At 55.4% G+C, this 57352-nt stretch carries 55 protein-coding genes and 1 riboswitch (2 of these 56 cut by a window edge); of the genes, 23 read left to right on the top strand and 32 right to left on the bottom strand.

Going from position 1 to position 57352, the window contains the following annotated elements:
- Positions 1–282, bottom strand: the beginning of a protein-coding gene (locus tag OGY07_RS15620; protein ID WP_060570828.1) for a methyl-accepting chemotaxis protein. 1296 nt of this gene lie to the left of the window's left edge; 282 of the gene's 1578 nt are visible here — the first part of the coding sequence; its start codon is at positions 280–282; its stop codon lies off the left edge, out of view.
- A gap of 503 nt (positions 283–785) precedes the next feature.
- On the opposite strand from OGY07_RS15620, the gene OGY07_RS15615 reads away from it, so the two are divergent.
- Positions 786–3386 (top strand): autotransporter outer membrane beta-barrel domain-containing protein, encoded by a 2601-nt coding sequence (locus OGY07_RS15615; protein ID WP_286601575.1) that lies wholly within the window; start codon positions 786–788, stop codon positions 3384–3386.
- A gap of 79 nt (positions 3387–3465) precedes the next feature.
- Here the strand turns inward: OGY07_RS15615 and yghX are convergent, their stop codons facing one another.
- The gene (gene yghX, locus OGY07_RS15610) at positions 3466–4353 is read right to left on the bottom strand and encodes a YghX family hydrolase (RefSeq protein WP_042289192.1); all 888 of its coding nucleotides are present in this window, start codon (positions 4351–4353) and stop codon (positions 3466–3468) included.
- Between the two features lie 81 nt (positions 4354–4434).
- Between yghX and OGY07_RS15605 the strand changes: the two genes are divergently transcribed.
- Positions 4435–5475 carry an aldo/keto reductase gene (locus tag OGY07_RS15605; protein WP_286601573.1) on the top strand — a complete coding sequence of 347 codons (1041 nt, stop codon included), beginning with the start codon at positions 4435–4437 and terminating at the stop codon, positions 5473–5475.
- 73 nt (positions 5476–5548) lie between these two features.
- Here the strand turns inward: OGY07_RS15605 and OGY07_RS15600 are convergent, their stop codons facing one another.
- Together OGY07_RS15600 and OGY07_RS15595 are read right to left on the bottom strand one after the other, a co-directional pair.
- Positions 5549–6046 (bottom strand): TIGR00645 family protein, encoded by a 498-nt coding sequence (locus OGY07_RS15600; protein WP_042289198.1) that lies wholly within the window; start codon positions 6044–6046, stop codon positions 5549–5551.
- A 68-nt stretch (positions 6047–6114) separates the two neighbouring features.
- Positions 6115–6618: an ESA_00282 family adhesion-associated protein gene (locus OGY07_RS15595; RefSeq protein WP_286601570.1), complete on the bottom strand. Its 504-nt coding sequence runs from the start codon at positions 6616–6618 to the stop codon at positions 6115–6117.
- Positions 6619–6721: 103 nt separating this feature from the next.
- On the opposite strand from OGY07_RS15595, the gene OGY07_RS15590 reads away from it, so the two are divergent.
- From OGY07_RS15590 to OGY07_RS15580, 3 genes are all read left to right on the top strand, one after another.
- Entirely contained in the window at positions 6722–7129 is a 408-nt protein-coding gene (locus tag OGY07_RS15590) for a hypothetical protein (protein ID WP_042289205.1), read from the top strand.
- A complete protein-coding gene (locus OGY07_RS15585; RefSeq protein WP_042289740.1) occupies positions 7129–7551 on the top strand; it encodes a hypothetical protein in 423 nt (140 codons plus the stop codon). Before OGY07_RS15590 ends, OGY07_RS15585 begins: the two co-directional genes overlap by 1 nt.
- 92 nt (positions 7552–7643) lie before the next feature.
- On the top strand, positions 7644–8528 hold the full coding sequence (locus OGY07_RS15580; RefSeq protein WP_060570831.1) for an SDR family oxidoreductase: 885 nt from the start codon (positions 7644–7646) through the stop codon (positions 8526–8528).
- Positions 8529–8640: 112 nt separating this feature from the next.
- Here OGY07_RS15580 and exbD read toward each other — a convergent pair whose 3' ends face one another.
- Together exbD and exbB are read right to left on the bottom strand one after the other, a co-directional pair.
- Positions 8641–9066 carry a TonB system transport protein ExbD gene (exbD, locus tag OGY07_RS15575; protein WP_286601568.1) on the bottom strand — a complete coding sequence of 142 codons (426 nt, stop codon included), beginning with the start codon at positions 9064–9066 and terminating at the stop codon, positions 8641–8643.
- A gap of 6 nt (positions 9067–9072) precedes the next feature.
- Positions 9073–9807 (bottom strand): tol-pal system-associated acyl-CoA thioesterase, encoded by a 735-nt coding sequence (exbB, locus tag OGY07_RS15570; protein WP_042289210.1) that lies wholly within the window; start codon positions 9805–9807, stop codon positions 9073–9075.
- 250 nt (positions 9808–10057) lie between these two features.
- Between exbB and metC the strand changes: the two genes are divergently transcribed.
- Entirely contained in the window at positions 10058–11245 is a 1188-nt protein-coding gene (gene metC, locus OGY07_RS15565) for a cystathionine beta-lyase (protein WP_060570832.1), read from the top strand.
- Positions 11246–11407: 162 nt separating this feature from the next.
- On the top strand, positions 11408–12067 hold the full coding sequence (gene yghB / locus OGY07_RS15560) for a DedA family general envelope maintenance protein YghB (RefSeq protein WP_060570833.1): 660 nt from the start codon (positions 11408–11410) through the stop codon (positions 12065–12067).
- Between the two features lie 49 nt (positions 12068–12116).
- Here the strand turns inward: yghB and OGY07_RS15555 are convergent, their stop codons facing one another.
- Entirely contained in the window at positions 12117–13016 is a 900-nt protein-coding gene (locus OGY07_RS15555; RefSeq protein WP_181822072.1) for an AraC family transcriptional regulator, read from the bottom strand.
- A gap of 191 nt (positions 13017–13207) precedes the next feature.
- Here OGY07_RS15555 and yqhD point away from each other — a divergent pair, with 191 nt between their 5' ends.
- Together yqhD and dkgA are read left to right on the top strand one after the other, a co-directional pair.
- The gene (yqhD, locus tag OGY07_RS15550; RefSeq protein WP_200035205.1) at positions 13208–14371 is read left to right on the top strand and encodes an alcohol dehydrogenase; all 1164 of its coding nucleotides are present in this window, start codon (positions 13208–13210) and stop codon (positions 14369–14371) included.
- Positions 14372–14475: 104 nt separating this feature from the next.
- The gene (gene dkgA, locus OGY07_RS15545; protein ID WP_042289222.1) at positions 14476–15303 is read left to right on the top strand and encodes a 2,5-didehydrogluconate reductase DkgA; all 828 of its coding nucleotides are present in this window, start codon (positions 14476–14478) and stop codon (positions 15301–15303) included.
- 42 nt (positions 15304–15345) lie between these two features.
- Here the strand turns inward: dkgA and OGY07_RS15540 are convergent, their stop codons facing one another.
- The 6 genes from OGY07_RS15540 to OGY07_RS15515 all read right to left on the bottom strand — a co-directional run bounded on the left by OGY07_RS15540 (position 15346) and on the right by OGY07_RS15515 (position 23403).
- Complete coding sequence (locus OGY07_RS15540) at positions 15346–15705, bottom strand: carboxypeptidase-like regulatory domain-containing protein (protein WP_286601561.1); 360 nt, start codon at positions 15703–15705, stop codon at positions 15346–15348.
- A 125-nt stretch (positions 15706–15830) separates the two neighbouring features.
- Complete coding sequence (locus tag OGY07_RS15535; protein ID WP_286601559.1) at positions 15831–18002, bottom strand: YgiQ family radical SAM protein; 2172 nt, start codon at positions 18000–18002, stop codon at positions 15831–15833.
- A gap of 110 nt (positions 18003–18112) precedes the next feature.
- A complete protein-coding gene (gene ftsP, locus OGY07_RS15530) occupies positions 18113–19525 on the bottom strand; it encodes a cell division protein FtsP (protein WP_042289238.1) in 1413 nt (470 codons plus the stop codon).
- Between the two features lie 75 nt (positions 19526–19600).
- Positions 19601–20338, bottom strand: a complete 738-nt coding sequence (plsC, locus tag OGY07_RS15525) for a 1-acylglycerol-3-phosphate O-acyltransferase (protein ID WP_042289239.1) — start codon at positions 20336–20338, stop codon at positions 19601–19603.
- Positions 20339–20615: 277 nt separating this feature from the next.
- Positions 20616–22874 carry a DNA topoisomerase IV subunit A gene (parC, locus tag OGY07_RS15520; protein WP_042289242.1) on the bottom strand — a complete coding sequence of 753 codons (2259 nt, stop codon included), beginning with the start codon at positions 22872–22874 and terminating at the stop codon, positions 20616–20618.
- 130 nt (positions 22875–23004) lie between these two features.
- Positions 23005–23403: a YgiW/YdeI family stress tolerance OB fold protein gene (locus OGY07_RS15515; protein ID WP_042289243.1), complete on the bottom strand. Its 399-nt coding sequence runs from the start codon at positions 23401–23403 to the stop codon at positions 23005–23007.
- A 152-nt stretch (positions 23404–23555) separates the two neighbouring features.
- Between OGY07_RS15515 and qseB the strand changes: the two genes are divergently transcribed.
- The 4 genes from qseB to OGY07_RS15495 all read left to right on the top strand — a co-directional run bounded on the left by qseB (position 23556) and on the right by OGY07_RS15495 (position 26596).
- Complete coding sequence (qseB, locus tag OGY07_RS15510) at positions 23556–24215, top strand: quorum sensing response regulator transcription factor QseB (protein ID WP_042289246.1); 660 nt, start codon at positions 23556–23558, stop codon at positions 24213–24215.
- Complete coding sequence (gene qseC / locus OGY07_RS15505; protein ID WP_286601890.1) at positions 24212–25564, top strand: quorum sensing histidine kinase QseC; 1353 nt, start codon at positions 24212–24214, stop codon at positions 25562–25564. The genes qseB and qseC overlap by 4 nt, the downstream gene beginning before the upstream one ends.
- A 105-nt stretch (positions 25565–25669) precedes the next feature.
- Positions 25670–26251, top strand: coding sequence for an NAD(P)H-dependent oxidoreductase (locus OGY07_RS15500; protein ID WP_042289251.1), 582 nt, complete (start codon positions 25670–25672; stop codon positions 26249–26251).
- Positions 26252–26281: 30 nt separating this feature from the next.
- The gene (locus OGY07_RS15495; protein ID WP_042289259.1) at positions 26282–26596 is read left to right on the top strand and encodes a putative quinol monooxygenase; all 315 of its coding nucleotides are present in this window, start codon (positions 26282–26284) and stop codon (positions 26594–26596) included.
- 52 nt (positions 26597–26648) lie between these two features.
- Here the strand turns inward: OGY07_RS15495 and OGY07_RS15490 are convergent, their stop codons facing one another.
- The 4 genes from OGY07_RS15490 to OGY07_RS15475 all read right to left on the bottom strand — a co-directional run bounded on the left by OGY07_RS15490 (position 26649) and on the right by OGY07_RS15475 (position 32342).
- A complete protein-coding gene (locus OGY07_RS15490) occupies positions 26649–27833 on the bottom strand; it encodes an aminotransferase-like domain-containing protein (protein ID WP_060570841.1) in 1185 nt (394 codons plus the stop codon).
- 179 nt (positions 27834–28012) lie between these two features.
- Positions 28013–29203 carry a glycoside hydrolase family 88 protein gene (locus OGY07_RS15485; RefSeq protein ID WP_205612680.1) on the bottom strand — a complete coding sequence of 397 codons (1191 nt, stop codon included), beginning with the start codon at positions 29201–29203 and terminating at the stop codon, positions 28013–28015.
- A gap of 23 nt (positions 29204–29226) precedes the next feature.
- On the bottom strand, positions 29227–30495 hold the full coding sequence (locus tag OGY07_RS15480; RefSeq protein WP_060570843.1) for an oligosaccharide MFS transporter: 1269 nt from the start codon (positions 30493–30495) through the stop codon (positions 29227–29229).
- Positions 30496–30527: 32 nt separating this feature from the next.
- On the bottom strand, positions 30528–32342 hold the full coding sequence (locus OGY07_RS15475; RefSeq protein WP_286601551.1) for a DUF2264 domain-containing protein: 1815 nt from the start codon (positions 32340–32342) through the stop codon (positions 30528–30530).
- A gap of 164 nt (positions 32343–32506) precedes the next feature.
- Here OGY07_RS15475 and OGY07_RS15470 point away from each other — a divergent pair, with 164 nt between their 5' ends.
- A complete protein-coding gene (locus OGY07_RS15470; RefSeq protein ID WP_286601549.1) occupies positions 32507–33358 on the top strand; it encodes a helix-turn-helix transcriptional regulator in 852 nt (283 codons plus the stop codon).
- A 76-nt stretch (positions 33359–33434) separates the two neighbouring features.
- Here the strand turns inward: OGY07_RS15470 and parE are convergent, their stop codons facing one another.
- From parE to nudF, 5 genes are read right to left on the bottom strand one after another with little or no spacing between them, the layout of a single operon-like run.
- Complete coding sequence (gene parE, locus OGY07_RS15465; protein ID WP_181822077.1) at positions 33435–35327, bottom strand: DNA topoisomerase IV subunit B; 1893 nt, start codon at positions 35325–35327, stop codon at positions 33435–33437.
- A 27-nt stretch (positions 35328–35354) separates the two neighbouring features.
- Positions 35355–35936: an esterase YqiA gene (gene yqiA, locus OGY07_RS15460; protein WP_042289277.1), complete on the bottom strand. Its 582-nt coding sequence runs from the start codon at positions 35934–35936 to the stop codon at positions 35355–35357.
- Positions 35936–36763 (bottom strand): 3',5'-cyclic-AMP phosphodiesterase, encoded by an 828-nt coding sequence (gene cpdA / locus OGY07_RS15455; RefSeq protein WP_042289280.1) that lies wholly within the window; start codon positions 36761–36763, stop codon positions 35936–35938. Before cpdA ends, yqiA begins: the two co-directional genes overlap by 1 nt.
- Positions 36764–36787: 24 nt before the next feature.
- Positions 36788–37210, bottom strand: coding sequence for a DUF1249 family protein (locus tag OGY07_RS15450; protein WP_012907621.1), 423 nt, complete (start codon positions 37208–37210; stop codon positions 36788–36790).
- Positions 37207–37839: an ADP-ribose diphosphatase gene (nudF, locus tag OGY07_RS15445; protein ID WP_042289285.1), complete on the bottom strand. Its 633-nt coding sequence runs from the start codon at positions 37837–37839 to the stop codon at positions 37207–37209. Before nudF ends, OGY07_RS15450 begins: the two co-directional genes overlap by 4 nt.
- A 200-nt stretch (positions 37840–38039) precedes the next feature.
- On the opposite strand from nudF, the gene tolC reads away from it, so the two are divergent.
- The 3 genes from tolC (at position 38040) to OGY07_RS15430 (ending at position 41551) form a co-directional block, all read left to right on the top strand.
- The gene (gene tolC, locus OGY07_RS15440) at positions 38040–39515 is read left to right on the top strand and encodes an outer membrane channel protein TolC (RefSeq protein ID WP_082636857.1); all 1476 of its coding nucleotides are present in this window, start codon (positions 38040–38042) and stop codon (positions 39513–39515) included.
- A 198-nt stretch (positions 39516–39713) separates the two neighbouring features.
- Positions 39714–40385: a DUF1190 family protein gene (locus OGY07_RS15435; protein WP_042289288.1), complete on the top strand. Its 672-nt coding sequence runs from the start codon at positions 39714–39716 to the stop codon at positions 40383–40385.
- Between the two features lie 5 nt (positions 40386–40390).
- Positions 40391–41551 carry a glutathionylspermidine synthase family protein gene (locus OGY07_RS15430; RefSeq protein ID WP_286601533.1) on the top strand — a complete coding sequence of 387 codons (1161 nt, stop codon included), beginning with the start codon at positions 40391–40393 and terminating at the stop codon, positions 41549–41551.
- A 31-nt stretch (positions 41552–41582) separates the two neighbouring features.
- On the opposite strand, the gene ygiD is transcribed toward OGY07_RS15430, so the two are convergent.
- Positions 41583–42380, bottom strand: a complete 798-nt coding sequence (gene ygiD / locus OGY07_RS15425) for a 4,5-DOPA-extradiol-dioxygenase (RefSeq protein ID WP_060570847.1) — start codon at positions 42378–42380, stop codon at positions 41583–41585.
- Positions 42381–42512: 132 nt separating this feature from the next.
- On the opposite strand from ygiD, the gene zupT reads away from it, so the two are divergent.
- Positions 42513–43286 (top strand): zinc transporter ZupT, encoded by a 774-nt coding sequence (gene zupT, locus OGY07_RS15420; RefSeq protein ID WP_199957051.1) that lies wholly within the window; start codon positions 42513–42515, stop codon positions 43284–43286.
- A 21-nt stretch (positions 43287–43307) separates the two neighbouring features.
- On the opposite strand, the gene OGY07_RS15415 is transcribed toward zupT, so the two are convergent.
- The gene (locus OGY07_RS15415) at positions 43308–43484 is read right to left on the bottom strand and encodes a hypothetical protein (RefSeq protein ID WP_042289298.1); all 177 of its coding nucleotides are present in this window, start codon (positions 43482–43484) and stop codon (positions 43308–43310) included.
- A gap of 210 nt (positions 43485–43694) precedes the next feature.
- Positions 43695–44348, bottom strand: a complete 654-nt coding sequence (gene ribB / locus OGY07_RS15410) for a 3,4-dihydroxy-2-butanone-4-phosphate synthase (protein WP_042289301.1) — start codon at positions 44346–44348, stop codon at positions 43695–43697.
- Between the two features lie 105 nt (positions 44349–44453).
- Positions 44454–44659: riboswitch (FMN riboswitch) on the bottom strand.
- Positions 44660–44791: 132 nt separating this feature from the next.
- Between ribB and ubiK the strand changes: the two genes are divergently transcribed.
- Complete coding sequence (gene ubiK / locus OGY07_RS15405) at positions 44792–45094, top strand: ubiquinone biosynthesis accessory factor UbiK (RefSeq protein WP_042289303.1); 303 nt, start codon at positions 44792–44794, stop codon at positions 45092–45094.
- A gap of 34 nt (positions 45095–45128) precedes the next feature.
- Here the strand turns inward: ubiK and glgS are convergent, their stop codons facing one another.
- The 4 genes from glgS to OGY07_RS15385 form a co-directional block, all read right to left on the bottom strand.
- The gene (glgS, locus tag OGY07_RS15400) at positions 45129–45335 is read right to left on the bottom strand and encodes a cell surface composition regulator GlgS (protein ID WP_082636864.1); all 207 of its coding nucleotides are present in this window, start codon (positions 45333–45335) and stop codon (positions 45129–45131) included.
- Between the two features lie 167 nt (positions 45336–45502).
- Positions 45503–46936 carry a bifunctional D-glycero-beta-D-manno-heptose-7-phosphate kinase/D-glycero-beta-D-manno-heptose 1-phosphate adenylyltransferase HldE gene (gene hldE, locus OGY07_RS15395; protein WP_042289305.1) on the bottom strand — a complete coding sequence of 478 codons (1434 nt, stop codon included), beginning with the start codon at positions 46934–46936 and terminating at the stop codon, positions 45503–45505.
- A 47-nt stretch (positions 46937–46983) separates the two neighbouring features.
- Positions 46984–49812 carry a bifunctional [glutamate--ammonia ligase]-adenylyl-L-tyrosine phosphorylase/[glutamate--ammonia-ligase] adenylyltransferase gene (glnE, locus tag OGY07_RS15390; protein WP_286601526.1) on the bottom strand — a complete coding sequence of 943 codons (2829 nt, stop codon included), beginning with the start codon at positions 49810–49812 and terminating at the stop codon, positions 46984–46986.
- Between the two features lie 105 nt (positions 49813–49917).
- Positions 49918–51219, bottom strand: coding sequence for a CYTH domain-containing protein (locus OGY07_RS15385; RefSeq protein ID WP_286601525.1), 1302 nt, complete (start codon positions 51217–51219; stop codon positions 49918–49920).
- A gap of 240 nt (positions 51220–51459) precedes the next feature.
- On the opposite strand from OGY07_RS15385, the gene OGY07_RS15380 reads away from it, so the two are divergent.
- Positions 51460–52074, top strand: coding sequence for a TIGR04211 family SH3 domain-containing protein (locus OGY07_RS15380; protein ID WP_042289312.1), 615 nt, complete (start codon positions 51460–51462; stop codon positions 52072–52074).
- Positions 52075–52139: 65 nt separating this feature from the next.
- On the top strand, positions 52140–53381 hold the full coding sequence (locus tag OGY07_RS15375; RefSeq protein ID WP_286601521.1) for a multifunctional CCA addition/repair protein: 1242 nt from the start codon (positions 52140–52142) through the stop codon (positions 53379–53381).
- A gap of 96 nt (positions 53382–53477) precedes the next feature.
- Here the strand turns inward: OGY07_RS15375 and bacA are convergent, their stop codons facing one another.
- Together bacA and folB are read right to left on the bottom strand one after the other, a co-directional pair.
- Positions 53478–54299 (bottom strand): undecaprenyl-diphosphate phosphatase, encoded by an 822-nt coding sequence (gene bacA, locus OGY07_RS15370; RefSeq protein ID WP_042289318.1) that lies wholly within the window; start codon positions 54297–54299, stop codon positions 53478–53480.
- A gap of 93 nt (positions 54300–54392) precedes the next feature.
- Positions 54393–54758 (bottom strand): bifunctional dihydroneopterin aldolase/7,8-dihydroneopterin epimerase, encoded by a 366-nt coding sequence (gene folB / locus OGY07_RS15365; protein ID WP_042289321.1) that lies wholly within the window; start codon positions 54756–54758, stop codon positions 54393–54395.
- 106 nt (positions 54759–54864) lie between these two features.
- Between folB and plsY the strand changes: the two genes are divergently transcribed.
- Entirely contained in the window at positions 54865–55482 is a 618-nt protein-coding gene (plsY, locus tag OGY07_RS15360; protein WP_042289743.1) for a glycerol-3-phosphate 1-O-acyltransferase PlsY, read from the top strand.
- 30 nt (positions 55483–55512) lie between these two features.
- Here the strand turns inward: plsY and ttdR are convergent, their stop codons facing one another.
- On the bottom strand, positions 55513–56448 hold the full coding sequence (ttdR, locus tag OGY07_RS15355) for an L-tartrate utilization transcriptional activator TtdR (protein WP_181822082.1): 936 nt from the start codon (positions 56446–56448) through the stop codon (positions 55513–55515).
- A gap of 209 nt (positions 56449–56657) precedes the next feature.
- On the opposite strand from ttdR, the gene ttdA reads away from it, so the two are divergent.
- Positions 56658–57352: the 5' portion of a L(+)-tartrate dehydratase subunit alpha gene (gene ttdA, locus OGY07_RS15350; RefSeq protein ID WP_120714909.1), read on the top strand. The gene runs 217 nt beyond the window's last position; 695 of the gene's 912 nt are visible here — the first part of the coding sequence; it begins with the start codon at positions 56658–56660; its stop codon lies off the right edge, out of view.

The following is a 57352-nucleotide window of genomic DNA, read 5'->3' as shown; positions in this document are numbered from 1 at the left end:
CATGTTATCCAGCGCCTGTTGTACGGGCGCAAAATCGGGCGTCCCTCCGCCGATTTTAACGTCCATGGCGCGGCTGAGACGGGTCACGAAGCGAAAATACTGATCGTTGCCCTGGCTGAGCACCGTCATCTGGCGAACAAGATGGCGATCCACCTCGTTGCCCTCCGCGACGCGAGAAAGAGACCAGGTGCTGTAAAGCCCCACACCGACCCACATTAAACAGAAAATGCCGAGGATCGTCAGCATGACAACCCGGATAGTGAAATTACGAAGCATGTACATATGTTTTCCTTGCCGTGAGGGAGAAGTCGCCCAGAGGCGCGTCTAACCTCGTTATCGGCAGGAAGCGGCGAAGGTATAATTTTTCGCGCGTAATTTTATAAAAATTTTTACTCCACAAGAAAGTTAATGAAAACGATAATCGCCGGGCGAGAAATCCACATTGCGTTAACGTGTTTTTATCTTTCAATAGTTGTAAAAATGTAAAACAGCCGCGCAGTAAATTACCGAAATACCCCTAAAGAATTATTGGGTTTGAGGCGTTCTTTTGAACTATATCGATGCCGCTGGATAAAATTGGCATAAACAGCTTATTATTTAAGCTTAAACATTCACGAGAAAAATGTATTCATAATAATTAATTTATCAGGCCGTGATTAAAACATTATTTTTTCTTAAGACCATTTTAAGATTTTATTACATCACTCTCCTTTCAGAAGATTCTTAATCCAACGTATTTCCATTAAAAAGAAAGCGGATTCATCTTGATATTAATGGAATAAAAAATGCGCAAATTAATGAACCGCACGTTGCTCTCGCAATGTGTATTAGTGGCTTTAGCTTCCTTCAGTTCCTGTGTTTCTGCTGCCTCCAGCACGCCGTGCGTTGGTGACGATACGTCGCACACCTGCGGTCTACGGGCTGCGGAGTCCGTGGGCGATATTAGCGTTTACCAACAAGATAACGGTGTCGCTAACGCCGTAATGGCGGACCCAACCTCCGGGTCGATCTTCATGAACGGGCATTTCAACACCGGAGAAACCCAATCATTAACTGTCAACGGCACCGATATGACCGGCAGCTATATTCAGGGAAGCAATGGCGGGACGGCAAATATCACCGTCACCAACGGCGCGAAAGTGGATATGATTGAAGTCGGCAATATTAAAGAGACCACGAACACTACCGTCACCGTTGATCATTCAACCCTGAATGGCGAAAACGACGATGTGCTTTATCCGAATAAAAAAGACTACATGATGGGTGCGTCTATCTATCTCGATCCGCAGGATAATGGCTATCATACCGCCAATATTATTAACGGCAGCGATCTGCACGGCAGTATTATCAGCGGCGGTAATGGGGTTCAGACAATATCCATGAGCGACAGTTCATTGGATAAAGGCGGTATTTATGCCGGTAGCGAAAAATCGGATACGACACTCTCGCTCACCAATGCCTCCGTCGACGGTACCGACAGTGAAGTGGCGCAGAATATTGAAAAAGCGTCACAATTTTTGAGTCAGACAATCTTTAAAGATATCAACCTTGACGCGTTTGGCGACGTTACCATCGCCATGCTGGGCACTACCCACACCAGCCTGACGATGAATAACAGCACCGTGACCGGCGATATTGGCGTCGTGAATGAAAAAGGGTACGCCAGCCTTTCACTCACCAATCAAAGCGTGATTAACGGGAACGTCACTCTGGCCGGTGATTCCACCAATTCCCTTCTGCTGGACAACAGCACCATCAACGGTGACGTCAACACCAGCGCCAATAAAGGCAATACCACCATCACGCTGCAAAACAACGCCAACGTCAACGGCGATGTTACCACCGGTAAAGGCGACGACACGCTGGTGCTGACCAATCAGTCTCACGTTAACGGCAACGTGGACGGCGGCGACGGCAGCGATACGCTGTCCATGGACGCGGGCAGTTCGATCACCGGTCAGATAAGCCAGTTCGAAACGGTAAACACCACCAGCGATAACAGCATCAGCATCGACAAAATCAACGACGCGACCACCTGGGATCTGCAAAACGGATCAAGCCTGATCGCCAGCACCACCGGGAGCAATGCCTCGGTCAGCATGAGCACCGACAGTTTCGTTAACTTCGGCACGATCACCGGCAGTAATAACGCCGTGGTGGTCAACAGCATCACGCCGTCTGCGATCAATCGTTCCGGCGTTCTTCTTGGGACTTTTACGACCACCGGCACTGCTGCGCCGCAGGACTATGCGGGTGCCACGTTCACTAACGGCCAGCAGACAGTGGAAAATCGCAGCGGCGCGTACAACTACGACAACAGTCTGGACATTGTCGCCGCCGACAGCGCGCCACAGGCCATGCTGAAAGCCAGTGACAGCCAGAGCTGGAATATTCTGTTTAACAGCGCGCAAGGTTCGCTGGCCAGCGACGTGCAGGGGTTAATTGCCGGTCTGGATGCGGCTGAACAGGCGGGTCATCAGGTCGCTGACGACATCAGCAATCACATGAACCAGGTACATCTGGCCAGCCTGTTGGGCGAACAACAGGAGGGAGCGCAGGTATGGGGCGATTTCCTGTACCAGAACGGTAATTTCAGCAACGATGTCGACTACAAGAGCGTTACCCAGGGCGCGCAGGGTGGTGTGGACTGGACGGCGCATTTAACTAACGGCGACAGCGTCACTGGCGGTATCGCCCTGGCCTGGACCCGCAGCCGCGTGCAGGACACCAGCGACAGCGCCGACAGCTTCAAGGACAGCGTGTACGGGAATTACTACAGCCTGTACGGCGGATGGCAGCAGGCGCTGAATGGCGATACCTGGGGACTGTTCGCGGACGGTAGCTTCAGCTATGGCGATATGCGTTATTCGCTGTCTGCCAACAACGTCACCGGCAATACCAGCGGGATGACAGAAGCGCTGAACGGCTCGACCGACGGAAGCCTGTATATGGCGCAAGCGCGTACCGGCGTAAACGTCCTGCTGCCGGGCGAAACCCTGCTGCAGCCGTATGCCACTCTGGGCTGGGATCAGACCAAAGCCGACGGCTTCTCCGATCAGGAGATCACCTTCTCTGACAGTCAGGTATCTTCCTGGAACGGCGGCGCTGGCGTCCGTCTGACCACCACGCTTCGCGATCTGAACAAAGGCGTGCAGCTGATGCCGTGGATTGACGCGCGCTTCCAGAAAGAGTTCAGCGACGATACCGACATCAAGGCGGCGGACTATCACAACACCACAGGCCACAACAACACGATGGGCATTTTTGGCGCAGGCATCAACGCCACCATCGCCCACAACTTCACGTTAAATACCGGCGTGTATGTGGGAACCGGCGATGTGGATAACGACGCCAGCGTCCAGGCAGGGATGAGCTATAGCTTCTGATGCCTGAATTGCCGGGTGGCGGCTTCGCCTTACCCGGCTAACCCTACCAAAAGCCCGGCAGGCGTCGCGTCGCCGGGCTTTAGCGCAAATACGTTTCAAACCACGCCAGCGTGCGCTTCCAGGCCAGTTCGGCCGCGGGTTCATCATAGCGTGGGGTTGAGTCGTTATGAAATCCGTGATTTACGCCGGGATAAATCCAGGCTTGATAAACCTTATTATTCGCTTTCAGTGCGGCCTCATAGGCGGGCCAGCCTTCATTAATATTTTTATCCCGCTCGGCATAATGTAGCAAAATCGGCGCGTTGATCTTCGGCACGTCCGCCGCTGCGACCTGGCGACCATAAAACGGCACCGCGCACGCCAGCTCCGGATACGCCACAGCGGCGGCATTTGATACCCCGCCGCCATAGCAAAAACCGGTGATCCCGACCTTGCCCGTAGCGTCTGGGTGTTTCTGCATAAACTCAATGGCGGCAAAAAAGTCGTTCATCAGCTTTGTCGGATCGACCTTTTGCTGTAAGGCTTTTCCTTCTTCATCGTTTCCGGGATACCCCCCAACCGAGCTTAAACCATCCGGCGCCAGCGCTATATAGCCCGCTTTCGCCACCCGCCGCGCTACATCTTCAATATAAGGATTCAGCCCGCGGTTTTCATGTACGACCACCACAGCCGGAACCTTACCCGTCGTTTTTGCCGGTTTTACCAGATAGCCGCGCACATCGCCGTGCCCGTTTGGCGACGGGTAGTGGATGTACTCCGGCAGGATAGCGGGATCGGTGAATTTCACCTGCTCAGCCAGCGCGTAATTGGGCCTGAGCATGTTGAACAGCGCCAGCGCCGTCACCCCGCCGGCGGCATATTTTGCCGCGAGGTTGAGAAACTCTCGTTTTGAGATTTTCCCGTGCGCGTAATAGTCGTAGTAGTCGAGCAGTTCTTGCGGAAAATCTTTCGCGGTCAGACGGGCCATCGCATATCTCCAGGATTTGTGATTTGATAAGCATAGAATGAAAACGCTGTTTCGAAAATTCATCACAAGAAAGGAGACATCATGTCCTGGAACGCCTCCCCTGACCGCTACGACACTATGCTTTACCGCTACTGTGGTAAAAGCGGACTCCGGCTGCCCGCCCTGTCGCTCGGCCTGTGGCACAGTTTCGGCCACGCGCAGGCGCTGGATTCTCAGCGCGCACTGCTGCGTAAAGCTTTCGATCTGGGTATTACCCACTTCGACTTAGCCAATAACTATGGTCCGCCGCCGGGCAGTGCGGAAGAAAATTTCGGTCGCCTGCTGCGCACCGATTTCGCCCCTTTTCGCGACGAACTGATCATTTCCACCAAAGCCGGTTACGACATGTGGCCTGGTCCCTATGGCTCCGGCGGCTCACGTAAGTACCTGCTCGCCAGCCTCGATCAAAGCCTGAAGCGCATGGGGCTGGATTACGTTGATATCTTTTACTCGCATCGCGTGGATGAAAACACGCCCATGGAAGAAACCGCCTCAGCGCTCGCCCACGCCGTACAAAGCGGTAAAGCGCTGTATGTGGGTATCTCTTCTTACTCACCGGAACGCACGCAGAAAATGGCGGCGCTGCTTCGCGAGTGGAAGATCCCGCTGTTGATTCATCAGCCTTCCTATAACCTGCTGAATCGCTGGGTGGATAAAAGCGGTCTGCTGGATACGCTGGCGGAAAATGGCGTTGGCTGTATCGCGTTTACCCCGCTGGCGCAGGGACTGTTAACCGGTAAATATTTAAACGGTATCCCGGAAGGCTCACGGATGCAGCGCGAAGGGAAAAAAGTGCGCGGCCTGACGGAAAACATGCTGACGGAAGCGAATCTCAGCAGCCTGCGCCTGCTCAACGCCATGGCGCAACAGCGCGGTCAGTCGATGGCGCAAATGGCGTTAAGCTGGCTGCTGAAAGATGAGCGCGTCACTTCGGTACTCATTGGCGCGAGCCGCCCTGAACAGCTGGAAGAAAACGTACAGGCGCTGAAGAATCTGGCGTTTACCGCCGGGGAACTGGCGCAGATTGATAAGCATGTCGCGGACGGCCAACTGAACCTGTGGCAGGCGTCCTCCGACAAATAAACCGTCATCGCCGTCGGGCGAGACACCCTGCCGGATGGCGCTACCGCCATCCGGCGCGAGGAGTGAAGATCGCTTACTCGTGTTTATGCCGGGTGAGTCTGTCGAGATAACCCATTACAAACGCCGACAGCACAAAGGTGAGGTGGATAATCACATACCACATCAGCTTATTGTCCGGCACGTTTTTCGCGTCCATAAACACGCGCAGAAGATGGATAGAAGAGATCGCCACAATCGACGCGGCCACTTTGTTTTTCAGCGAGGTCGCATCCATTTTCCCCAGCCAGTTGAGCTTTTCCCGACCTTCTGAGATATCCAGCTGTGAGACGAAATTTTCATAACCGGAAAACATCACCATCACCAGCAACCCGCCGACGAGGGTCATATCCACCAGCGACAGCAGCACCAGAATCAGGTCCGCTTCCGCCATCGAAAAGACGTTAGGCAGGACGTGAAAGATCTCCTGAAAGAACTTCAGCGCCAGCGCCACCAGCGCAAGCGACAGACCAAAGTAGACGGGGGCGAGCAACCAGCGAGACGCGTACATTACGTTTTCGAGAAAGCGTTCCATATATTCCTGTCATGTAGCAAAACCGGGGAACAGTATATCTCAACAGGGCAACATCAGATCAACATCCCTTAAACTTCCCCGGGGGTGATCCACGGGCGCTGATACTCGGGCCACACCAGCGCCACCAGCGACGGATAGGCTTCAAGGCTAAATTCCCGGAAGCACTGTCGCAGATTGAGGACATCCAGATCGGAATGCGGCACTTTTTCACCATTCAGGCAGCGTTTTTTTATCGTGTCGTAGTATTTATACACGGCGGAATTGAGATCGCTACAGCGACGCTGGGCATCAAATAGCCCGGGGGTTTCATTCAATTGCGCCATTGTCATTCGCTTTACCGTGGCGTGCAGGAAATCAATATATTCATGATTAACTCGCCAGTACCATACCGGCGTAATGGCATTCATCAGCGTGGAAAAATGATCTTCCCCCTCGTCTTTGGTTAACGGCGGGAGTGGAACGTCGGGAGAATGTTCTTCGGCACCGCGCGGCTTATTAAACTCGCGTATTAAAAAAAGTATGGCTCCGATGAGCAATAGCAGAGTAATAACAGAATAAAAAATACTGTTCATAAAATGGCTCCATTTTTTTTGATTTTAAAATTACCCCATGTTATTGTCAACGCGACCTGTCAATAAGAATAATTATACACCTGATAATAAAGGATAATGTGACATGCTTCCCGAGCATCTTGTCCCGCCGCGTTTTCATCTGTCTGCGTCAGGCCAGACGGAAGGATCCGCAGAAAACGCTAATAATTTCACTCAGGGAAAGAAAAACCTTCGCGATTACGAAGCCGATATTTTAATTAGCGCGGCATCTACCGGGCAATCTAAAAATATGCTGCTCGAAGAACACGATCGCCATTTTAAAGAGCGCCTGTGTCGGGTGGCGAAAATTGAAACCTTTGCCCGTGTGATTAATACCTTACAGGCGGAAGGTGACATTGATGCCCAGACCTTAAGTAAAATATTGGCTGACACCACCAACCATATTAATGAAAATGGCAACGAAATTTGGCTTAATTTAATTACGCGAGAAAAATCTTCCCCGATTTTTTATTCTCTGGATGATGAACAATGATCAAAGATGTTGAAGATAACAATGTCTATCTGGCTTTGGACGATAATAAAAGCGATCAATTTGCCTTAAAGCAGAATCTTGCGGCGCTGGTCGCGCATAAGAATGCGCTGCTGGAAAACGTGGCGCAGGAAGCGACGTCCATTCCTGCGGCGCTGGTTCGGTTGAAGTGGCAGAACCGTCGGGAAATGTACGCGCTGCAAATTAAGGAAGAAATTTACGGCGCGGTGATAAATGCCCTTATTCGGCAACGCCCTGAATTACATGACAAAATCATGAGGCGTCTGGAAAGCCACTGGCAACAATTGCTGGATCGCGAAACGGCGACGCTGCGCCTGACGCGTAAGCTTGCCGAAGGTCGCTACCGCACGCTGAACATCACCAGCGTCGCGCTGGATGAACAACTCGTCGTAAAGAAAACGTAGCCTGTCCGGGCGATCAGGATCGTCCTGGTTCCCCCCGCTTTCCCGCACAGCGTCTACCCTTAAGGTATGTTTAACCTGAAGGGAGAAATGGCATGTCGACTCTACAAGACCCCACCACACAGTACTACACCGGTGAATATCCCCAACAGAAACAGCCCGCGCCAGGCGTACAGGCGAAAATGACCCCAGTGCCTGACTGTGGCGAAAAAAGCTACGTGGGCAGCGGTCGCCTTAAAGATCGTAAGGCACTGGTGACAGGGGGCGACTCCGGCATAGGACGGGCTGCCGCCATTGCTTACGCGCGTGAAGGCGCAGACGTGGCGATAAACTATCTGCCAGCGGAAGAAGAAGACGCGCAACAGGTTAAAGCCCTTATTGAAGAGAGCGGGCGCAAAGCGGTGCTTATTCCCGGCGATCTGAGCGATGAATCCTTTGCCCGCTCGCTGGTACATAAGGCGCGCGAGGCGCTGGGGGGTCTGGATACGCTGGCGCTGGTCGCCGGTAAACAGGTGGCGATTCCTGAAATTAAGGACCTGACAAGTGAACAGTTCCAGAAAACCTTTGCGGTGAACGTGTTTGCGCTGTTCTGGATCACGCAAGAGGCCATCCCGTTGCTGCCGAAAGGCGCCAGCATTATCACCACCTCGTCAATTCAGGCGTATCAGCCAAGTCCGCATCTGCTGGATTATGCGTCGACTAAGGCGGCGATCCTTAACTACAGCCGGGGTCTGGCGAAACAGGTCGCCGGGAAAGGGATCCGGGTAAACGTTGTCGCGCCCGGCCCTATCTGGACCGCACTGCAAATTTCGGGCGGTCAGACGCAGGATAAAATTCCGCAGTTTGGTCAGCAGACGCCCATGAAGCGCGCTGGTCAGCCCGCGGAACTGGCGCCGGTCTATGTCTATCTGGCGAGTCAGGAATCAAGCTATGTGACCGCAGAAGTACACGGCGTGTGCGGCGGTGAGCATTTAGGCTAGTTGAGTACGGTAAACCATTGGCCTGATACGCGACGCGCCATCAGGCCATAAAAAAGCCGGGTAGCGGCTTTGCCTTACCCGGCCTACTTCTTCCGTCAGCGAAAAGCGCCGGTTATTTCGCCTTCGCGACCTCTTCCCCGACCAGGCCAATCTTCAGATACCCCGCCTGATGCAGCGTATCCATGACCTTCATCATGGTTTCGTAGTTCACGGTTTTGTCCGCGCGGAAGAAAATCGTGGTGTCCTTCTTCCCTTCCGTCAGGGCGTTAAGCTCCGCAATCATGCTTTCTTCGGTCACCTGATCGTTACCGATAAACATGCTGTTGTCGGCTTTCACTGACAGATACACCGGTTTTTCCGGACGCGGCTGCGGCGTGCTGGAAGATGCGGGCAGATTCACCTTCACATCCACCGTCGCCAGCGGGGCCGCCACCATAAAGATGATCAGCAGCACCAGCATGACGTCGATAAACGGCGTCACGTTGATTTCATGCATTTCACCGTTATCGTCCAGGTTTTCGTTAAGACGCATTGCCATGAAACGTTATCCTACACGTAATTTCTGCGCGGTACGTACCGGATGCGCGGAGGCGCTTGCATCCAGGTCCAGGTCGCGGCTTTGCAGCAGCAACACCTGCGCGGCGATATCGCCGAGCGTTGCTTTCAGACCGCCAATCTGACGGGCGAAAATGTTATAGATGACGACGGCTGGAATCGCAGCAACCAGACCAATCGCGGTCGCCAGCAGCGCTTCAGCGATACCCGGCGCGACCACAGCAAGGTTAGTGGTTTGCGTTTGGGCGATACCGATGAAGCTGTTCATGATACCCCATACGGTACCGAACAAACCGACAAACGGGGAGATCGCCCCGATGGTCGCCAGGTAACCATTTCCGCGTCCCATCTGACGTCCTGCCGCCGCAACGCGACGCTCAAGGCGAAAACCGGTACGCTCTTTGATCCCTTCGTTGTCTTCGCTGCCTTCAGACAGCTCCAGCTCGTTCTGCGCTTCGTTGAGCAACTGGGTACTCAGGCTTTTCGCGCCGAACTTAGCGGCAATATCGCTTGCCTGATCCAGAGAGCGGGCTTCCGCCAGCAGTTGCTGTTCGCGCTTCAGGCGACGCTTCTGGGAGAAGAAATCCACGCTTTTACTGAAGAAGATAGCCCAGGTGACCACTGACGCCAGAATCAGACCAATCATCACGCACTTCACTACGATATCGGCGTGCTGATACATACCCCAGACGGAGAGATCCGTCTGCATCAAATTATTACCCACTCTGTATCTCCAGGACGCAAATCACAAAATCTGAGCATAATAATATCAAAACGACGTCGAATTGATAGTCGTTCTCATTACTATTTACATAGTGCCGCACCTTTGGTTTCTTTTCCTTGCGCTTACGCAGTAAAACATCACGAGCGGAGAATTTGGGAAAATATTGTGCTTTATATAAGAGGACGGGATGCGCATTTTGACATTCGTGGTAGTTTAGACATCCAGACGTATAAAAACAGGAAAAACTGACATGGCAGATAAGCAACTGGAGACCCGACTGGTCAGCGCGGGACGCCGTAAGAAGTACACGCTCGGCTCCGTCAACAGCGTGATTCAGCGCGCCTCATCGCTGGTCTTCGACACCGTCGAAGCCAAAAAACACGCCACCCGTAACCGCGCAAACGGCGAACTGTTTTATGGACGTCGCGGCACGCTCACGCATTTCTCACTCCAGGAAGCGATGTGTGAACTGGAAGGCGGCGCCGGATGCGCGCTGTTTCCCTGCGGCGCTGCGGCGGTCGCCAATACCATTCTGGCGTTTGTGGAACAAGGCGATCATGTGCTAATGACCAACACCGCCTATGAACCGAGTCAGGATTTCTGCCGCAAAATCCTCGGCAAACTTGGCGTGACCACCAGTTGGTTCGATCCTCTCGTCGGCGCGGATATCGCAAAGCATATTCAGCCCAACACCAAAGTGGTGTTTCTGGAGTCGCCCGGCTCCATTACGATGGAAGTGCATGATGTTCCGGCGATCGTCAGCGCGGTAAGAAGCGTCGCGCCGGAGGCCATCATTATGATCGATAATACCTGGGCGGCGGGGATCCTGTTCAACGCGCTCGACTTCGGTATCGACATCTCTATACAGGCCGCGACAAAGTATCTGGTTGGTCATTCAGACGCGATGATCGGCACGGCGGTCGCTAATGCCCGCTGCTGGGATCAACTGCGTGAAAACGCCTATCTGATGGGACAAATGGTCGACGCCGACACCGCTTATATCACCAGTCGCGGACTGCGCACGCTCGGCGTGCGTCTGCGTCAGCACCATGAAAGTAGCCTCAGGGTTGCCGAGTGGCTGGCCGCGCATCCCCAGGTGGCGCGAGTGAATCACCCGGCCCTGCCCGGTAGCAAAGGTCATGAATACTGGAAACGAGACTTTACGGGCAGCAGCGGGCTGTTCTCGTTTGTACTGAACAAAAAGCTGACCAACGAAGAACTCTCCGCCTATCTGGATCACTTTAGTCTGTTCAGCATGGCCTACTCGTGGGGCGGCTTTGAGTCGTTGATTCTGGCGAACCAGCCGGAACAGATTGCGGAGATCCGCCCGCAAGGCAACGTCGATTTCGACGGCACGCTCATCCGTTTGCATATTGGTTTAGAGAATGTTGACGATCTGATTGCAGATTTAGCCGCCGGTTTCTCCCGCATCGTATAATATTGACGCCAATGGACATGAATGCAGACACATCGACCGAAATTGTCTGCATTTGTTGCGCCTCGGATCAAGGCATCCGGGCCTGTAAGGGAGTATAATGGGTAAATTAAGCGCCCATTCCGTTCGGCTCAGGGGCGTAAACGCTGTTCCACAGGAAAGTCCATGTCTGTCATTCAAGATATTATCGCTGCGCTCTGGCAACACGATTTTGCGGCGCTGGCGGATCCCCATATTGTTAGCGTCGTCTACTTTGTGATGTTCGCCACGCTGTTTTTAGAAAATGGCCTGTTACCGGCCTCATTCTTGCCTGGCGACAGTTTGCTGCTGCTGGCGGGCGCGCTGGTTGCGCAAGGGGTGATGAGCTTTGTCCCGACGCTGTTCATTCTGACGACCGCCGCCAGCCTGGGCTGTTGGCTGAGCTATATTCAGGGACGCTGGCTGGGCAATACCAAAACGGTAAAAGGCTGGCTGGCGCAGTTGCCGGTGAAATATCACCAGCGCGCGACCTGCATGTTCGACCGCCACGGCCTGCTGGCGCTGCTGGCTGGCCGTTTTCTGGCCTTCGTGCGTACCCTGCTGCCAACCATGGCGGGCATTTCCGGGCTTTCCAATCGCCGCTTCCAGTTCTTTAACTGGCTGAGCGGGCTGCTGTGGGTCGGCGTGGTCACCAGCTTTGGCTACGCGCTGAGCATGATCCCGTTTGTGAAGCGTCACGAAGACCAGGTGATGACTTTTTTAATGATCCTGCCGATCGTCCTGTTAGCAGCGGGTTTACTGGGCACGCTGGTCGTGGTGATCAAAAAGAAATACTGCAACGCCTGAATGCTGAATGCCGGATAGCGCTTCGCTTATCCGGCGTGGAACAGGCAAGTTAACTTCCTTGTAAAGTGCGGATCCGCGCCGCATCTTCTCCCGGCGTGACGCCGAAGTAGCGCTTAAACTCGCGGCTGAACTGCGACGCGCTTTCATAACCCACCCGCATCGCCGCCGCGCTGGCCTTCATCCCGTCGTGAAGAATCATCATCCGGGCCTTATGCAGCCGATACGTTTTCAGGTACTGCAACGGTGATGTGCTGGTCACAGACTTAAAGTTATGGTGAAACGCCGACACGCTCATATTGGCTTCCGCCGCCAGTTGCTCGACGTTCAGGCTCTCGGTGTATTTGTTCTCAATGCGCTTTATCACCCGGCTGATCAGGCTGAAATGGGTTTGTCGGCTCACCAGCGCCAACAGCGCGCCGCCACGTGGTCCGGTCAGCACGTGATACAGGATCTCACGGATAATCTGTTTCCCTAAAATACGCGCGTCGAGCGGTCGCTCCATCACGTCCAGCAGGCGTTCCGCCGCGCACAGGATCTCATCAGACAGCGTTGCAGAGTTAATACCGCTTGCCGCCATCGACGGCTGAAAACGTTCATCCTCGCCGATGTCCATCAGCAGTTCCTGTAGCTGCAGCATGTCGACGTTAATGCGAATGCCAGCCAGCGGCACCTCCGGCGTCGCATAGGTTTCACATTCAAACGGCAACGGCACCGTCAGCAGCAGATATTCATTAGCGTCATAACGGAAAACGCGCTCGTTGATATAACCAATTTTATAGCCCGAAAAGAGAAATATGATGCCGGGATCGTACATCACCGGCGTGCGCGGCCCCGGCTCAGTGCCGTACAGCAGGCGGATGTCCGGCAACCGCTCCCCCTGGTTTTTCTCACTATCTTTCAGATGCTTAATTTTATCTGTCAGCAACAGACAAATCTCTTCACGGTTCATGACGGCTTATTTTCGCAACGAGTATCGATGAATTGATTGTGCGCAAATTTAGTGTTTTTCTCCAGCGTTCTGGAGGAATAGGCAAAACATTGGCAGAAATGAGCATTGAGAGGCAGCGTGGGGACGCCCACAATGTTTCCATCAGGCAGACCGACGCCTGCCCTCTTTTTACCCACATAAGGGAACGAGCAATGAATAACTTTAATCTGCATACCCCAACCCGCATTCTGTTTGGTAAAGGCGCGATTGCCGACCTGCGCGATCAAATCCCACAGGACGCGCGTGTCATGATCACCTATGGCGGCGGCAGCGTGAAAAAGACTGGCGTGCTGGCTCAGGTTCAGGATGCGCTGAAAGGCATGGACGTGCGTGAGTTTGGCGGCATTGAGCCAAACCCGTCTTATGAAACCCTGATGAACGCGGTGAAAATCGCCCGCGAAGACAAGGTCACCTTCCTGCTGGCAGTGGGCGGCGGTTCGGTGCTTGACGGCACCAAATTTATTGCTGCGGCGGCACACTATCCGACAGACATTGACCCATGGCACATTCTGCAAACCAGCGGCAGCGAGATTAAAAGCGCCATCCCGATGGGCTCCGTGCTGACGCTACCCGCCACCGGTTCTGAATCCAACAAAGGCGCGGTGATTTCGCGCAAAACTACCGGTGACAAACAGGCGTTTCATTCCGAACACGTGCAGCCAGTCTTCGCCGTACTGGATCCGGTATACACCTACACCCTGCCGCCGCGCCAGGTGGCGAACGGCGTAGTTGATGCCTTTGTCCATACCGTTGAGCAATACGTGACTTATCCGGTTGACGCCAAAATTCAGGATCGCTTTGCGGAAGGCATCCTGTTGACGCTGATCGAAGACGGTCCGAAAGCGCTGAAAGAGCCGGAAAACTACGATGTGCGCGCCAACGTGATGTGGGCGGCGACGCAGGCGCTGAATGGTTTGATTGGCGCAGGCGTACCGCAGGACTGGGCCACCCATATGCTCGGTCACGAACTGACGGCGATGCACGGTCTCGATCACGCCCAGACGCTGGCGGTGGTGCTGCCCGCGCTGTGGAATGAAAAACGCGACACCAAACGCGCCAAACTGCTGCAGTACGCTGAACGCGTGTGGAACATCCGCGAAGGGTCGGACGCTGAACGTATTGATGCCGCTATTGCGGCGACGCGCAACTTCTTCGAGCAGCTTGGCGTACCGACACGCCTTTCCGGCTACGGTCTGGATGGCAGTTCTATCCCGGCGCTGCTGGCGAAGTTAGAAGAGCACGGTATGACGCAACTCGGTGAAAATAAAGACATTACACTTGACGTCAGCCGCCGTATTTACGAAGCCGCGCGCTAAGCTTTTTTCGCCTCTGCCTTTCGTTTTTGGACATTTCGTCCAGACTTAAGTCACACCGCATCACCGGAGGCTTCCTCCGGTGATGAGCACATGAAGGAGGAAAAATGGCAAACCAAACCGTAATTAAGCTTCAGGATGGCAATGTAATGCCCCAGTTGGGGTTAGGCGTATGGAAAGCCGGTAACGACGAGGTCGTCTCCGCCATTCATAAAGCACTGGACGTCGGCTACCGCTCAATAGACACCGCCGCCGCATACAAAAATGAAGACGGCGTGGGCAAAGCATTAGCCAGCGCTGGCGTTCCTCGCGATGAACTGTTCATCACCACCAAGCTGTGGAATGACGATCAAAAACGTCCGCGTGAAGCCCTGCAGGAGAGTCTGGAAAAACTTCAGCTCGACTACCTTGATCTGTATCTGATGCACTGGCCGGTTCCGGCAATCGATCATTACGTTGACGCCTGGCAGGGTATGATCGATCTGCAAAAAGAGGGGTTAATCAAGAGCATCGGCGTCTGCAACTTTCAGGTCAATCATCTGCAACGACTGATCGATGAAACGGGCGTCACGCCGGTGATCAACCAGATCGAGCTGCACCCGCTGATGCAACAGCGCCAGCTTCACGCCTGGAATGCGACGCATAAAATCCAGACGGAATCCTGGAGTCCGCTGGCGCAGGGCGGCGAAGGCGTTTTCGATCAGAAAATCATTCGCGATCTCGCGGACAAGTACGGTAAAACCCCGGCGCAGATCGTTATCCGCTGGCATCTGGACAACGGCCTGGTGGTGATCCCGAAATCGGTCACCCCGTCGCGTATTGCCGAAAACTTTGACGTCTGGGATTTCCGCCTTGATAAAGACGAACTGGGCGAAATTGCCAAACTGGAGCAAGGCAAGCGGCTCGGCCCCGACCCGGATCAGTTCGGCGGCTAATCTTCCTTCCCAGCCCGGTATTCTGCCGGGCTTTTTCTGCGCCTATGACCCGAACGAGCAGGCCATCTCACCGGGTGTATCCGGGACTCTGCAAACAACCTTGAACACGTCGCCTTCAAGCTCGAACGGCCCACCGACGCCCCCGCCGGTCTCCGCTTCGTATGCCTTACCGTTGGCATTCACCTGCAGCGAGGTAGCGTAAAACCAGTCCATTGGACCTATCGGCAGAAAAAAGGCCCATTCGTGTTGGGGCGGAAAGGCAAAACGCCCCTCTTTATCTGATAAGGTCGTCACCGGCTTCTCAGCATGGCTCGCCAGTACGACTGTTGCGCCGCTAACTGGCTTGCCGGCGCTGTCGATCAGCCGTCCTTCCACTTCCGGCTGCGTCTGGCGATGTATCATGCAACCAGATTGCAGCAAGGCGATTGCAATTATCCCTGCCAGCATCCCTGCTTTCATCTCTGCGTCTCCGCCCTATGGGCCACGGTTTTCCTGGCCCGACAAACGCGCGTCATCGGGCACTCTGATTAACGCCCCGCGACCTTGCCGCGTTTTTTGTTCGCCGCCGGGGTCTGACGCTGATGCGACACTGGCGTATGCTTGGTCAACGCCGGACGAGTATGCCGGTTCTGACGACGCGCCTCGCGCATCTCTTCGATCGTTGGCGCCGGAACCAGACATTCGCGACGCCCGCCGATCAGATGCTTTTTGCCCATCTCTTCCAGCGCCTGACGGATTAGCGGCCAGTTAGCCGGATCGTGATAGCGCAGCAGCGCTTTATGCAGACGGCGCTGCTTATCCCCCTTCGGCACCACCACATCTTCACTCTTATAGCCAATTTTACCCAGCGGGTTTTTGCCGGTGTAATACATGGTCGTCGAGTTAGCGAGCGGCGACGGATAGAAGTTCTGCACCTGATCGAGACGGAAGCGATGTTTCTTCAGCCACAGCGCCAGATTCACCATATCTTCATCGCGCGTCCCGGGGTGTGCGGAAATAAAGTACGGGATCAGATACTGTTCTTTGCCCGCCTGTTTCGAATAGAGATCGAACAGCTCTTTGAAGCGGTCATAGCTGCCCATGCCCGGCTTCATCATCTTCGACAACGGTCCTTCTTCGGTATGCTCCGGCGCAATCTTCAGATAGCCGCCAACGTGATGGGTCGCCAGCTCCTTGATATAGCGCGGATCTTCCACCGCAATGTCATAACGCACGCCGGAGGCGATAAGGATCTTCTTGATGCCTTTCAGATCGCGGGCGCGGCGATACAGATTGATTGTCGGCTCGTGATTGGTGTCCATATGCGGACAAATATCCGGATAAACGCACGACAGACGGCGGCAGGTCTGCTCCGCGCGCGGCGACTTACAGCGCAGCATGTACATGTTGGCCGTCGGCCCGCCGAGATCGGAGATCACGCCGGTAAATCCCGGCACGGTGTCGCGGATCGCTTCAATCTCATTGATGATTGAATCTTCAGAGCGGCTCTGAATGATGCGCCCTTCGTGTTCAGTTATTGAACAGAAAGAACAGCCGCCGAAGCAGCCGCGCATGATGTTGATGGAAAAGCGGATCATCTCATAGGCCGGAATGCGGCTGTTGCCGTAGGCCGGATGCGGCACACGTTTGTACGGCAGCGCAAATACGCTGTCCATCTCTTCGGTCGAGAGGGGAATAGCCGGCGGGTTGATCCAGATATAACGATCGCCATGCTTTTGCATCAGCGCGCGCGCACAGCCCGGGTTGGTTTCATGGTGCAGAATGCGCGAGGCGTGAGCGTAGAGGACTTTGTCACCCTTCACTTTTTCAAAGGAGGGCAGCAGCACGTAGGTTTTTTCCCACGGCTTCGGGCGCGGCGGCTGCACGGTGACGGCTTTCGCCTCCTGCTTTTTCGGCGCGACCGGCTTATTGTCCGCACACGGCAGGTCTTCTCCGTACGGATGCGGAATTGGGTCGATTTTTCCCGGCGTGTCGAGACGGGTCGAGTCGACACCGCTCCAGCCCGGCAGCGCTTCTTTTACCATAATCGCGGTATTACGCACATCGCGGATCTGGTCGATGGTTTCGCCCATTGCCAGACGATGCGCCACTTCCACCAGCGGACGCTCGCCGTTGCCAAACATCAGCATGTCGGCTTTGGCGTCCACCAGCACCGAACGGCGCACGGTATCAGACCAGTAGTCATAATGGGCGGTACGGCGCAGGCTGGCCTCGATGCCGCCGAGGATCACTGGCACCTCTTTCCACGCCTCTTTACAGCGCTGGGTGTAGACCAGCGTGGCCCGGTCCGGACGCTTGCCCGCCACATTATCTGGCGTATAGGCGTCGTCATGGCGCAGACGGCGATCGGCGGTGTAGCGGTTGATCATCGAGTCCATGTTGCCCGCGGTCACGCCGAAGAACAGATTCGGTTTGCCCAGACGCATAAAGTCGTCTTTGCTGTTCCAGTCCGGTTGGGCGATGATGCCCACGCGGAAGCCCTGCGCTTCCAGCATACGGCCACAAATCGCCATGCCGAAGCTCGGGTGGTCGACATACGCGTCGCCCGTCACCAAAATAATGTCGCAGCTATCCCAGCCAAGTTGATCCATTTCGTCGCGAGACATCGGCAAAAAAGGGGCTGGACCAAAGCAGGCCGCCCAGTACTGAGGCCAGTAGAAGAGGTCTCTGTCTGGCTGGATCAGGGATATTGCGCTCATATTGCTTCCAAAAAATGGTAAAAAAATAATCAAAGGCCGGGGATTATAAGCCGGAACGAAAGAGAAATCGAAAGGTATTCACTCGCCCGGAAGGGCGAGTGGGTGACGCGTCACGGCGCCGGGTTGACCAGAATCTGGCCGATAGAGCCGCGATCGGCCATCTCCAGGGTCTGGCTGTTAAAGTAGAACGGGAAATGCGCCCAGGACGGCTGGCCGTAGTACACCAGCAGCTCAACCTGACCGTCTACCCAGACGGTATCTTTCCAGCCGCGATCTTCCGGGAACGGCATCGCGCCGTTAACGTTACGCACCAGGAAAGAAACGCCTTCAATGTGGAACGACTGCGGCATGTCGGCGCGCACCGTCCAACGCTCCCAGGTGCCCTGCTGCGCGGTGATATCAATGCGGTTTACATCCCACAGTTGACCGTTAATCCCCGGATCGTCTCCCAGGCTGATATCGCGGCTGCGAATCGGCGCGCCGCCCAGGATTTCCGTCGGGAGCAGGCGCATCGGCAGGCTGTCGGTGACCAGCGGCAGCAGCCCGGTCGGACGCAGCGTTAACACCAGCGTGGACACCAGAATACTGGACGGCTCGAAGAAACCGCGGATCCGGTCGACGATGCTTGCCGCTTCGCCGCAGGTGATCGACACTTCATCACCGTTGGTCATGTCGACCAGAATCTCACGGCGCTCGCCCGGCGCCAGCGATAGCTGTTTCACCGACACCGGCGCGGGCAAAAATCCCTGATCGCCAGAGATAACGTGCAGCGCGCGCCCGTCGCTCATTTGCAGCTGATAGCGGCGCGCGTTGGAGGCGTTTAGCAAGCGCAAACGTACCCAACCGCGAGAAACGTCTACGTATGGGCTTTGCGCGCCATTCACCAGCAGCGTATCGCCGATGAAACCGCCGCTTCCCGGCTCACTGTATTCCGGCGTACCGAAGTTATCCAGCCGCTTATCCTGAATTATGATCGGAAAATCATCCACCCCGTAATGATTGGGGATAGGCAGCGTTTTACTGACCTCATCTTCCACCAGCCACATACCGGCCAGGCCATTGTAGACCTGCTGAGCGGTACGGTTTGGCGTATTGGCGTGATACCACAGCGTGGCGGCGTTCTGACGAACAGGCAACACGGGCGCCCAGTCGGCATTCGGCGACATCATCCGCGCCGGTCCCCCCATCAACGGTCCTGGCACCTGTAATCCGGCGATGGTCATAGAGACGTTTTCGGTCAGACGGTTGCTGTAGATAAGCTTAACGTCATCGCCTTTCCAGACGCGGATCGTCGGGCCAAGATAGCGTCCGTTAATACCCCATACCGGCGCGCGCGTCCCCTGGGTAAAAGACCAGTGGGTACGCTGTAAGGTCATAAATAACGGCTGACCGCGGCGGGACTCCAGCAGCGGCGGAACGGGCAGCGGCTGTTGCTGACCGGCAGCATTTGCCCTCAGCGGAACTGCACCTGCGCACAGTGCGATCCCCGATGCCTGAATGAACTGACGCCGACTGAGTGACATATAAGCTCCCTGTAAAACTGGCTAAACGACGGGCAGAAAAAGGAGGCCTGTTCTCTGCAAATAACGCGTGCTTAATTAAACTTTTCCGGCAGCTTCCCGCCCGGCGACTTCTTTATCGAGTTCTGCAATCTTTTGTTCCATCAGCGAACGGCAATGGGCGGCCAGCTCGCGAACCTGGTCTTTACCGTACTGGCTCACATCCACCGGCGGCAGCATCTCGACAATCACCAGACCATTCTTCAGACGGTTGAGGTTAATCTTATTTGAGGTATTCGAAACGCACACCGGAATAATCGGTACGCCTGCGGCAATGGCGGCGTGAAACGCGCCCGTTTTAAACGGCAGCAGCCCACGACCGCGGCTACGGGTCCCTTCCGGGAACATCCAGATAGAAATACGGCGCTTTTTGAAATGGTTCACCACTTCGGCAATCGTGCCGTGGGCTTTCGCACGGTTGTTACGGTCAATCAAAAGGTTACCCGTCAGCCAGTAAAGCTGGCCGAAAAACGGGATCCACAGCAGGCTCTTTTTTCCCACCGTAACGGTTGGCGGCTGGACAATATTCGCTGCGGTCACCATATCGTAATTATTCTGGTGATTCGCAATATAGATGGCGTTGCCGTAGCTTTCGGCATCGGCAGGTTTGCGGCATTCGACTTTCAGGCCAAACACCGGCGCCAGGCGACCAAACATATGCCCGAATGTCGCGACATGTTTTGGATTACGCGGGCTGAAAAGGCAGTAAATCGATCCAAAAACACAAACCAGAATGGAGTAAATAACGGTAATAATAAATCGAAAAATAAATAGCATAACAACCTCTGAAGGCCTAAGAGCCCGGGATTCTACGTCACCTGCTATCAGGTTAGGGTATTGTTGATGTGGCTCTCTGGAAAACTGTATTGTTAATCGCTATTCACGAATAAACAACGGTTTTACGGGAAATTTTAATGTACATCCGGCCCAGCGGCAGGGTTAAAACCGCAGGCCGGAAAAGTATTAACAACGCCATCCGCTACGACGGACGGGCCTGACGGCGACGCATTGCGTCTTTTCAGGCCCGTCCGCGTTTCAGGCGTTAAAAAACCTCTTACTCTTCGCTGTCGCCCTGGCTTGCGCGACGCGGCGAATCAATCTCAACGTGATCGATACGCTGGAGACCGCGCATCAGTGTACCGCGACGACCGCGCTCGCCGGTCACCTTCTGCAACTCTTCCGGACGCAGCTTGATTTTGCGCTTCCCGACATGAATGGTCAGGGTGCTTTGCGGCGGTAGTACGTAGAGGTGCGCAAGGCCGTCATCCCCTTTCGCCGCTTCCGCCGACGGGATGTTGATGATCTTATTGCCTTTACCTTTGGACAACTGCGGCAGATCGCTCACCGGGAACATCAGCATCCGTCCGGCCTGGGTGATCGCCAACAGCATATCGCTTTCGTCGCTGATCACCACCGGCGGCATAACGTGAGCGTTTTCCGGCAGCGTAATCAACGCTTTACCGGCACGGTTGCGCGCCACCAGATCGTTAAAGGTGCAGACAAAACCGTAGCCCGCGTTCGATGCCATTAGCAGCTTCTGATCGTCGCCTTCCATCAGCATGTGCTCTACGGTCGCGCCCGGCGGCAGCGTCAGCTTACCGGTCAACGGCTCGCCCTGACCGCGCGCCGACGGCAGCGTAATCGGATCAATGGCGTAGCTTCGCCCGGTTGTGTCGATAAACACCACCGGCTGGTTGCTCTTGCCCTTCACGTCCGATTTGTAGCTGTCGCCCGCTTTATAGTTCAACCCCTGGGCGTCGATGTCATGACCTTTGGCGCTACGCACCCAGCCCATCTGCGACAGTACGATGGTTACCGGTTCGGACGGCAGCATATCGTGCTCGCTCATCGCCTTCGCTTCTTCGCGCTCGTGCAGCGGCGAACGACGATCGTCGCCGTAAGCGTCTGAATCCGCCTGCAGCTCTTTTTTCAGCAGCGTATTCATCTTCCGCTCAGAAGCGAGGATCCCTTGTAACTGATCGCGCTCTTTCTCCAGTTCGTCCTGCTCGCCGCGGATCTTCATCTCTTCCAGTTTGGCGAGATGACGCAATTTCAGCTCAAGGATCGCTTCGGCCTGGGTTTCGCTGATGCCAAAGCGCGACATCAGCGCTGGCTTCGGCTCATCTTCCGTACGGATGATCTCGATCACTTCGTCGATATTGAGAAACGCCACCAGCAAACCTTCGAGGATATGCAGGCGCTTCAGGACTTTCTCCAGACGATAGTTCAGGCGGCGACGCACGGTATCACGGCGGAACGCCAGCCACTCGGTAAGGATCTCCAGCAGGTTTTTCACCGCCGGGCGACCGTCCAGACCGATCATGTTCAGGTTAATGCGGTAGCTTTTTTCCAGATCGGTGGTGGCGAACAGGTGGTTCATCACCTGCTCCATATCCACGCGATTAGAGCGCGGCACGACCACCAGTCGGGTTGGGTTTTCGTGATCCGACTCGTCGCGCAGGTCGTCGACCATCGGCAGCTTTTTATTGCGCATCTGGGCGGCGATTTGCTCCAGCACCTTGGCGCCGGAAACCTGATGCGGCAGCGCGGTAATCACCACCGCGCCGTCTTCTTTGGTCCACACCGCGCGCATACGTACCGAACCGCGGCCATTTTCGTAAATTTTACGAATTTCAGCGCGGGATGTGATGATTTCCGCTTCGGTCGGGAAGTCCGGCCCCTGAACGATATCCAGCAGTTGATCCAGCGTGGTCTTTGGCTGCTCGATCAGGGTAATCGCCGCTTTCGCTACTTCGCGCAGGTTGTGCGGCGGGATATCCGTCGCCATGCCGACGGCGATGCCGGTGGTGCCGTTCAGCAGGATGTTCGGCAGACGCGCAGGCAGCATTTTTGGCTCCTGCATCGTGCCGTCAAAGTTTGGCACCCAGTCGGCGGTCCCCTGTCCCAGTTCGCTCAGTAAGACTTCGGCATACTTCGACAGACGCGATTCGGTATAACGCATCGCCGCAAAGGATTTCGGATCGTCCGGCGCGCCCCAGTTCCCCTGACCGTCAACCAGCGGGTAACGGTAAGAAAACGGCTGCGCCATTAGCACCATGGCTTCATAACAGGCGCTGTCGCCATGCGGATGGTATTTACCCAGCACGTCGCCGACGGTACGGGCGGATTTTTTAAATTTGGCGCTGGCATTCAGCCCCAGCTCGGACATCGCGTACACGATGCGACGCTGTACGGGTTTCAGACCATCACCAATAAACGGCAACGCACGGTCCATGATGACGTACATGGAGTAATTCAGATAAGCGTTTTCCGTAAATTCATGCAGCGCAAGGCGCTCTGCCATATCGCTCATTAATCGTGATTCCTCAACTGTAAGCCCGCCAGATACCCGGTATCTTTTCAGGCAATATTGCCGCAGATACTACCTTATCTGGCGCGTTGAGTCACAAAGAAAAGGGCCGCGAAAGCGGCCCTGATGGGGATTATTTGCTGACTTTCCTGATTTGCTTCACGTCAATTTCTACGGAATTCCAGTCTTTATCCACTTCTCCCTGAATTTCAACGGTATCCTGCGGGGTGACGGTCAGGCCGTTCCAGCGTTTATCGTCAATATCAACGTTGATGGTGCCGGTAGCGTCCTTGAACAGATAGAGGTCATCGGAAACACGCTCAACGATGTTCCCGCGCAGGGTAACCCAGGTATCGTCACGCAGCGATTTTGCGCTTTCTACGGTTGCGCTACTGCCGTTCGGTCCGACGAAGCCACCGCCCTGCGTCTGCGTTTGTGTGGCCGAGGGACCGGAAAAACCGCCCTGCTGAGCTGCCAGAACCGGTGCGGAGCTGAGTGCCAGAACGGCAAAGATAGCTGCTAATTTTTTCACGATCGTTTCTCCCTTTCATGTCATTTCATGTCCATTACATAAGTTAATCCTTAACAAGTTCTTAAGCCAAAAAAAAGACATTTTTTTACTGTACATCGCGGGCGACCTCGGGGTTTACTTGCCGTGATGAAGGCGGATCCAGGGAAGAAAAGATGCGGATTTTACTGGTTGAAGACGACGCGCTGATTGGCGACGGCATCAAAGCGGGGTTGAGTAAAATGGGGTTTAGCGTCGACTGGTTTACCGAAGGGCGCCAGGGAAAAGAGGCGCTTTACAGCGCGCCTTACGACGCGGTCATTCTCGACCTGTCGCTGCCAGGCATGGACGGGCGCGATATTCTGCGCGACTGGCGCGAACAGGGTAAACGCGAACCGGTACTGATTCTGACCGCGCGCGATGCGCTGGCGGAGCGGGTTGAAGGTTTACGCCTCGGCGCGGACGATTATCTCTGCAAGCCCTTTGCGCTGATTGAGGTCGCCGCCAGGCTGGAAGCGCTTATGCGCCGCGCCAGCGGGCAGGCCAGCAGCGAACTCCACCACGGTCAGGTGACGCTGGATCCCGGCGGTCTGACCGCCACGCTGGCGGGTGAAAACTTAGCGCTCAAGCCAAAAGAGTTCGCGCTGCTGGAATTGCTGATGCGCAATAAAGGCCGGGTGCTGCCGCGAAAACGTATCGAAGAAAAACTGTATAACTGGGACGAAGAGGTCACCAGCAACGCCGTTGAGGTTCACGTTCATCATCTGCGCCGTAAGTTGGGTAGCGATTTCATTCGCACCGTGCACGGCATCGGTTACACGCTCGGTGAGGCATAACGGTGACAAAACGGCTCAGCCTGCGGGTCAGGCTCACACTCATCTTTTTGATGCTGGCGGCGGTGACCTGGGGAGCATCGAGTTTCGTCGCCTGGAAACAGACCACCGACAATGTGGACGAGCTGTTTGACACGCAGTTGATGCTGTTCGCCAAACGGCTGATTACGCTGGACATTGATGAACTTAAAGCCTCCGAGCGGATGGCCCATACGCCAAAGACATTTAAACACGGCCATATCGACGATGACGTTCTGGTGTTCGCCGTTTACACCCTCAACGGCAAAATGGTGCTGCACGATGGCGACAACGGTCAGTACATCCCCTACAGCTACCGCCGGGAAGGGTTTGACAATGGACGATTGATCGGCGACGACGATCTCTGGCGTTTTGTCTGGCTGACGTCCGCCGACGGTAATTACCGCATTGTGGTGGGTCAGGAGTGGGAATACCGCGAAGACATGGCGCTGGCGATCGTCAGCGCGCAGCTCATCCCCTGGCTTATCGCCCTGCCGCTGATGCTGCTGCTGTTGATTATGCTACTGCATCGCGAACTGAAACCGCTGAAAAAGATGGCCCGGACGTTAGGTTTACGCGACCCGGAATCCAACGAGCCGCTCAGTTCACAGGGCGTACCAAGCGAAGTGCGTCCGCTGATCGACTCGCTGAACCAGCTTTTTACCCGCACGCACGACATGATGATGCGCGAGCGGCGCTTCACCTCGGACGCGGCCCATGAGCTGCGCAGTCCGCTGGCGGCGTTGCAGGTGCAAACCGAAGTGGCGCAACTGTCTGACGATGACCCGCAGGCGCGGAAAAAGGCGCTACTCCAGTTGCATACTGGCATCGACCGCGCAACCCGCCTGGTCGATCAGCTCCTGACGCTTTCCCGGCTCGACTCGCTGGATAATCTGCAGGACGTCACCACGCTTGCGCTTGATGACGTCCTGCAGTCTGCGGTGATGGACATTTACCATCCGGCGCAACAGGCGAATATCGATGTGCGCCTGCACCTCGTCGCGCACGATGTAAAGCGTACAGGTCAGCCGCTGCTGCTCAGCCTGCTGGTGCGCAATCTGCTGGATAACGCCATTCGCTACAGTCCGCAGGGCAGTATTGTCCAGGTCACGCTGCGGCATAATGGTTTTTCCGTTAAAGACAACGGCCCTGGCGTTACGCCAGAGGCGCTGGACCACATTGGCAAGCGCTTTTACCGCCCCCCGGGGCAGCGCGTTACCGGCAGCGGCCTGGGCTTATCGATTGTCCGCCGCATCGCCACGCTGCACGGCATGACGGTGGCGTTTGGCAATGCGCCCGACGGTGGATTCGAAGCCACGGTGAACTGGCGATAGCGGATTGTTGCGTCAGAAGCAAAAGACTTTGCACATTTTGCTCATTTCACCGCGCCGTTTTGCGGCGTAAAATGGCCCTCAAACGCATTTTCCAGAGGGTAAAAAATGAGCAACATTCTGATCGTCAACGGCGCGAAAAAATTCGCCCACTCTAATGGTCAACTTAACGACACCCTGACCGAAGTCGCGGACGGCACGCTGCGCGACCTCGGGCATGATGTTCGCATCGTTCGCGCTGACGGCGAGTACGATGTAAAAGAAGAAGTGCAGAACTTCGTCTGGGCTGACGTGGTGATCTGGCAGATGCCGGGCTGGTGGATGGGCGCGCCGTGGACGGTAAAAAAATATATCGATGATGTGTTCACCGAAGGCCACGGTACGCTGTACGCCAGCGATGGCCGTACCCGCTCCGACGCATCGAAGAAATACGGTTCCGGCGGTCTGATTCAGGGCACCAAATACATGCTCTCTCTGACCTGGAACGCCCCGATGGAAGCCTTTACCGAGAAAGATCAGTTCTTCCACGGCGTGGGCGTTGACGGCGTGTATCTGCCGTTCCACAAAGCGAATCAGTTCCTGGGCATGACGCCGCTGCCGACCTATATCGCTAATGACGTCATTAAAATGCCGGACGTTCCGCGTCACATTGCAGAATATCGCGAGCATCTGAACGCAATTTTTGGTTAACTAGTCGTCTGGAATTAGAAGGAGTTAACCATGCTTACAGTTATTGCTGAAATTCGCACCCGTCCGGGTCAACATCACCGCCAGGCAGTACTGGATCAGTTTGCAAAAATCGTTCCTACCGTCCTGAAGGAAGAAGGCTGCCACGGCTATGCGCCGATGGTGGATCACGCCGCGGGCGTGAGTTTTCAGACCACTGCGCCTGACTCAATCGTGATGATTGAGCAGTGGGAAAGCATCGCGCATCTTGAAGCGCACCTGCAAACCCCGCATATGAAAGCCTATAGCGAAGCGGTAAAAGGCGACGTGCTGGAGATGAATATCCGTATTCTCGAATCCGGCATTTAAGCGTCTCCTGCGTCACGCCGGGTCGACACACCATCGCGACCCGGCGATTTTTTTACGGCAGCGCCCTTTTCAGTCTGCGCACCGCTTCTTCCAGTTCATTCTTCGTTGGCGTGGCAAAAGAGAGTCGCAGCGTGCGCTTGTCCGGGTTATCGCTATAGAAAAACTCCCCCGGAACATACACGACCTTTTCCTCCAGCGTACGGGAAAGCCAGGCCGTGGTGTCGACGTCGTAACGGAAGGTCCCCCACAGGAACATCCCCCCCTGCGGCATATGGAAAGTAATATGCTCGCCCAGTTCACTGCGCATCATATCGGCGAGGAAATAGCACTTCTCACGATAAGCCTGACGGATCACCGTAATCTGCTCTGCTAAGCGTCCCAGCGACAGATAGCTGGCCGCCAACGCCTGTGAGTGCGCGCTGGTATGCAGATCGGTCGCCTGCTTCACGATAGTCGCCTTCTGCCCCATCCATTCCGGCAACACCACCCAGCCCACGCGCAGCCCCGGCGCCAGAATTTTGGAGAAGGTCGACGTATAAATGACCTGCTCCGGGCAACCGGCTTGCGCCGCATGCTGGAAGAGGGTTGTGCAGGACTGGCCGGTAAAGTTGATTTCACCGTAAGGATCGTCTTCGATAATCACAAAGTTGTGCTGTTTCGCCAGTTGCACCAGCTTCTGGCGACGGTCATCGCTCAGCACCACTCCGCCCGGATTGCCAAAGGTAGGAACGACATACAGGGCTTTGATGGTATGGCGCTGCAACAACTGCTCCAGCTCGTCAACGATCATGCCGTCTTTGTCTGTACCGACAGAGAGGATATTCGCCTGCGACAGCTGCAATACCTGTAGAGCGGCAAGGTAGGTCGGGCGCTCAACCACCACTTTATCGCCCGGATTAATCAACGTTCTGACCAGAATATCCAGCGACTGTTGAGACCCGTTGGTGATCAGAATTCGCTCCGGCGCGGCATGAATCCCGCGCCCCAGGCAAAGCTGGCTGATGGCCTCACGCAGCGGAGGATATCCCTCGCTCAGACCGTACTGAAACGCGTCCAGAAACTGCGTCGCCATCATTTTTTGGGTGGCGAGTTCAAGACCGGTTTTGTCGAACAGTTCAGGACTGGGAATTCCGCCGCCGAGGGAAATGACGCCGGGCATTTTGCTATGTTTTAATAATTCGCGGATCGCCGACGGTTTTAACGCGTCGACGTTTCGGGCGAGATGTGTGTTGTTCATTCTGTTTCCTTATCACGTAGTTCGGCGTCCATCCCCGGTATCAGCTATCCACCTGTCGATACCCGCCAGATTACGTTCCTGCACACCCGCGTTCTCGCCTTCGTTTGAGCGTAATAGACCTCTCTGTCTGGATCAATAAGATATTCTCCGCGTCAGGGATTGCCTGACGCGGAAAGGGCTTACCAGTACAGCTTCCAGCACTGGGTGAAACGCATCAGCGCTTCCACATAGAAATAATCCCCCCAGCTCGCGCATTCATCGACGCCCTTATGACTGGAGAGATGATATACCGAATGCTTCAGCAAGCCGTTGCCCTTCTCGTCCTTCGCCATCACATAATGCGCCGTCAGCGAGGACATAATACCCATCGCCCACTGCTGATAGCGTTCACGATCCGGATCGGTAACCGGCAGATGCTTGATCAGCTCCAGCAGGCCGCAAACCGCAATGGCCGCCGACGAGGCGTCGCGTAGCGCGTCGGTTCCCACCAGCGCCAGATCCCAGTGGCAGACGGCATCTTCCGGCAGACGGTTGAGGAAATAGTTCGCCAGCTTTTTCGACAGCGAGACCATCTCTTTATCGCCGGTGTAGATATAGCTCAACAAGAAGCCGTAAATGCCCCACGCCTGCCCGCGCGACCAGCATGAATCGTCGGCGTAGCCCTGCTGTGTGTTGCCATAGCGCGGCGCGCCGGTTTTGACATCCATGTAGTAGGTGTGAAACGTCGAGGCATCTTCACGAATCAGATATTTCGCCGCCTGCGACACGTGCGCTTTTGCCGCCTCGGCAAAACGCATGTCGCCCGTCTGCTCGCTCGCCCAGTAGAGCAACGGCAGATTCATGTTGCAGTCAATGATCATGCGTCCGGCCTGCTCCGGATCGTTAAGATCGCCCCATGCCTGGATGATCCGCGCCTTTTCGTGGAAGCGCTCAAGGAGCGCCTCTGCCGCCATCAATGAAAAGCCTCGGGCGTCGCGATTGCCCGTCAGCCGCCAGGCCGCCACGCAAGATAACGTATACAGAAAGCCAAGGTCATGGGTGTTGGTGTCATGACGTCCGGCAATCCGCAAACCGAATGAGCGCACGTGCTTTTCCGCCATCTCGCGGAACTTCGCGTCGCCGCTCATCTCCCAGGCCAGCCAGAGTTGCCCGGTCCAGAAACTGGTGGTCCACTCAACGTTGTCCGTTAACGGGTAAAAACCTTTGACGCAGGTCTCGGCGGGGAATTTATCACCGAATTCCGTTAAATGACGGCTAATCAGCTCAAGGACATGCTGCCGCGCACTGCTCATTTGATCCTGAAATGCCCCCACATTGACCGGGCTGCCAGGAAATTCGCGCAACGTTTCCTCAACGATATGATTTAACATTTTTCGGTTCCTTTTGACGTAATTTATCTTGAAGCGTTATTTTCAGCGATATCCAGCGCGGCAGTATTCCGGCGCTTACTTTGACATGCCGATAAGGTAAAGGCGGAAATCAACGTAAAGGTCAGAGCAATAACGCCCATAATGATATAGGTTTTCTCAAAACCAATACGGTCATACATTAATCCAGCGGGCGAGGAGACGACCACGTTGCCGACGTACAGCATCGCCTGATAGCCCAACAAATACATGGTCGCATTGACGCGTTTATCAAAATGTTCCGCGATATATTTAAATACCGATACCAGCAGCAAACAAATTTCCAGACCGTACAGCGGCTTAAGAATGGAAATAAGCAGATGGGAATCGCAGATTCCGGAAATAACCAGTCGCGCCCCGACCACTACCCCAACAATCAATAACCCGCGTTTCGCGCCAATGGCATTCACGAACAGAGGAATGACCATATACATCACAAATTCCATGCCCGACTGTACGGTGCCGAGATAGCCAAACACGGCATTTCCTTCATTAACATCCGAGAAGAAGGTGACGAAATAGCGTGAAAATTGCTGTTCGGCGATAAACATCATCCACGCCACGCCCGCGACATACAGGCAGAAAGCCCAGAATTTACGGTTACGCAACAGCGCGTAAACGTCCGCCGGAACGATCTTATCTTTCGTCAGGACGTCCGCCGCGTTAGCCGCGTTGACGTTGACCTTCAGGCTCAACAGGACGATCAGCATCACCACCGACGCCACGCTGCCAAGAATAAAGTTATAAGCCGGCGAGAGGTTAAACAGCAGACCGGAAAACGAGGACGCGACAGCCCAGCCGAGGGAGCCCCACATACGGATCTGACCGAACTCCATTCCGTTAAGACGGCTATAGCGATCCGAATAGGATTCGCAGGCCGCCACACCAGCATACCAGGCAAAGCTCAGGTAGATTGCGCCGATAATAATCCCCAGCATCGTATTGGACATCAACAGCGGCTGGTAGACGTAAATAAAGAACGGCGCCATTAACGCAGACATGATCACCACAAAATAGAGCAGATATTTGCTCATGCCGATCTTATCGAGAATATAGCCGTAAATGGGTTTAAGAATGACTGAAAATATGCCATTCACGGCAAACACGGTGCCAATTACCGTTCCACTGAGCTGTGCTTTTTGTCCTAACCAAATAGCCAAAAGACCAATACTGGCTGACCAGGTAAAGAAGTAGAGGAATATAAAGCTACTAATTTTGTAATATTCCACTCTGTTATTAAGTGAGAGTTTATTCATATCATCCTCGCCGACGCACTGGGCGCCAGTTTTTATAAAATGAACGACAGTTGACGTAAGCTTCCAGGTTCGCGAATAACGACCTGGTCTGTGTTTATTTCCAGTTGCGGAACAGCCGCATCGCTTTTCTGCTGAGCCGACACTGCGCAGCACAGCCAGGTTTCGCCCGGGGTAATTGTTGTTAACAGCAGGGGGATGGACGCGCACTCTGCGAACATAATGCTGCTGTTCGGCGGCGTGACGACGCTGTCCGGTTGACGACGGATCGCTGGCGACAGATCGACAATCGCGCTGCTGCCGTTGCTGGCGTTGATTTCGCAGCCGCGTTCGCTTACCCGATGATCCGCTTTCATCACCGCAAATCCGCCTTCCGCCGTCTGTAAGGTACGGGCGCTGTGGATACGGTGCAGGCGAATATGCCATTCACCAAACGGCGCCAGCCAGGTGTCGATAATGACGTCATGCCACGGCGACCAGCGCGAAAAGATGACGTTTTCACGTACGCTGACCGCGTCGCAACCCCGTCGACCGCGATAATAGTTGTCGCCGTCCGCCAGCAGCAGCATGGAGTCGCACGCCGCGTGTTTCAGGCCATAGCGTCCGCGTTCGACGGTGAAACCAAAGCGGCTGGAGTAAGCAAATTTGGTGTATTTGGCTTCGGTGTTGACATAGTTGTTCAACTCAAGTTGGCCGGAGGTCAACAGGGTGACATGTTGCGAACGCTCGCTGTGCTGCAAAATTTGCCCGGCGTGCGGGACGGTCCGCGTTTCGCTAAGCGCAGGAAGCGGCAGTTCCTCCGCTTGCCAGAAAGGATGCGTTGACGGCAGGGCGAGGATTAAAAATACCTTCAGCGCCCAGTAAGGGGAACCGGGCGAGTTGTAGTCCTCGCACATGACCAGATTCGGGTAGGCAAAACCCAGCGTCAGGATACCCTCACGATCGAAAATCGACTGCTGTTGCCACCAGCGCAGATGGCGCAGAATGATCCCTTTCACCACACCCGGAGAGAACACGTCGAGCCCGGCAAACGCCACTGCGCTCCAGAACGCCACCATTGCAAAGCGGTAGGTCAGGCTGCGCCCGAACGGCACCGACGCGCCGTCCGCCGCCGACATGTAGATAAAATCCTGCGCAAACAGCCGCGACCGTTCGCGCAGCGTCGCGCCACGTTCAACGTCATCCGGACTGAGGGTGGCGTACAGCAGGCCGTAAAAATGGAAGGCCATTGAGATGTAATAATCTTTCGGCCGCCCGGGACCGTCGGAATACCAGCCGTCGCCGAGGTAATAGGCTTCCATCAGGGCAAAACGGCGATCAATCGCAGCCTGATCGAACGGTAAACCGGCGCGCTTGAACCCGAGCTGCACGATGATAGCAAAGTAGTTCCAGTTACTGTCGGGCATTTGCGCGTCAGTGATTTGATTCAGCCAGCGATGAAGATTTTCCCGTTCGTCAACGCTGAACGCATCAGTCAACCGCGTCTGCAATAGCGCAAGACCCAAACCGTAAGCGGCCATCTCAACCAGGCGCTGATCGTAAGGGCCGGTATCGCCCCAGTACTGAGGACTATGCGGATCGGTGCCCAGCTTAATCGCCTGAATATACTTCTCTGCGAACGGCGCTTCCGCGCCGCCCGCCAGCAACGGAAACAGCCCCCACAGCGCGCGGGAAAGCCCCTCCATGCAGGCGATATCCACGCTGTAATGCGCGCAGGTATTGCCCAGCGAAAACTGCGCCTTCCCCGCCGGAAACTGCTTGTCCAGCGCACGTAAGATGTCATTAACGGCGCGCGTTACGTCTTCGCGTGATGACAAAGGATTTGATGTTTCTTCAGCAGCCGTCCACATAGCCTGTCCTCCAGATTAAGTGGACAAATCATAGTGAATCGCTGATAAGCGGAAATGTTATCTCAGTCACACCGTTATCACCGAAGTAAAACAGTGATTGAGAAAATTTAAAAATAGGGTTTATAAACAAATCCAGGACGATCAAAATTTAAATCTGTTGCACTATGAACGCACCGCTTAATGAAGAACGCCTGGAGTTGATCACCCTGAACGATGCCATTGCCTCGTTCAGCCGCCTGTTTGCCAATACAGTGCGGTATCACCACTGGCATCAGTGTCTTGAGGTGTTGTACGTAGAGGAAGGATTTGGCGTGGTGATTGTCGATCACAAGCAATACACCATGCGTCCGGGGAGGGTGTTCTTTTTCCCGCCCTTTACGCTGCATAAAATTATGGTCGATGAACGGGCCCAGGATGGCTACCGGCGCACCATTATCCATCTCGATCACCATGCGGTGCTGAAGGCGTTACGCGACTTTCCGCATAACCATCGGCGTCTGCAAAACCTGAGTCTGCGCGGCGGCGAAGCCTGGGTGACCGACGCGGCGGATATTCATCCGCACGTCGATTTTCTTTTCAGTCGCTACGAAAAAATGGCCGCCCGCAAGCCGCTCAATACGGAACAGGTCTCTTGCCTGTTGCTCAGTTTATTAAGCCTGTTACCCGAGGATAACGTCAATTTGACAGCGACAGACAGCGGAATCGCCAGCCAGGTGATGTTTTGGCTTGATGAAAATTACCGGCACAAATTCCGGCTCGATGCTCTGGCGGCAGAGGTGGGGAAATCGAAAAGCTACGTCTCGCGCCGCTTTCATTATGAGACGGGCGAAAGCATTCTCGACTATCTCAATACATTACGGTTACGAAAAGCGTGCGAGGCGCTGCTACACAGCAACGCCAGCGTGCGTGATATCGCCCGACAGGTGGGCTTTTCGGACGTGACCTACTTCATCAGCGCGTTTGGCAAGGGAATTGGCGAGACGCCGTTGCAGTACCGGAAAAAACACGCCACCTGATGTTACCGCCGTCATCCGGTACTCTTAGCTTTACCGGATGGCGGCGGCGTAACGGGCTTTGCGCAAAAGCGAACAACTATGCCTCAATATCCGCGAGATCGCCCTTTTCCTGCAACCAGTTGCGACGGTCTTCAGAACGTTTCTTCGCCAGCAGCATATCCATCACCGCGTTGGTACGCTGGTCATCTTCATCGCTGATGGTGAGCTGCACCAGACGGCGGGTGTTCGGGTCCAGCGTTGTCTCACGCAACTGCATCGGGTTCATTTCACCCAGACCTTTAAAGCGCTGAACGTTTGGCTTGCCTTTCTTACGCTTGAGCTGTTCCAGCACGCCCGCTTTTTCTTCTTCCGTTAAGGCGTAATAGACCTCTTTGCCGAGATCGATACGGTATAACGGCGGCAGCGCAACGTAGACGTGCCCCTGCTTCACCAGCGTCCGGAAGTGCTTCACAAACAACGCGCAGAGCAACGTGGCAATGTGCAGGCCGTCGGAGTCGGCGTCCGCAAGGATACAGATCTTGCCGTAGCGCAACTGGCTGAGATCGTCACTGTCCGGATCGATGCCGATCGCCACCGAAATGTCGTGGACTTCCTGAGAGGCCAGCACCTCATCCGAGGAGACTTCCCAGGTGTTGAGGATCTTACCTTTAAGCGGCATGATCGCCTGATATTCACGATCGCGCGCCTGCTTGGCCGAACCGCCCGCCGAGTCCCCTTCGACGAGGAACAGCTCGGTACGATTCAGATCCTGAGCGGTACAGTCCGCCAGTTTCCCCGGCAGCGCCGGACCGCTGGTCAGCTTTTTACGCACCACTTTTTTCGCCGCGCGTAGACGACGCTGAGCGCTGGAGATCGCCATTTCCGCCAGCAGTTCCGCAGCCTGGACGTTCTGGTTCAGCCACAGGGTAAACGCATCTTTCACCACGCCGGAAACGAACGCCGCGCACTGACGCGACGACAGGCGCTCTTTGGTTTGACCGGCAAACTGCGGATCCTGCATCTTCACGGAAAGCACGTAGGCGCAGCGATCCCAGATGTCTTCTGCCGACAGCTTCACGCCGCGCGGCAGAATATTGCGGTATTCGCAGAATTCGCGCATCGCGTCGAGCAGCCCCTGACGCAGACCGTTTACGTGCGTCCCGCCCTGCAGGGTTGGGATCAGGTTGACGTAGCTTTCGGTCAGCAGTTCGCCGCCTTCCGGTAGCCAAAGCAGCGCCCAGTCGACCGCTTCCGTATCGCCTTCGAAATTACCGATAAACGGTTTTTCCGGTAGCGTCGGCAAGCCGTTAACCGCCTCGCCGAGATAGTCGTTCAGACCATCCTGATAGCACCAGCGTTGCTCGCTGTTGTTGACCTCGTCCTTAAAGGTGATTTCCACGCCGGGGCACAACACCGCTTTCGCCTTCAGCACATGCGTTAAGCGCGAAACGGAGAAACGTGGGCTATCAAAAAAGGTTTCGTCCGGCCAGAAGTGAACGCTGGTGCCGGTGTTGCGTTTACCGCACGTCCCGACAACCTGCAAATCCTGCACTTTCTCACCGTTTTCAAACGCAATGTTATACACCTGACCATCGCGGCGCACGTTCACTTCCACGCGCTTCGACAGGGCGTTCACCACCGAGATCCCTACTCCGTGCAGCCCCCCGGAGAACTGGTAGTTCTTGTTGGAGAACTTACCGCCCGCATGCAGTCGGCAAAGGATCAGTTCAACCGCCGGGACGCCTTCCTCAGGATGAATGTCGACGGGCATGCCGCGCCCGTCATCAATGACTTCCAGCGATTGATCGGCATGTAAAATGACGTCCACGCGTTTCGCGTGTCCTGCCAGTGCTTCATCCACACTGTTATCAATCACTTCCTGCCCAAGATGGTTGGGACGGGTGGTATCAGTGTACATCCCCGGGCGGCGGCGCACCGGCTCAAGCCCAGTGAGTACCTCAATGGCATCAGCGTTATAAGTTTGCGTCATGGTTTTAATAGCAGTTCGAAATGATTGTCAGCAACTGTGCAGTCCAAGGAAATCGACAATCTGGTTGAAATAATCTTCGAAGCCCGTGAATGCGTGGTTTCCACCTTCGATTACAGTCTGGCGGCAGGACGCGTAGTACGCCACTGCCTGGCGGTAATCCAGCACTTCATCCCCCGTCTGTTGCAGCAGCCAGATAAGGTCTGGCGCTTCCAGCGGGTCAATCTGCATGACTTTAAGATCGTAAATATGACGAGACTCTAGCACATATTGCTGCCCCGTGTAGGGGTTCTCGTTCTGGCCGAGGTAGTCGGTCAGCAGTTCGAAAGGCCGCACCGCCGGGTTGACCACGACAGCGGGCAGCATAAAGCATTGCGACAGCCAGGTCGCGTAGTAGCCGCCCAAAGAAGACCCGACGACACCCAGCGGTTCCCCACCGTGCTCCAGCACGATCGACTCCAGCATTTCTGCGGCATCGGCCGGGTATGGCGGCAGTTGCGGCACAATCATCTCAATGTCAGGATGCTGTGCGCACAGCCAGTCTTTGAGCAGACAGGCTTTCGCCGAGCGAGGCGAACTGTTGAAGCCGTGAAGATAAAGAAGCGTAGACATCAGTAGCCTTCTGACGCGGTGTCGGGGCGAAACTCAGTCCCCTCTAAACGACAGACGTCCGTATGTAGCGAACCGTCAGCAAACAGCTCCAGCGTACGCCAGCCAGGACCAATCGTGTCGAGGGTAAAGTTAGCGCAGTGCGGTTTGAACTGGACGCAGGTTGATGGCGTCGCCAGCAGGCGGCGGCCATTCCAGTCAAGATCCAGCTCCTGATGAATGTGTCCGCAAAGCAGATATTTCACGCGCGGGAAGTTCACCAGCACGCTGTCCAGCTCCGCGGCGTTGCGCAGACTGTGCTGATCCAGCCAGCTGCAGCCCGCAGGCAGCGGATGATGGTGCAGAAGCAGCAACGTATGACGTTCCGGCGCTTCCGCCAGCTTTTGCTCAAGCCACTCCAGTTGGAATTCGCTCAGTTCGCCGTGGGGTACGCCAAACACCTGGCTGTCGAGCAGCAGGATCTGCCAGTGTTCGCCAATCATCACGCGCTTGGCTGGCGAGATCCCCGCCTCCTGCAACGCGCTGTACATGGCTGGCTGAAAGTCATGGTTGCCTGGCAACCAGACGCAAGGCGCGCGAAAGCTGGCTATGCCTTCAGCAAAATGCTGATAGGCCGCCGCGCTTTGATCCTGCGCTAAATCCCCTGTCGCCACGATCAGATCGTATTCCTGCCCCTCGGCATGAATCGCTTTCAGCACGGCCTGGTAACTTTCCCAGGTGTTCACGCCTAACAGCGTTTCGTGCTTTTCGGCAAACAGGTGAGTATCGGTAATTTGTAAGATCCTGACCCTGGCCTCACCAGCCAGAGGAAGGTTTAACAGGCTTTCCAAATGGTGTCCTTAGGTTTCACGACGCTAGTAAACCGGAATCGCCATCGCTCCATGTGCTAAACAGTATCGCAGCCAGTCGGCTAAAAACTGATTAATTTGATGCTTTTCGTCGCGTTGGTGCAACTTTTTATTGGGATAATCATACCGCGCTTTGAAGCGAAAGATCTGCTGACTTGAACACACTTCAGCCACCATCGCGTCATGATAGAGGCGGACCGTCAGCGACGGCAGGCTCCAGTAGGTGATTGCCGGCGCCGTCTGCTCGATCGTAACAAGCGTAGTGTATCGGGTCGATTCAACAACCGTTAGCCGATATTGTGCGTTGCCCACCTGATAGCTTACTGTTTCGCCAGGCGCGTCATTGCGCGGCAGCAGGCGGCGTAGCTGTGAGAAATTGGTTTCGCACAGACGCATCATTTCAGGAAAGTCAGGTGTATAGCGCTTCATTTTTTCCACTCGTGTATTAACTCTTTATAGTGCAACTGCAACCATTGCAGGGCAATGACGGAAGCCGCGTTATCAATTTTCCCCTCTTCAACCCATTGATAAGCCTGCTCCCGGCTTACCACATGAACCCGAATATCTTCGTTTTCATCAGCCAGACCGTGAATCCCGTTCGCGGTCGTGGCGTCCACTTCACCCACCATAATTGACGAGCGCTCGCTGGTGCCCCCCGGACTTGCCAGATAACTGAGCACCGGTTTCGTCCGTTTCACCACGATGCCGGCTTCTTCCATCGCCTCACGGCGCGCGACGTCGTCGACGGTCTCGCCGTCTTCAATCATGCCGGCTACCAGTTCCAGTAACCACGGCGTGTCGCTGGTGTCATAGGCCGCAATTCGGACCTGCTCGACAAGCACCACTTCGTCCCGCTCAGGGTCAAAGGGTAGCAAGACTGCGGCGTGACCGCGCTCAAAAATTTCGCGCCGCACCTCCTGGCTCATTTCACCGTTGAACAAGCGGTGGCGGAAGCGGTAAAGATCCATCGAAAAAAAACCGCGATATAGCGTTTCTCGTGCAATAATTTCTACATCGTTTTTGGTGAAAGTTACGGGCGAGTTGCCTGATTTACGCATTGTGCCGTCCTGTACCAATAGTGATTTAAATGTGAATTTCAAGGGCGTTTGACTGCTGTTTTAGCGACCTTGTGGTAAATTGGTGCAAATTAACGCCTGATGGCACATAACGCCAACTTTTTGCAGTGGCGGATTCTGCTAGAATCGGCAATTATTTTTCTAAAATTTGATCAGCGCTAAATACTGCTTCACAACAAGGAATGCAAATGAAGAAATTGCTCCCCATCCTTATCGGCCTGAGCCTGTCGGGGTTCAGCACACTGAGCCAGGCAGAGAACCTGATGCAAGTTTATCAGCAAGCACGCCTGAGCAACCCGGAACTGCGTAAATCCGCCGCCGATCGCGATGCTGCATTCGAAAAAATCAACGAAGCACGTAGTCCTTTACTGCCTCAACTGGGTCTGGGTGCCGATTACACCTACAGCAACGGCTACCGTGACGCGAACGGCGTGAACTCTAACGCCACCAGCGCTTCTCTGCAATTAACGCAGACTCTTTTCGATATGTCGAAATGGCGCGCGCTGACCCTGCAGGAAAAATCAGCGGGCATTCAGGACGTCACCTTTCAGACGGACCAGCAAACGCTGATCCTAAACACCGCCAGTGCCTACTTTAAAGTGTTGAACGCCATTGACGTTCTCTCTTACACCCAGGCGCAGAAACAGGCGATTTATCGTCAGTTGGATCAAACCACTCAACGTTTCAACGTGGGTCTGGTGGCCATTACCGACGTGCAGAACGCCCGTTCACAGTACGATACCGTACTGGCGAACGAAGTGACCGCGCGTAACGATCTCGACAACGCTGTCGAAGAACTGCGTCAGGTTACCGGCAACTACTACCCGGAGCTGGCGTCGCTGAACGTCGACAGCTTTAAAACCGACAAGCCGCAGCCGGTAAACGCCCTGCTGAAAGAAGCGGAAAACCGCAACCTGACGCTGTTGCAGGCGCGTCTGAGCCAGGATCTCGCGCGCGAGCAAATTCGCCAGGCGCAGGACGGCCATCTGCCGACACTGGATTTAACCGCCTCGACCGGCGTTTCCGACACCTCATACAGCGGTTCCAAAACCCGTGGCGCTGCCGGTTCGCAATATGACGACAGCAATATGGGCCAAAACAAAGTGGGCCTGAGCTTCTCTCTGCCGATCTATCAGGGCGGTATGGTGAACTCGCAGGTGAAACAGGCGCAGTACAACTTTGTCGGCGCGAGCGAGCAGCTGGAAAGCGCGCACCGCAGCGTGGTACAGACCGTACGTTCGTCTTTCAATAACATTAATGCTTCCATCAGCAGTATTAACGCCTACAAACAGGCGGTTGTTTCTGCGCAAAGCTCATTAGACGCGATGGAAGCAGGTTACTCTGTGGGTACGCGTACGATTGTTGACGTGCTGGATGCGACCACCACGCTGTATAACGCCAAGCAGCAATTGGCGAATGCGCGTTATAACTACCTGATCAACCAGCTCAATATCAAATCCGCACTGGGTACGCTGAACGAGCAGGATCTGGTGGCGCTGAACAACACGTTGGGCAAACCGATTCCGACCAGCCCGGACAGCGTAGCGCCGGAAACCCCGCAGCAGGACGCCGCCGTGGATAACTTTAACGGTAACGCCACTGCCGTACAGCCGGCGTCAGCCCGGACGACCTCCGGCAGTAACCCGTTCCGCAATTAAGACGGCCTTTCGCTTATCGGGCCTACCGCTACGTAGGCCCGATAAGGCGCAGCCGCCGATCGGCACAAAATCGCTGCTGAACGTAAGACAACGTAAAGATCCCACGATTCAGCCGCATTCCTGCCCCTTCTCGCTTCATTTTCAACCACTCATCCTCTATCCTGAGCAGTAATTACCACTGGGTCCTGGAAGACGACAATGAAACGGACAAAATCCATCAAACACGCTGCGTTCCGCAAAAGCTGGAGCGCGCGTCACCTGACGCCTGTGGCGTTAGCCGTTACCGCTGTGTTTATGCTGGCGGGATGTGAAAAGAGCGACGAAACCGTATCGCTGTATCAGAATGCGGATGACTGCTCGGCAGCCAATCCGGGTAAAAGCGCGGAGTGTACTGCAACCTACAACAACGCGCTGAAAGAAGCCGAACGTACCGCGCCGAAATACGCGTCCCGCGAAGACTGCGTGGCCGAATTTGGCGAAGGCCAGTGCCAGCAGGCGCCAGCCCAGGCCGGTATGGCCCCTGAAGGACAGGCGCAAGCGCAGCAGTCCAGCGGCAGCTTCTGGATGCCGTTAATGGCGGGTTACATGATGGGTCGGATGATGGGCGGCGGCGCAGGTTTCGCGCAACAGCCGCTGTTCAGCTCGAAAAACCCGGCCAGCCCGGCATACGGTAAATATACCGACGCAAGCGGCAAAAACTATGGCGCCGCCACGCCAGGTCGCAGCATGACGGTGCCGAAAACCGCCATGGCGCCGAAGCCTGCCACCACTTCGACCGTCACGCGCGGCGGCTTTGGTGAATCTGTCGCCAAACAGAACACCATGCAGCGTAGCGCCAGCGGCACCTCCACGCGTTCAATGGGTGGCTGATCCGCATGGAAAGAGTCAGTATCACTGAGCGCTCGGACTGGCGCGATAAAGCCAACGAATATGGGTTCAATTTTCACACCATGTACGGTGAACCGTACTGGTGTGAAGAGGCATACTACAAGCTGACGCTGGCGCAGGTTGAAAAGCTGGAAGAGGTGACTGCTGAACTGCACCAGATGTGCCTGAAGGTAGTCGAAAAAGTGATCGCCAGCGACGCGCTGATGACCAAATTCCGCATTCCCAAACATACCTGGGGCTTCGTTCGTCAGTCCTGGCAAACGAGCCAGCCCTCGCTCTATTCACGCCTCGATCTGGCGTGGGACGGCACCGGCGAACCTAAGCTGCTGGAAAACAACGCCGATACGCCGACTTCGCTGTATGAAGCCGCATTTTTCCAGTGGATCTGGCTTGAAGATCAGCTCAACGCGGGTAACCTGCCGCAAGGTAGCGACCAGTTTAACAGCCTCCAGGAAAAACTTATCGCGCGTTTCGCCGAGCTGCGCGAGCAGTACGGTTTTCAGCTTCTGCATCTCACCTGTTGCCGGGACACCGTTGAGGATCGCGGAACCATTCAGTATCTGCAGGACTGCGCCGCAGAAGCGGAAATCGCCACCGAATTCCTCTACATCGAAGATATCGGGCTGGGCGAGAAAGGCCAGTTTACGGACCTGCAGGATCAGGTGATCGCCAACCTGTTCAAGCTGTATCCGTGGGAATTTATGCTGCGTGAGATGTTCTCTACCAAGCTGGAAGACGCAGGCGTTCGCTGGCTGGAACCGGCCTGGAAGAGCATTATTTCCAACAAGGCGCTGCTTCCGCTGCTGTGGGAAATGTTTCCTGACCATCCGAATCTGCTGCCTGCGTACTTCGCAGAGGACGATCATCCGCAAATGGAAAAATTTGTCGTGAAGCCGATCTTCTCGCGTGAAGGCGCTAACGTCTCCATCATAGAGAACGGTAAAACGATCGAAGCGGTGGAAGGCCCTTACGGCGAAGAAGGCATGATCGTGCAGCAGTTCCATCCGCTGCCGAAGTTTGGCGACAGCTATATGCTGATCGGTAGTTGGTTGATCAACGATCAGCCTGCCGGGATCGGCATACGTGAAGACCGCGCGCTGATCACTCAGGATCTGTCCCGCTTCTACCCGCATATCTTTGTCGAATGATTAAGGGTGCCGGATGAGAGCGCAAAGCGCCTTATCCGGCCTGACCCACCTGTACCGACAGCATACTCAGACTGCCCATTTCGATCCCCTCTACGGGAAGGGTCACTGGCTCTTTACCATCCCATGCGCCCAATACATACAGTAACGGCAGGAAGTGATCCGGGGTTGGATTCGACAGCGGACCGCCTTCGTGGTCGAGATAGTTGACCAGCGGATGCCGTTCTGTCGGTCCCTGCCAGGTCAGATTCGCTTTAACAAAATCATTGAACGAGGTCGCCCACGGATAAGGCGCGTCGTCACCGTGCCAGCGGACAGTGCGCAAGTTATGCACCACATTACCACTGGCTAGCAGCATAATTCCTTCGTCACGCAGCGCCGCCAGCTTACGTCCAATCTCAAAATGCCAGGCCGCCGGTTTGGTGCTGTCGACGCTCAACTGCACCATGGGAATATCGGCATTCGGATACATTTTGATCAACACGCCCCACGAACCATGGTCAAAACCCCAGGCCTCTTTATCGAGCGTAACCGGCACCGGCGCCAGAAGCTCCACCAGCCGCTGTGCCAGTTCCGGCGAACCGGGAGCCGGATAATGCGTGTCGTACAGCGCCTGCGGAAAACCGCCAAAATCATGAATCGTCTTTGGCGCGTCCATTGCGGTCACGCCAGTACCGCGCGTGTACCAGTGAGCGGACACCACCACAATCGCTTTCGGACGCGGCAGACGCTCCCCCAGTTGCTGCCAGGCGCGGGTATACAGATTATCTTCCAGCACGTTCATGGGGCTGCCGTGCCCCAAAAACAAAGCTGGCATACGAATTGACGACATGATGATATCCTTACTCAGGGAGTCATTTTATGAGTCTTACCATACGCTCTTTCGATATATGAAGAACTCAGATAACCATGATGATGATCATCAGTTATTTTGAAGGTCAGGTGAATTTTTAAGGAGTTATTGATGTCAGTACCTTTACTTCTGACCTTACTGGCGGGCGCCGCCACGTTTATCGGCGCGTTTTTAGGCGTCCTGGGCCAGAAACCCTCGAACCGTCTGCTGGCGTTTTCACTCGGATTTGCCGCCGGGATCATGCTGCTCATCTCTTTAATGGAGATGCTGCCTGCGGCACTGGCCGCGGAAGGCATGTCGCCGCTTCTCGGCTACGGAATGTTTATTATCGGCCTGCTGGGCTATTTTGGCCTCGACCGTCTGCTACCACACGCTCATCCCCAGGATCTGGTACAAAAAACAACGCAGCCGCTTCCAGGTTCGATTAAGCGCACCGCTGTCCTGCTGACGCTCGGTATCAGTTTGCACAACTTTCCGGAGGGCATCGCCACTTACGTTACCGCCAGCAGTAACCTCGAACTTGGATTTGGCGTGGCGCTGGCCGTTGCCTTGCACAACATTCCTGAAGGGCTAGCGGTAGCCGGTCCGGTATACGCCGCGACAGGCTCGAAGCGAACGGCCGTCTTCTGGGCAGGCATTTCCGGCATGGCCGAAATTCTGGGCGGCGTTCTGGCATGGCTGATTCTCGGCAGCCTGGTTTCGCCTGTGGTCATGGCCGCCATTATGGCTGCAGTGGCGGGCATTATGGTGGCGCTGTCGGTCGATGAGCTGATGCCGCTGGCAAAAGAGATCGATCCAAATAACAACCCCAGTTACGGCGTTCTTTGCGGCATGTCAGTGATGGGGCTAAGCCTCGTCGTCCTTCAGACGATGGGGCTGGGATAACGCAGAAAGAGCAGGAAGCGACTATTCCTGCTCTTTAGTCAGAACACGCGTTTGTTCGTCCCGACGCAGCAATGTATTACGAATTTCCAGCAGCGCATCTCTGTCCTGGCGAAACGCTTTGCAGTAACGCTTCATATGGCAGAAATAGCCCACCACGACCAGTACAATTAGCACAATCCAATACCAGGCAATAAACATCCTTTTCCCTTTAAATTTAACATTAACAGATATTTAGCTTTAAAATTAACATACCTATTTTTAGGTATATTTATATACTGGCACAGTATGAAATCGAAATGATGATTTCGATCATAGAGAAAAAGGTTGGGTGTTTATTAACCGATAAGAAGGGCAAATAAGGGAAATTTGCCGGATAAGGTGCTTTAACCACTATCCGGCAAGGAGGTATTAGCTGGCTTTACGTTCGTGGGCCTGACGGTATGCCACCAGGTCTTCGATCGTCACTACCGCCATATTGTGTTTATTGGCAAAGTCGATGCACTCCGGCGCGCGCGCCATGCTGCCATCATCATTGGTCAGTTCACACAGCACGCCCGCAGGTTTGAAACCAGCCAGCGTCACCAGATCGATGGTCGCTTCAGTGTGGCCGCCACGGGTCAACACGCCGCCAGGCTGAGCACGCAGCGGGAAGACGTGTCCCGGACGATTCAGATCGGAAGGCTTCGCGCCATCGGCAATCGCCGCGCGCACGGTGGTGACGCGGTCAGCGGCGGAAACGCCGGTGGTCACGCCTTCAGCGGCTTCAATGGTCACGGTAAAACCGGTGCCGTAAGCGCTGGTGTTATTTTCCACCATCATCGGCAGATCGAGCTGCTTGCGGCGATCTTCGGTGATGCACAGGCAAACAATACCGCTGCCGTGACGAATGGTCAGCGCCATTTGTTCAACGGTCATGGTTTCTGCCGGGAAAATCATATCGCCTTCGTTTTCGCGATCTTCATCGTCAAGCACCATCACACCGCGGCCTTCGCGCAGCGCAGTCAGCGCATGTTCAACACGTTCGAAAGGCGTACCAAAAGAGGAAAGTAGCGTCTGATTCATGGTAAAAAAACCTCACTAAAATTATGGTTACCAGAATCAGGGCAGTCTTAGGAGTACCGACAAGCGGCAAAAAAATAACGTGAGCGGGTCCGTGCCCGACTGGATCGTTACTCTCTCCCATCCGGACTTTAACCGTCGGCCCCGGAATTACACCGGATCTGCTGACCTTCAGATTCGCATCTGAAGCGCTCGCGGGCTTTCAGCCGGTCCTTCAACTTTCACGCCGCTGCAGGATGAACTGCAACACGAAAAGTGATGAACATCGCTGATTTACCGCCGGTGGGGAATTTCGCCCCGCCCTGAGAATAAGCGGAATAACTATAACGCTATTGATTACCTTCATCAACGCCTTTACCCGCATAAGCTTCACACAATTCTGGTTTATGCCTTGCGCATATCGCACTACAATGTGCTTTAACACTTACCAGTTCAGGGAAACCACTATGATTGACCCGAAAAAAATTGAGCAGATCGCTCGCCAGGTTCACGAGTCGATGCCGAAAGGGATCCGGGAGTTCGGGGAAGATGTCGAGAAAAAGATCCGTCAGACGCTGCAGTCTCAGTTGACGCGTCTCGATCTGGTGAGCCGCGAAGAGTTTGACGTGCAGACGCAGGTGCTGTTGCGTACCCGTGAAAAGCTGGCGCTGCTTGAACAGCGGTTGAGCGAGCTGGAAGCGCGTCAGAGCGGTATCAGCGACGAAGTCAAACCCGCGCCTGCCATCCCGCCGGTAGAACCGCAGGAGTAAAAACAGCAACGGGCCGCAAGGCCCGTTGAGTCGTTTAGTGTTCCACTTCTAATTTTCTCGCTTGCATCGCCTGCTGACAGTAGTGTGCATAGCGTTTGCAAAACCAACTGCGGTGCTCCTCATCCATATTGCCTGTCACGGCCTGGATATCCACCGGGCGACCTTCAGCCTGCATTCTGGCAAAACTGCGCGCCAGGAAATCAAAATTGTTCAACGAATAAACCGTGTTGTTCATCAGCATACCCTCCAGTTTGTGAAACTCTGCTAAGGCCATATGCTTTTTCTGATTTCAGTATTTACCCGTCCCGGTGACGGGTTTGTACATAATGTGCGCAATTAAGATGCCGGATATCACACTTTGGCAAGTTACCCGCCAGCGTGGCGTTTATCCGGCGCAGGGCAGCGCTTTTAGTTATCGCTCTCTTTCTGGATTTTTTTAATGATATTGGTGGTTGAGCAACCGTCTTCGAAGTTCAGTACCAACACTTCGCCGCCGTTGGCCCACACTTCTTCGCTGCCGGCGATCTCTTCTGGCTTATAGTCGCCGCCCTTCACCAGCAGATCCGGCAAGATCCCCGCAATCAGGCGCTGCGGCGTGTCTTCTTCAAACGACACCACCCAGTCCACCGCTTCCAGCGCGCCGAGTACGATCATGCGCTGCTCAAGCGGGTTCACCGGCCGCGTTTCGCCTTTCAGGCGTTTGGTTGACGCATCGCTGTTCACCGCGACAATCAGGCGATCGCCCAGTTTGCGCGCATTCGCGAGATACGACACATGCCCTGCGTGCAGAATATCGAACACGCCATTGGTCATCACCACTTTTTCACCGCGTTTACGCGCGGCGGCGACGGCGACCTTCAGTTCGTCTTCGGTCATCACGCCAAAGCCCGTTTCCGCACGGCCACGTACCGCGTTTTCCAGTTCGATCGGCGAAACGGTAGACGTCCCCAGCTTACCGACCACGACGCCTGCCGCCGCGTTGGCAAAGAAACAGGCTTCTTCCAGACTGTTGCCTGCGGCAAGCGTAGCAGCCAGTACGCCAATCACGGTGTCGCCAGCGCCGGTCACGTCATACACTTCCTGCGCCTGGGTCGGCATATGCAGCGGCGCCTTGCCTGGCTGCAGCAGCGTCATCCCCTGCTCGGAGCGGGTCACCAGCAGCGCGGACAGTTCAAAATCGGCGATCAGCTTCATGCCGCGCTCAACAATGTCTTCTTCGCTTTTACATTTCCCGGCCACCGCTTCGAACTCAGAGAGGTTCGGCGTCAGCAGGGTCGCGCCGCGGTAGCGCTCAAAATCGGTGCCTTTCGGGTCGATCAGTACCGGAACGCCCGCTTTACGCGCCAGCGCAATCATCTGCTGAACGCTGGCCAGCGCGCCTTTGGCGTAGTCGGAGAGCACCAACGCGCCAATGGAACTCAGCGCCTGGTTAATACGCTCGTGAAGCGGTTGCGGATCGACGCCCTCGAAGCCTTCTTCAAAATCCAGCCGAATCAGCTGCTGGTTACGCGAAAGCACGCGCAGTTTGGTGATAGTGGGATGGGTCGGTACAGAAACAAAGTCGCATTTCACATTCACATCGGCCAGCGTTTTGCTCAGCGCACGCGCCGCGTCGTCTATACCGGTTAACCCGACCAGACGGGAGTTTGCCCCCAGAGAGGCAATATTCATCGCCACGTTCGCCGCACCGCCCGGACGCTCTTCGATGGTATCCACTTTGACCACAGGCACCGGCGCTTCCGGCGAAATACGGCTGGTTGGCCCATACCAGTAGCGATCCAGCATGACATCGCCAACAACCAAAACTCCTGCACGTTCAAACTCTGGCAGCGTTACTTTCATTCCTGTCTCCTGAGAGATTCAAAATTTGCGCGCGATAATAGCACACTTCAAACGGCGACCAGCCACTTCCGCCAGCTTGCCCGCACCAGCGCGCGTTCGGCTTCAAAGCAGGTTTGCGCCACATGGCCCGGCAGTTCCTGTAAGGCCAGGTGGTGCAGCTCATCGCGCAGCGTGGTATAGGCGCGGGTCAGCGCCATCGCCTCCTGCTCATCCATAATGTCGTTCTGCGCTAACAGCTCCAGTATCCGCACGTTATCCGACCAGCGCGTCAGCTTCGGTTTGTCGTGTGCATAGCGCAGCACCAGATACTGCGTAATAAATTCGATGTCGGTGATCCCGCCTTCATCTGCTTTGATGTCAAAACGATCGCGATGTTTATTGCCCAGATGAGCACGCATTTTTTCGCGCATTTCGCGCACTTCGGTTTGCAACGTGGCGCCGTCGCGCGGCAGGGTCACGATCTCGCGGCGTACCGCGTCAAATTGTGCGGTGAGCTGCGGGTCGCCGTAGACCACGCGGGCGCGGACCAGCGCCTGATGTTCCCAGGTCCAGGCCTCGTTTTTCTGGTAATCCGCGAAAGCCTCGGCGGAGGTCACCAGCATCCCCGCCGCGCCGGACGGGCGCAAACGCGCGTCCACTTCATACAGAATGCCGGAAGACGTCCGCGTGCTGAACAGGTGCATAATGCGCTGCGCCAGGCGCAGATAAAACTGTCGTCCGTCGATTTCGCGATCGCCGTCGGTCATTACGTCAACCGGACAGTCGTGCAGGAAGATGAGATCGAGATCGGAACTGTAGCCCAGTTCCCAGCCGCCCAGTTTACCGTAGCCTACCACCGCGAAACCGCGCCCTTCGCGATCCGCCAGATGTCCCGGCTGTCCGTAGCGCGCCACCATCTGTAGCCACGCCTGCTGCACCACGGCGTCTATCATCGCTTCCGCAAGCCAGGTCAGGTGATCGCTGACCTTCATCACCGGCAGCGTTCCGGCGATATCCGCGGCGGCAATACGCAGCAGCTGCGTCTGCTTAAACTGGCGCAGCGCCTCCAGTTGCTGTTCTTCGTCATCTTCCGGCACGCGCAGCAGATACTGCCGCAGTTCATCACGGTAGGCGTCGGTCGCGGTGGGCTGGTAGAGCGTGTTCGGGTCAAGCAATTCGTCGAGCAACAGCGGGTAACGGGCAAGCTGGCTGGCGACCATCGGCGAGGCGGCGCACAGAGAAATGAGATGCTTCAGCGCGCCGGGGAATTCGCTCAGCAGCTCGAGATAAGTCGTGCGCGTGACGATCCCCACCAGCAGCGGCGTGATGCGTGACAGCGGGACGGAGGCATCCTGACGGACGCAGACATCGCTCAGCAGATGCGGCATCAGATGATCAAGCACCTGTCGCCCACGCGGCCCAATGGTGCGTTTATCAAGCTCTTTACGGAAGTCGGTAATCAGCGCCAGTACCCGGGTCCGGTCTTCGTCGGTCAGGTGAGCCAGGACCGGCGGCGTGTCGTCTTCCTGTAGCGCGTCCTGCCAGAGCTCGCGCCATTGCTCCGAAAGCGTATCTTCCTGCGTTTCGCTTTCATCATCGCCAATCAGTTCATTAAAGACGCGACGAACATTGGCCATATGCGTGTCCAGGATGTCGGTCAGTTGCTGCCAGTCATCCGCATTCATCCCCCACGCCAGACGCGCGCGGTTCAGTTCATCGCCCGGTAACGTTTGGGTCTGTTCGTCGTTAATGCTTTGCAGCAGGTTTTCCAGACGGCGGAGGAACAGATAAGCCGAGCGCAACTGGCTCGCATCGTTATCCGGCAACAAATGCAGCGCGGCGATGGCCTGTAAAGTGGGAAGCAGAGCGCGGGACTGCAACGACGGTTCGCGCCCGCCGCGAATAAGCTGGAAAACCTGAACGATAAATTCAATTTCACGAATACCGCCCGCGCCGAGTTTGATGTTGTCTTTCAGACCGCGACGACGCACTTCCCGGGCAATCATGCCTTTCATGTTGCGCAGTGACTGAATCACGCTGAAATCAATGTAGCGACGGAACACGAACGGACGCAACATGGCGCGCAGTTCGTCAACGTAGCGGCCCTCTGTCTCGCCCATGATACGCGCCTTCACCATCGCGTAGCGTTCCCAGTCACGCCCCTGCTCCTGATAATAATCCTCCAGCGCGGCAAAGCTCAGTACCAGCGGACCGCTGTCGCCAAACGGTCGCAGGCGCATATCCACCCGATAAACGAAGCCGTCCTGCGTGGGCTGATCGAGCACTTTGATCAGCCGCTGGCCCATGCGGGTGAAGAACTGCGCGTTATCCAGCTCGCGACGCCCACCCCGGGTGACGCCGTGTTCCGGCCAGGCGAAAATGAGATCGATATCCGAGGAAAAATTCAGCTCGCCGCCGCCCAGTTTGCCCATGCCTAAGATCAGCAGCGGCTGTGGGATGCCCTCCGGGTTACACGGCGTCCCCCACTCACGGCAGCAGGCGTCATACAGCCAGTCGCGCGCGCTGACAATCAACGTCTCCGCCAGCTGGCTGAGCTGCTGTAAAACCGCAGTATCTTCAATCAGCGAGAGCGCCTGGGCCCAGGCTATCCGCACCATAATACGACGACGAAACAGGCGCAGCTCCCGCATTAGCGCCGCTTCGTCATTCACCTCAGCCAGCGCCGTGTGTAGCCATTCGCCGTAGCGCTGCCATTCGTCCGCCTGCGGCGGCGCATTTTCCAGCCCGCTCAGCCAGTGGGGATGGGCAATAACGCTGTCCCGCACAAAGTCGCTGAATGTGAGCACTGACTTCGCTTGTACGCTAAGCGTAGCGTCAGGCAATTGTTCAGCAACGGTTTGCCAGTACTGCTGTAACGGTGAAGAAAGCGGCTTCATGAAAGGGTTCCTTGTAACGTTGCCGGATGGCGGCGTTCGCCAGAGCCGGCCTACAACGACGCAGCGCCAACAGGCAATCACTTCTGCGTTCGGGAATGACGCGATTTACCGTTTTCCGCTGTGCAACCAGAACGGCGCCTGGTTTATCGCTTCATTGCGGAAATGTTCAATTTCAATACGCTGTCGGGTGGCGATGGCGTGATGCAGCCCCTGCCAGTTTTCCAGCCACGCCTGCGCCACTACAGCATCGTAATACCCGGCCAGCAGTAGCACAGTGTCGATATCACGACGTAAGCGCGGCAGTTGATCCTGATACTGGTCGCCTAACGGCTGAGCAAACACGCTTTTCAGTTCAGCGGCGGTACGTGAAAGATGGATATCCGCGAAACGCTTAAAGGAATCGGCCATTTTGGCCTGTGCTTTAGCATCCAGAAACGGCTGCCAGGCTTTGGTGACCAGCCACTCCGTCAGCGCCAGTTTTGCCATTGCGGTTTGCGGGGTATACACCGCCGTCACGGCAGAGACCGCCGAGGCCAGGGTAGCCTCAGACTGAGTTAACAAATCTCGTAAGTGAGTGCTCGCTTTACGCGGAACGATACCACCGAATAGGGTAAGCGTATGGCGCACCAGCCCCATCGCCGCAGACACCTCCGCTTTCGCCGACTCCACGCCGCGCAGCCACAGTTCCTCGTGGTACTGCCACTGCGCTAAGGCCAGCTCCATCGCCGCTTCCAGCCCCTGCTCAACGCTGGCTTTTGCGGGCAAGGTCAGTACTGTGGTCGGTTTGATCTCGCGCCGGGCGTTTCCCTGGGCCAGGTGATAACCTCGCGCCGCCTTACTCAGGCTGCCCTGACGCAATCCCGCCTGGCTCACCAGTTGATTAGCCAGCTTCAGCACCGCCCGGGTGTCGCCGCTCAGCAGTTCAAGCTCCAGCTCGCAAAGAGGTTCGGTAAATTCGCTGGCCTTAACCTCTCCGAGATCGAGCGCAATTTCAATCTGGCTGCCGTCAATTTCCAGCAGCCATTTCTCGCGATCAAAATCGGTACTGAACAATGGCTGCACGCGGGAAGCGAGATCGGCAGGCAGCTCGCCGTTCGGCCACACTGTCTGCGGAAGTTGCGCTAAATCGAGCGTAGGTTCGCTAAGCGGAATATTATATTCCGGACGCTGATGCAAACCGCCGACCACCCGCCCGGCGATTTTCAGGGTCATTTCATAGCGGCCATTCTCGCCGCGAATGCGTAACCCCATATCGTGGCTGCGTAGCCAGTTATCCGCCGTCTCGTAGTAAATGTTCAGCAGCTTGCTGGGCGCGTGATGTTCGCCGCCAAGCGTATTCAGATGGTCGCGCAGTGCGTCAACCGCATCGTGATTAACGATAAATTTTAATTCGATTTCCTGAGCCATGGCCTTGTACTTAGGGTTATGTCACAGTTGAAGGGATCGACTGCGAACTTCGTGCGTTACTGAGTGTCAGTAGATAGTATTTTGCGCCAAATTGCCATGCAACGAGCAATTTGACGGGCGTAAAAGTTTGACGTAGTGGCGAAGCTGACACAGATGATTCCGATTGATGTCGAATGCTTTGCGTAGAGACACTGATCCCACTACTATCGTTCCACTTTCTATGACAATAACGACAGCCTGATGCCAAAATTACGCCTGATTGGACTAACTTTACTTGCGCTTAGCGCCACTGCCGTCTCCCACGCAGAAGAAACGCGCTATGTCTCTGATGAACTAAGCACCTGGGTCCGCAGCGGTCCGGGAGATAACTATCGCCTCGTCGGCACCATGAACGCCGGCGAACAGGTCACCTTGTTACAGACCGACAATAATTACGGCCAGGTCAAAGACAGCACCGGTCGCACTGCCTGGATCCCGCTGAAAGAGCTGAACACCTCGCCCAGCCTGCGCACCCGCGTACCGGACCTGGAAAATCAGGTCAAAACCCTGACCGATAAGCTGACCAACATTGACACCACCTGGAATCAGCGGACAGCCGACATGCAGCAAAAGGTCGCGCAGAGCGACAGCGTGATCAACGGCCTGAAAGAAGAAAACCAGAAGCTGAAAAACGAGCTGATTGTGGCGCAGAAGAAGGTCAGCGCCGCAAATCTGCAGCTTGATGACAAGCAGCGTACCATCATCATGCAATGGTTTATGTATGGCGGCGGCGTGCTCGGTCTCGGCCTGCTGCTCGGTCTGGTGCTGCCGCATATGATCCCAAGCCGCAAACGCAAAGACCGCTGGATGAACTAAATCGCCTTCTCCGCCACACTGTCATATCATTAAGAAAGTGTATTTCTCAGGAGAGGTGGTGTGGCGTGAAGATTTATCTGGTCGGTGGTGCGGTTAGGGATACGTTGTTAGGGCTACCGGTCAAAGATAAAGATTGGGTGGTGGTAGGCGCCACACCACAGCAAATGCTCGACGCGGGCTACCAGCAGGTAGGCCGCGATTTTCCTGTTTTTCTCCATCCTCAAACACACGAAGAGTACGCCCTTGCGCGCACCGAACGTAAATCCGGTTCCGGTTATACCGGATTCACCTGCTACGCGGCGCCGGACGTCACGCTGGAAGATGACCTACAGCGCCGCGACCTGACCATTAACGCCCTGGCGCAGGATGATGACGGCGCTATCGTCGATCCTTATCACGGACGCGCCGATCTGAAAAACCGCCTGTTGCGCCACGTCTCGCCGGCTTTCAGTGAAGATCCGCTCCGCGTCCTTCGCGTGGCGCGCTTTGCCGCCCGCTATGCGCATCTCAGCTTTCGCATTGCCGACGAAACCATGGCGCTAATGCGCGACATGACCCACGCCGGGGAGCTGGAGCACCTGACGCCTGAGCGCGTGTGGAAAGAGACCGAAAACGCGTTAACCACCCGTAACCCGCAGGTCTATTTTCAGGTCCTGCGCGACTGTGGCGCGCTGCGCGTGCTGTTCCCGGAGGTGGATGCGCTGTTTGGCGTTCCCGCGCCAGCGAAATGGCATCCGGAAATCGATACCGGCGTTCACACGCTCATGACGCTGTCGATGGCGGCGATGCTCAGCCCGGAGGTGGATATCCGTTTCGCCACCCTGTGCCATGACCTGGGAAAAGGGTTGACTCCGCCAGCGCTTTGGCCGCGTCATCACGGTCATGGTCCGGCGGGGGTAAAGCTGGTGGCGCAGCTGTGTCAGCGTCTGCGGGTACCGAACGAAATCCGCGATCTGGCAAAGCTGGTGGCGGAGTTTCACGATCTCATTCATACCTTTCCGATACTGCAGCCTAAGACCATTGTAAAGCTGTTCGACGCGGTTGACGCCTGGCGTAAACCGCAGCGCGTGGAGCAGATAGCCCTCACCAGCGAGGCTGACGTACGCGGGCGTACTGGCTTTGAAGCGGCGGATTATCCGCAGGGTCGTCTGCTGCGCGAAGCATGGCAGGTGGCGCAGTCGGTACCGACAAAAGAGGTTGTGGAGGCCGGATTTAAAGGCGCAGAGATCCGCGAAGAGTTGACGAAGCGGCGAATTGCGGCGGTCGCCAGTTGGAAAGAGACGCGCTGCCCGAAACCCGCCAGCTAAACGGCCCGTGCCGGCAGCGCTACCGCTGACCGGCCTGTGGACAGACGTGCGTGGTTGGCCGGATAAGGCATAGCCGCCATCCGGCACGGTGAATCATCAGAAGAACACCACGTAAACCGCGGCTGCAACGATAAAACGATAAATCGCAAACGGAATGAACGAGATTCGTTTGATCAGTTGCAGGAAGGTTTTAATGGCGATCAGCGCAACCACAAACGCCGTCACGAAACCGACGGCAAACATCGGAATATCGGCGGCGGTCAGGAACGACCAGCTTTTGTAGAGGTCCAGCACCGTTGCGCCCATCATCATCGGCACCGCCAGCAGGAACGAGAACTCCGACGCCGCATAACGGCTCACGCCCATCAGCATCCCGCCGGAAATGGTCGCGCCGGAACGGGAAAAGCCCGGCCACAGCGCCAGACACTGGAAGCAGCCAATCATAAACGCCTGTCGGTAAGTCATATCGTCCAGCCCCGGCGCGCGCGGTTCTTTCGGCTTCAGGCATTCGGCGGCAATCAACAGTAAACCGCCCACCACCAGCGCATACATCACGTTAATGGGGTTAAACAGTGATTTTATCGTATCGTGAAACACCAACCCGAGCACCACGGCGGGGATCATCCCAAGCAGAATGTGAATGAGCGTTAACCGCCCTTTACTTTCCCCTTCGCGCTGCAACGGACGGCCAAAATGAATCCCAATCAGGCCGAACAACCGCCGCCAGAACATCACGACCACCGCCAGAATCGACCCAAGCTGGATCACCACTTCAAAGGTCTTTGCCGTATCACCCTCAAACCCCAGCAGATGGCCAACGATAATCATATGGCCCGTACTGGAAACCGGCAAAAACTCCGTCAATCCTTCGACCACACCCAAAATTGCCGCTATCAGCAGCGAGTGCATATCGCTCATCAATAAACCCCTAAATAGAAAAACTACCGCAAAAAAAAAGTTCCCGCTGTAAGACTCTTTTATATCCGTTTGGTTTAACAATGATGAAGTTAATTATTTTCCTTTCAGATTATGGCTACGCTCGACAATCACGCCCACGTTCGCCGCGCGCGCGACCGCGCCGGGCTTACTGAGCTTGATTCGCACCCACGGTGAATGGAAGCGTCCCAGCAGGAGATCCGCGACCTCTTCCGCGACGCGTTCCACCAGCGCAAAGCGCCTGCCTTCAACGTGCGCGATCACGGTTTCGGCGATATCCGCATAGCTCAGACAGTCGGCGACATCGTCGCTTTTTGCCGCTTTCCGGTTATCCCACGCCATTTCGATATCGAACACCAGCTTTTGCTCGATGGTCTGTTCCCAGTCGTAAACACCAATGGTGGTGATTACCGAAAGTTGCTCTATAAATACAATATCCATCACGACCTGCCCGCTTTTTGGCTAACCCGGATACCACTTCCGGCGAAATATGCGTATTATCCACAGAAGTAGCGTTTTACACGACATTTTCAAAACGGAACAGCTTATGAGTGCAATCGCGCCTGGAATGATCCTCATCGCGTACCTCTGCGGCTCCATTTCCAGTGCCATTCTGGTCTGCCGCATTGCTGGCTTGCCCGACCCGCGTAGCAGCGGATCCGGCAATCCTGGCGCGACCAATGTGTTACGAATCGGTGGCAAGGGAGCAGCCGCAGCGGTGCTGATTTTCGACGTCCTGAAAGGGATGTTGCCCGTCTGGGGCGCATACGCGTTGGGCGTAACCCCCTTCTGGCTGGGCCTGATCGCCATTGCCGCCTGTCTGGGCCATATCTGGCCGGTCTTCTTTGGGTTTAAAGGCGGGAAAGGCGTGGCGACGGCATTCGGCGCTATTGCCCCTATCGGCTGGGATTTAACCGGCGTGATGGCGGGCACCTGGTTGCTCACGGTGCTGCTGAGCGGTTATTCGTCGCTGGGCGCTATCGTCAGCGCGCTGATCGCGCCGTTCTACGTCTGGTGGTTTAAACCTCAGTTCACCTTCCCGGTTTCGATGCTGTCGTGCCTGATCCTGCTGCGCCATCACGACAACATTCAGCGACTGTGGCGTCGTCAGGAGACAAAGATCTGGACGAAGCTGAAGAAAAAACGCGAAAAAGATCCGCAATAGCGTTTTCACCTCGCCGGAAGGTTATCGGGTTCACCACGTCACCCGATAACCTTCATCCGGCCTGCCCAACCGCTGCTGACACCACGCCGCCAGAAACTCCACGCAGACCCGAAGCTTCACGCTGCGATATAGCGGCTCCTGATACACCGCCCAGATATTGGCGCTCTGCGCATAGTCCGGCAGCACCCGCACCAGTTTGCCGCTCGCCAGAAACGGCTGCACGTCCCACTCGGATCGCAGCATGATCCCCTTGCCCTCCAGCGCCCATTGCAGCACAATTTCCCCGCTGTTCGACGAGAGATGCCCGCTCACCTTGACCGATTTTTTCTCCTCGCCGTTTCCCAGCTCCCATATTCCGTGCGTCATATCGCGCTCTTTCGTGATCAGGCAATCGTGACGGCTTAATTCCTGGAGAGTTGTCGGTTCTGAATGTTTTTCGAGATAAGACGGCGCGGCGCACAATATTCTTTTATTCTTTGTTAACAAGTGCGCAATATAATAGTCTGGAATCACATCGTTAATACGAATATCGAGATCGATATTATCCTGCACCAAATCAATTTGCCGATCGAACAGTTCAAAATGCACCTGTAACTCAGGGTAATTGCGCATCAACTCGGTAATAGCCGGGGCAATATGGCTACGCCCGAAACCAAAGCTACAGCCGATACGAATCATGCCTTCCGGACGGGTTTTAATTTGCGTCACCTCATCCACCAGAAGCTGATAGCGGGTCAACACCTCCAGCGCATGTTCATAACATTTTTGCCCACTCTCGGTCAGCGCCACGCCGCGTGCCGAACGGTTCAGCAGCGTGGCGGCGAGAGTGGATTCCAGGATCTGCACCCGCTTGGTCACAAACGCCGGGGTTTGTCCGAGCGCCGCCGCCGCCGCGCTGAAGCTTCCCGTATGAACAATTTCAACCAGCACCTGCAGATCTTTCGCTAAAGGGTATGTGTTCAGCATATTCGGGCACCCATGAAGATAATACCGGCAGTGTAATTCCCTTACTGCCGCTATTCCCTGCCCTTGCTCAATTTTCGCTGATTTTTCACATCATGATTCACGAACTGTTAATTACATATACACAGTGGCAAAAAATATAAAACCCTATTTTTAGTGGTAGTTTGTTTCCCAGAATGTCTTTCCAGACAAATAAAAGCACTGGAGTTGTCATGATGAGCAATGAAAATAAACAAAAAGCGATAAATACGCTGACGGAAATTGTCGCCGGGTTTACGGCAATGATTTCCACCCGGATGCCCGACGACGTCGTGGATAAATTAAAACAGCTGCGCGATGCTGAAACCTCGTCGATGGGAAAAATCATCTATCACACGATGTTCGACAACATGCAGAAAGCGATCGACTTGAACCGTCCGGCCTGTCAGGACACCGGCGAGATCATGTTCTTCGTCAAGGTCGGCTCCCGCTTCCCGCTCCTGGGCGAACTGCAGGCCATTCTGAAGCAGGCCGTGGAAGACGCGACCGTGAAAGCCCCACTTCGTCATAACGCGGTAGAAATTTTTGACGAAGTCAACACCGGCAAAAACACCGGCAGCGGCGTGCCGTGGGTGACATGGGACATTATCCCCGACGGCGACGACGCCGAAATAGAAGTCTATATGGCAGGCGGCGGCTGTACCTTGCCAGGGCGCTCAAAAGTGTTGATGCCGTCCGAAGGCTACGAAGGCGTTGTTAAGTTCGTGTTTGAGAATATCTCCACGCTGGCGGTAAACGCCTGTCCGCCGGTGCTGGTGGGCGTGGGGATCGCCACTTCCGTAGAAACCGCCGCGGTATTGTCGCGCAAAGCGATTCTGCGCCCCATCGGCACCCGCCATCCAAATCCCAAAGCGGCTGAACTGGAACT

Origin of the sequence: Citrobacter sp. Cs237 (assembly GCF_030332325.1) — a bacterium.
Taxonomy (GTDB): Bacteria; Pseudomonadota; Gammaproteobacteria; order Enterobacterales; family Enterobacteriaceae; genus Citrobacter_A; species Citrobacter_A sedlakii.
Note: the sequence above shows the minus strand (reverse complement) of the source record. Positions and strands in the feature narration are given on the sequence as shown.

Coding starts and splice junctions, on each gene's coding strand:
- OGY07_RS15430 (WP_286601533.1), top strand. CDS start 40,391: ATGGAAAGAGTCAGTATCACTGAGCGCTCGGACTGGCGCGATAAAGCC.
- yqhD (WP_200035205.1), top strand. CDS start 13,208: ATGAATAACTTTAATCTGCATACCCCAACCCGCATTCTGTTTGGTAAA.
- OGY07_RS15500 (WP_042289251.1), top strand. CDS start 25,670: ATGAGCAACATTCTGATCGTCAACGGCGCGAAAAAATTCGCCCACTCT.
- exbD (WP_286601568.1), bottom strand. CDS start 9,066: ATGGCAATGCGTCTTAACGAAAACCTGGACGATAACGGTGAAATGCAT.
- OGY07_RS15485 (WP_205612680.1), bottom strand. CDS start 29,203: ATGTTAAATCATATCGTTGAGGAAACGTTGCGCGAATTTCCTGGCAGC.
- yqiA (WP_042289277.1), bottom strand. CDS start 35,936: ATGTCTACGCTTCTTTATCTTCACGGCTTCAACAGTTCGCCTCGCTCG.
- parE (WP_181822077.1), bottom strand. CDS start 35,327: ATGACGCAAACTTATAACGCTGATGCCATTGAGGTACTCACTGGGCTT.
- OGY07_RS15580 (WP_060570831.1), top strand. CDS start 7,644: ATGTCGACTCTACAAGACCCCACCACACAGTACTACACCGGTGAATAT.
- glgS (WP_082636864.1), bottom strand. CDS start 45,335: ATGCTGATGAACAACACGGTTTATTCGTTGAACAATTTTGATTTCCTG.
- folB (WP_042289321.1), bottom strand. CDS start 54,758: ATGGATATTGTATTTATAGAGCAACTTTCGGTAATCACCACCATTGGT.
- OGY07_RS15480 (WP_060570843.1), bottom strand. CDS start 30,495: ATGAATAAACTCTCACTTAATAACAGAGTGGAATATTACAAAATTAGT.
- OGY07_RS15555 (WP_181822072.1), bottom strand. CDS start 13,016: ATGAACCGTGAAGAGATTTGTCTGTTGCTGACAGATAAAATTAAGCAT.
- OGY07_RS15450 (WP_012907621.1), bottom strand. CDS start 37,210: ATGAAGCGCTATACACCTGACTTTCCTGAAATGATGCGTCTGTGCGAA.
- OGY07_RS15385 (WP_286601525.1), bottom strand. CDS start 51,219: ATGGCTCAGGAAATCGAATTAAAATTTATCGTTAATCACGATGCGGTT.
- OGY07_RS15495 (WP_042289259.1), top strand. CDS start 26,282: ATGCTTACAGTTATTGCTGAAATTCGCACCCGTCCGGGTCAACATCAC.
- nudF (WP_042289285.1), bottom strand. CDS start 37,839: ATGCGTAAATCAGGCAACTCGCCCGTAACTTTCACCAAAAACGATGTA.
- OGY07_RS15435 (WP_042289288.1), top strand. CDS start 39,714: ATGAAACGGACAAAATCCATCAAACACGCTGCGTTCCGCAAAAGCTGG.
- ubiK (WP_042289303.1), top strand. CDS start 44,792: ATGATTGACCCGAAAAAAATTGAGCAGATCGCTCGCCAGGTTCACGAG.
- ftsP (WP_042289238.1), bottom strand. CDS start 19,525: ATGTCACTCAGTCGGCGTCAGTTCATTCAGGCATCGGGGATCGCACTG.
- yghB (WP_060570833.1), top strand. CDS start 11,408: ATGTCTGTCATTCAAGATATTATCGCTGCGCTCTGGCAACACGATTTT.
- OGY07_RS15600 (WP_042289198.1), bottom strand. CDS start 6,046: ATGGAACGCTTTCTCGAAAACGTAATGTACGCGTCTCGCTGGTTGCTC.
- OGY07_RS15415 (WP_042289298.1), bottom strand. CDS start 43,484: ATGTTTATTGCCTGGTATTGGATTGTGCTAATTGTACTGGTCGTGGTG.
- glnE (WP_286601526.1), bottom strand. CDS start 49,812: ATGAAGCCGCTTTCTTCACCGTTACAGCAGTACTGGCAAACCGTTGCT.
- yghX (WP_042289192.1), bottom strand. CDS start 4,353: ATGGCCCGTCTGACCGCGAAAGATTTTCCGCAAGAACTGCTCGACTAC.
- OGY07_RS15490 (WP_060570841.1), bottom strand. CDS start 27,833: ATGAACAACACACATCTCGCCCGAAACGTCGACGCGTTAAAACCGTCG.
- bacA (WP_042289318.1), bottom strand. CDS start 54,299: ATGAGCGATATGCACTCGCTGCTGATAGCGGCAATTTTGGGTGTGGTC.
- qseB (WP_042289246.1), top strand. CDS start 23,556: ATGCGGATTTTACTGGTTGAAGACGACGCGCTGATTGGCGACGGCATC.
- hldE (WP_042289305.1), bottom strand. CDS start 46,936: ATGAAAGTAACGCTGCCAGAGTTTGAACGTGCAGGAGTTTTGGTTGTT.
- ribB (WP_042289301.1), bottom strand. CDS start 44,348: ATGAATCAGACGCTACTTTCCTCTTTTGGTACGCCTTTCGAACGTGTT.
- metC (WP_060570832.1), top strand. CDS start 10,058: ATGGCAGATAAGCAACTGGAGACCCGACTGGTCAGCGCGGGACGCCGT.
- ttdR (WP_181822082.1), bottom strand. CDS start 56,448: ATGCTGAACACATACCCTTTAGCGAAAGATCTGCAGGTGCTGGTTGAA.
- zupT (WP_199957051.1), top strand. CDS start 42,513: ATGTCAGTACCTTTACTTCTGACCTTACTGGCGGGCGCCGCCACGTTT.
- tolC (WP_082636857.1), top strand. CDS start 38,040: ATGCAAATGAAGAAATTGCTCCCCATCCTTATCGGCCTGAGCCTGTCG.
- parC (WP_042289242.1), bottom strand. CDS start 22,874: ATGAGCGATATGGCAGAGCGCCTTGCGCTGCATGAATTTACGGAAAAC.
- dkgA (WP_042289222.1), top strand. CDS start 14,476: ATGGCAAACCAAACCGTAATTAAGCTTCAGGATGGCAATGTAATGCCC.
- OGY07_RS15595 (WP_286601570.1), bottom strand. CDS start 6,618: ATGAACAGTATTTTTTATTCTGTTATTACTCTGCTATTGCTCATCGGA.
- OGY07_RS15615 (WP_286601575.1), top strand. CDS start 786: ATGCGCAAATTAATGAACCGCACGTTGCTCTCGCAATGTGTATTAGTG.
- plsY (WP_042289743.1), top strand. CDS start 54,865: ATGAGTGCAATCGCGCCTGGAATGATCCTCATCGCGTACCTCTGCGGC.
- OGY07_RS15380 (WP_042289312.1), top strand. CDS start 51,460: ATGCCAAAATTACGCCTGATTGGACTAACTTTACTTGCGCTTAGCGCC.
- OGY07_RS15605 (WP_286601573.1), top strand. CDS start 4,435: ATGTCCTGGAACGCCTCCCCTGACCGCTACGACACTATGCTTTACCGC.
- plsC (WP_042289239.1), bottom strand. CDS start 20,338: ATGCTATTTATTTTTCGATTTATTATTACCGTTATTTACTCCATTCTG.
- OGY07_RS15590 (WP_042289205.1), top strand. CDS start 6,722: ATGCTTCCCGAGCATCTTGTCCCGCCGCGTTTTCATCTGTCTGCGTCA.
- OGY07_RS15470 (WP_286601549.1), top strand. CDS start 32,507: ATGAACGCACCGCTTAATGAAGAACGCCTGGAGTTGATCACCCTGAAC.
- ygiD (WP_060570847.1), bottom strand. CDS start 42,380: ATGTCGTCAATTCGTATGCCAGCTTTGTTTTTGGGGCACGGCAGCCCC.
- OGY07_RS15535 (WP_286601559.1), bottom strand. CDS start 18,002: ATGAGCGCAATATCCCTGATCCAGCCAGACAGAGACCTCTTCTACTGG.
- OGY07_RS15475 (WP_286601551.1), bottom strand. CDS start 32,342: ATGTGGACGGCTGCTGAAGAAACATCAAATCCTTTGTCATCACGCGAA.
- OGY07_RS15540 (WP_286601561.1), bottom strand. CDS start 15,705: ATGATACATCGCCAGACGCAGCCGGAAGTGGAAGGACGGCTGATCGAC.